Origin of the sequence: Pseudomonas bharatica CSV86 (genome assembly GCF_000319305.2) — a bacterium.
Classification (GTDB): Bacteria; Pseudomonadota; Gammaproteobacteria; order Pseudomonadales; family Pseudomonadaceae; genus Aquipseudomonas; species Aquipseudomonas bharatica.
Genome location: NZ_AMWJ02000001.1, coordinates 2,785,881 through 2,843,102, shown reverse-complemented (window position 1 = coordinate 2,843,102; position 57,222 = coordinate 2,785,881). Strand labels below are relative to the sequence as shown.

At 62.4% G+C, this 57,222-nt stretch carries 47 protein-coding genes, 1 tRNA gene and 4 pseudogenes (2 of these 52 running past the window's edge); 25 read left to right on the top strand and 27 right to left on the bottom strand.

Annotated features, from left to right (window positions below):
* On the top strand, nt 1–1,154 hold the 3' portion of the coding sequence (locus CSV86_RS12655; protein ID WP_009401412.1) for an OprD family outer membrane porin. Its footprint begins 163 nt before the window's first position; the window shows 1,154 of its 1,317 coding nt (coding positions 164–1,317); the start codon falls outside the window, past its left edge; it ends in the stop codon at nt 1,152–1,154.
* Between the two features lie 17 nt (nt 1,155–1,171).
* Nucleotides 1,172–1,483 carry a hypothetical protein gene (locus CSV86_RS12650; RefSeq protein ID WP_037060780.1) on the top strand — a complete coding sequence of 104 codons (312 nt, stop codon included), beginning with the start codon at nt 1,172–1,174 and terminating at the stop codon, nt 1,481–1,483.
* Between the two features lie 610 nt (nt 1,484–2,093).
* On the opposite strand, the gene CSV86_RS12645 is transcribed toward CSV86_RS12650, so the two are convergent.
* Nucleotides 2,094–2,378 carry a hypothetical protein gene (locus CSV86_RS12645; protein WP_009401414.1) on the bottom strand — a complete coding sequence of 95 codons (285 nt, stop codon included), beginning with the start codon at nt 2,376–2,378 and terminating at the stop codon, nt 2,094–2,096.
* 437 nt (nt 2,379–2,815) lie between these two features.
* The gene (locus tag CSV86_RS12640) at nt 2,816–3,733 is read right to left on the bottom strand and encodes a LysR family transcriptional regulator (protein ID WP_009401416.1); all 918 of its coding nucleotides are present in this window, start codon (nt 3,731–3,733) and stop codon (nt 2,816–2,818) included.
* A 125-nt stretch (nt 3,734–3,858) separates the two neighbouring features.
* Between CSV86_RS12640 and CSV86_RS12635 the strand changes: the two genes are divergently transcribed.
* The 6 genes from CSV86_RS12635 to blaOXA all read left to right on the top strand — a co-directional run bounded on the left by CSV86_RS12635 (nt 3,859) and on the right by blaOXA (nt 9,200).
* Nucleotides 3,859–4,617: a 5-oxoprolinase subunit PxpA gene (locus CSV86_RS12635; RefSeq protein ID WP_009401417.1), complete on the top strand. Its 759-nt coding sequence runs from the start codon at nt 3,859–3,861 to the stop codon at nt 4,615–4,617.
* Nucleotides 4,618–4,710: 93 nt separating this feature from the next.
* On the top strand, nt 4,711–4,956 hold the full coding sequence (locus CSV86_RS12630) for an acetyl-CoA carboxylase (protein WP_009401419.1): 246 nt from the start codon (nt 4,711–4,713) through the stop codon (nt 4,954–4,956).
* Nucleotides 4,957–4,966: 10 nt separating this feature from the next.
* Nucleotides 4,967–6,340 (top strand): acetyl-CoA carboxylase biotin carboxylase subunit, encoded by a 1,374-nt coding sequence (locus tag CSV86_RS12625; RefSeq protein ID WP_009401421.1) that lies wholly within the window; start codon nt 4,967–4,969, stop codon nt 6,338–6,340.
* Entirely contained in the window at nt 6,337–7,209 is an 873-nt protein-coding gene (locus tag CSV86_RS12620; protein ID WP_009401424.1) for a 5-oxoprolinase subunit B family protein, read from the top strand. The genes CSV86_RS12625 and CSV86_RS12620 overlap by 4 nt, the downstream gene beginning before the upstream one ends.
* Entirely contained in the window at nt 7,206–8,180 is a 975-nt protein-coding gene (locus tag CSV86_RS12615) for a 5-oxoprolinase subunit C family protein (RefSeq protein ID WP_009401426.1), read from the top strand. Before CSV86_RS12620 ends, CSV86_RS12615 begins: the two co-directional genes overlap by 4 nt.
* A 213-nt stretch (nt 8,181–8,393) precedes the next feature.
* Nucleotides 8,394–9,200, top strand: coding sequence for a class D beta-lactamase (blaOXA, locus tag CSV86_RS12610; RefSeq protein ID WP_009401428.1), 807 nt, complete (start codon nt 8,394–8,396; stop codon nt 9,198–9,200).
* A 152-nt stretch (nt 9,201–9,352) separates the two neighbouring features.
* On the opposite strand, the gene CSV86_RS12605 is transcribed toward blaOXA, so the two are convergent.
* The 6 genes from CSV86_RS12605 to CSV86_RS12580 all read right to left on the bottom strand — a co-directional run bounded on the left by CSV86_RS12605 (nt 9,353) and on the right by CSV86_RS12580 (nt 17,543).
* Nucleotides 9,353–11,152, bottom strand: coding sequence for a sigma-54-dependent Fis family transcriptional regulator (locus tag CSV86_RS12605; protein ID WP_009401429.1), 1,800 nt, complete (start codon nt 11,150–11,152; stop codon nt 9,353–9,355).
* 85 nt (nt 11,153–11,237) lie between these two features.
* Nucleotides 11,238–12,128, bottom strand: coding sequence for a transporter (locus tag CSV86_RS12600; protein WP_051032712.1), 891 nt, complete (start codon nt 12,126–12,128; stop codon nt 11,238–11,240).
* Nucleotides 12,129–12,187: 59 nt separating this feature from the next.
* Complete coding sequence (locus CSV86_RS12595; RefSeq protein ID WP_037060761.1) at nt 12,188–13,312, bottom strand: NAD(P)-dependent alcohol dehydrogenase; 1,125 nt, start codon at nt 13,310–13,312, stop codon at nt 12,188–12,190.
* Nucleotides 13,313–13,314: 2 nt separating this feature from the next.
* Nucleotides 13,315–14,799, bottom strand: coding sequence for a benzaldehyde dehydrogenase (locus CSV86_RS12590; RefSeq protein ID WP_170394643.1), 1,485 nt, complete (start codon nt 14,797–14,799; stop codon nt 13,315–13,317).
* A 404-nt stretch (nt 14,800–15,203) separates the two neighbouring features.
* Complete coding sequence (locus CSV86_RS12585; RefSeq protein WP_240160421.1) at nt 15,204–16,214, bottom strand: AraC family transcriptional regulator; 1,011 nt, start codon at nt 16,212–16,214, stop codon at nt 15,204–15,206.
* Nucleotides 16,215–16,346: 132 nt separating this feature from the next.
* Nucleotides 16,347–17,543 carry an MFS transporter gene (locus tag CSV86_RS12580; RefSeq protein WP_009401439.1) on the bottom strand — a complete coding sequence of 399 codons (1,197 nt, stop codon included), beginning with the start codon at nt 17,541–17,543 and terminating at the stop codon, nt 16,347–16,349.
* A gap of 94 nt (nt 17,544–17,637) precedes the next feature.
* Here CSV86_RS12580 and CSV86_RS12575 point away from each other — a divergent pair, with 94 nt between their 5' ends.
* Nucleotides 17,638–18,531, top strand: coding sequence for a LysR family transcriptional regulator (locus CSV86_RS12575; RefSeq protein WP_170394640.1), 894 nt, complete (start codon nt 17,638–17,640; stop codon nt 18,529–18,531).
* Between the two features lie 94 nt (nt 18,532–18,625).
* Here the strand turns inward: CSV86_RS12575 and CSV86_RS12570 are convergent, their stop codons facing one another.
* Entirely contained in the window at nt 18,626–19,228 is a 603-nt protein-coding gene (locus CSV86_RS12570; RefSeq protein ID WP_009401448.1) for a MarR family winged helix-turn-helix transcriptional regulator, read from the bottom strand.
* Between the two features lie 119 nt (nt 19,229–19,347).
* Here CSV86_RS12570 and CSV86_RS12565 point away from each other — a divergent pair, with 119 nt between their 5' ends.
* The 5 genes and pseudogenes from CSV86_RS12565 to CSV86_RS12545 all read left to right on the top strand — a co-directional run bounded on the left by CSV86_RS12565 (nt 19,348) and on the right by CSV86_RS12545 (nt 25,531).
* The gene (locus tag CSV86_RS12565; RefSeq protein ID WP_037060764.1) at nt 19,348–20,301 is read left to right on the top strand and encodes a PDR/VanB family oxidoreductase; all 954 of its coding nucleotides are present in this window, start codon (nt 19,348–19,350) and stop codon (nt 20,299–20,301) included.
* 36 nt (nt 20,302–20,337) lie between these two features.
* The gene (locus tag CSV86_RS12560) at nt 20,338–21,414 is read left to right on the top strand and encodes a Rieske 2Fe-2S domain-containing protein (RefSeq protein ID WP_009401454.1); all 1,077 of its coding nucleotides are present in this window, start codon (nt 20,338–20,340) and stop codon (nt 21,412–21,414) included.
* Nucleotides 21,415–21,491: 77 nt separating this feature from the next.
* Nucleotides 21,492–22,690, top strand: a pseudogene (fdhA, locus tag CSV86_RS12555) (formaldehyde dehydrogenase, glutathione-independent).
* Nucleotides 22,691–22,883: 193 nt separating this feature from the next.
* Complete coding sequence (locus tag CSV86_RS12550) at nt 22,884–24,218, top strand: MFS transporter (protein ID WP_009401458.1); 1,335 nt, start codon at nt 22,884–22,886, stop codon at nt 24,216–24,218.
* A 35-nt stretch (nt 24,219–24,253) separates the two neighbouring features.
* A complete protein-coding gene (locus tag CSV86_RS12545) occupies nt 24,254–25,531 on the top strand; it encodes an OprD family porin (RefSeq protein ID WP_009401460.1) in 1,278 nt (425 codons plus the stop codon).
* Between the two features lie 154 nt (nt 25,532–25,685).
* Here CSV86_RS12545 and CSV86_RS12540 read toward each other — a convergent pair.
* A pseudogene (locus tag CSV86_RS12540) lies at nt 25,686–26,575 on the bottom strand (LysR substrate-binding domain-containing protein).
* A 113-nt stretch (nt 26,576–26,688) separates the two neighbouring features.
* Between CSV86_RS12540 and CSV86_RS12535 the strand changes: the two are divergent.
* On the top strand, nt 26,689–27,129 hold the full coding sequence (locus CSV86_RS12535; protein WP_009401464.1) for a PACE efflux transporter: 441 nt from the start codon (nt 26,689–26,691) through the stop codon (nt 27,127–27,129).
* Nucleotides 27,130–27,248: 119 nt separating this feature from the next.
* Here the strand turns inward: CSV86_RS12535 and CSV86_RS12530 are convergent, their stop codons facing one another.
* From CSV86_RS12530 to CSV86_RS12515, 4 genes are all read right to left on the bottom strand, one after another.
* Nucleotides 27,249–28,247: a transketolase family protein gene (locus CSV86_RS12530; RefSeq protein ID WP_009401466.1), complete on the bottom strand. Its 999-nt coding sequence runs from the start codon at nt 28,245–28,247 to the stop codon at nt 27,249–27,251.
* Entirely contained in the window at nt 28,244–29,092 is an 849-nt protein-coding gene (locus CSV86_RS12525; RefSeq protein ID WP_009401468.1) for a transketolase, read from the bottom strand. The genes CSV86_RS12530 and CSV86_RS12525 overlap by 4 nt, the downstream gene beginning before the upstream one ends.
* 18 nt (nt 29,093–29,110) lie before the next feature.
* Complete coding sequence (locus tag CSV86_RS12520) at nt 29,111–30,409, bottom strand: MFS transporter (RefSeq protein ID WP_037060767.1); 1,299 nt, start codon at nt 30,407–30,409, stop codon at nt 29,111–29,113.
* Nucleotides 30,410–30,478: 69 nt separating this feature from the next.
* Complete coding sequence (locus CSV86_RS12515) at nt 30,479–31,228, bottom strand: SDR family NAD(P)-dependent oxidoreductase (RefSeq protein ID WP_009401470.1); 750 nt, start codon at nt 31,226–31,228, stop codon at nt 30,479–30,481.
* 193 nt (nt 31,229–31,421) lie between these two features.
* Here CSV86_RS12515 and CSV86_RS12510 point away from each other — a divergent pair, with 193 nt between their 5' ends.
* Complete coding sequence (locus tag CSV86_RS12510; RefSeq protein ID WP_009401471.1) at nt 31,422–32,342, top strand: LysR substrate-binding domain-containing protein; 921 nt, start codon at nt 31,422–31,424, stop codon at nt 32,340–32,342.
* 165 nt (nt 32,343–32,507) lie between these two features.
* Here the strand turns inward: CSV86_RS12510 and fdhE are convergent.
* The 5 genes and pseudogenes from fdhE to fdnG all read right to left on the bottom strand — a co-directional run bounded on the left by fdhE (nt 32,508) and on the right by fdnG (nt 37,985).
* Nucleotides 32,508–33,379: pseudogene (gene fdhE, locus CSV86_RS12505) on the bottom strand (formate dehydrogenase accessory protein FdhE).
* Nucleotides 33,380–33,393: 14 nt separating this feature from the next.
* The gene (locus CSV86_RS12500) at nt 33,394–33,882 is read right to left on the bottom strand and encodes a formate dehydrogenase subunit gamma (RefSeq protein ID WP_240160420.1); all 489 of its coding nucleotides are present in this window, start codon (nt 33,880–33,882) and stop codon (nt 33,394–33,396) included.
* A 23-nt stretch (nt 33,883–33,905) separates the two neighbouring features.
* Nucleotides 33,906–34,034: a hypothetical protein gene (locus tag CSV86_RS32720; protein ID WP_283811565.1), complete on the bottom strand. Its 129-nt coding sequence runs from the start codon at nt 34,032–34,034 to the stop codon at nt 33,906–33,908.
* Nucleotides 34,031–34,924 (bottom strand): formate dehydrogenase subunit beta, encoded by an 894-nt coding sequence (gene fdxH, locus CSV86_RS12495; protein WP_009401474.1) that lies wholly within the window; start codon nt 34,922–34,924, stop codon nt 34,031–34,033. The genes CSV86_RS32720 and fdxH overlap by 4 nt, the downstream gene beginning before the upstream one ends.
* 10 nt (nt 34,925–34,934) lie before the next feature.
* Nucleotides 34,935–37,985 (bottom strand): formate dehydrogenase-N subunit alpha, encoded by a 3,051-nt coding sequence (gene fdnG, locus CSV86_RS12490; protein WP_009401475.1) that lies wholly within the window; start codon nt 37,983–37,985, stop codon nt 34,935–34,937.
* A 302-nt stretch (nt 37,986–38,287) separates the two neighbouring features.
* On the opposite strand from fdnG, the gene CSV86_RS12485 reads away from it, so the two are divergent.
* Nucleotides 38,288–38,635: a hypothetical protein gene (locus CSV86_RS12485; protein ID WP_009401476.1), complete on the top strand. Its 348-nt coding sequence runs from the start codon at nt 38,288–38,290 to the stop codon at nt 38,633–38,635.
* Between the two features lie 119 nt (nt 38,636–38,754).
* Nucleotides 38,755–39,656, top strand: a pseudogene (locus CSV86_RS12480) (universal stress protein).
* A 38-nt stretch (nt 39,657–39,694) separates the two neighbouring features.
* Here the strand turns inward: CSV86_RS12480 and CSV86_RS12475 are convergent.
* Both CSV86_RS12475 and CSV86_RS12470 read right to left on the bottom strand, forming a co-directional pair.
* Nucleotides 39,695–41,401, bottom strand: coding sequence for an amidase (locus tag CSV86_RS12475; RefSeq protein WP_009401478.1), 1,707 nt, complete (start codon nt 41,399–41,401; stop codon nt 39,695–39,697).
* Between the two features lie 255 nt (nt 41,402–41,656).
* A complete protein-coding gene (locus CSV86_RS12470) occupies nt 41,657–41,971 on the bottom strand; it encodes an ArsR/SmtB family transcription factor (RefSeq protein ID WP_000349485.1) in 315 nt (104 codons plus the stop codon).
* A 141-nt stretch (nt 41,972–42,112) separates the two neighbouring features.
* Here CSV86_RS12470 and CSV86_RS12465 point away from each other — a divergent pair, with 141 nt between their 5' ends.
* A complete protein-coding gene (locus CSV86_RS12465) occupies nt 42,113–43,117 on the top strand; it encodes a permease (protein ID WP_040363373.1) in 1,005 nt (334 codons plus the stop codon).
* A 12-nt stretch (nt 43,118–43,129) separates the two neighbouring features.
* A complete protein-coding gene (locus tag CSV86_RS12460) occupies nt 43,130–44,407 on the top strand; it encodes an ISL3 family transposase (RefSeq protein WP_000610830.1) in 1,278 nt (425 codons plus the stop codon).
* A 290-nt stretch (nt 44,408–44,697) separates the two neighbouring features.
* Here CSV86_RS12460 and CSV86_RS12455 read toward each other — a convergent pair.
* Nucleotides 44,698–44,772: transfer RNA gene (locus CSV86_RS12455), tRNA-Gln, on the bottom strand.
* A gap of 337 nt (nt 44,773–45,109) precedes the next feature.
* Between CSV86_RS12455 and CSV86_RS12450 the strand changes: the two genes are divergently transcribed.
* Both CSV86_RS12450 and CSV86_RS12445 read left to right on the top strand, forming a co-directional pair.
* Nucleotides 45,110–45,736 carry a LysE family translocator gene (locus CSV86_RS12450; RefSeq protein WP_009401479.1) on the top strand — a complete coding sequence of 209 codons (627 nt, stop codon included), beginning with the start codon at nt 45,110–45,112 and terminating at the stop codon, nt 45,734–45,736.
* Between the two features lie 101 nt (nt 45,737–45,837).
* Nucleotides 45,838–46,707: a helix-turn-helix domain-containing protein gene (locus tag CSV86_RS12445; protein ID WP_009401480.1), complete on the top strand. Its 870-nt coding sequence runs from the start codon at nt 45,838–45,840 to the stop codon at nt 46,705–46,707.
* Between the two features lie 130 nt (nt 46,708–46,837).
* Here the strand turns inward: CSV86_RS12445 and CSV86_RS12440 are convergent, their stop codons facing one another.
* From CSV86_RS12440 to CSV86_RS12420, 5 genes are all read right to left on the bottom strand, one after another.
* Nucleotides 46,838–48,133, bottom strand: coding sequence for an NAD(P)/FAD-dependent oxidoreductase (locus tag CSV86_RS12440; RefSeq protein WP_009401481.1), 1,296 nt, complete (start codon nt 48,131–48,133; stop codon nt 46,838–46,840).
* A gap of 14 nt (nt 48,134–48,147) precedes the next feature.
* Nucleotides 48,148–49,233: a polyamine ABC transporter substrate-binding protein gene (locus CSV86_RS12435; protein ID WP_009401482.1), complete on the bottom strand. Its 1,086-nt coding sequence runs from the start codon at nt 49,231–49,233 to the stop codon at nt 48,148–48,150.
* A 45-nt stretch (nt 49,234–49,278) separates the two neighbouring features.
* Entirely contained in the window at nt 49,279–50,637 is a 1,359-nt protein-coding gene (locus tag CSV86_RS12430; RefSeq protein ID WP_009401483.1) for a glutamine synthetase family protein, read from the bottom strand.
* A gap of 577 nt (nt 50,638–51,214) precedes the next feature.
* Nucleotides 51,215–53,407, bottom strand: coding sequence for an OsmC domain/YcaO domain-containing protein (locus CSV86_RS12425; RefSeq protein WP_009401484.1), 2,193 nt, complete (start codon nt 53,405–53,407; stop codon nt 51,215–51,217).
* Between the two features lie 105 nt (nt 53,408–53,512).
* Nucleotides 53,513–54,109 (bottom strand): nucleotidyltransferase family protein, encoded by a 597-nt coding sequence (locus CSV86_RS12420; protein WP_009401485.1) that lies wholly within the window; start codon nt 54,107–54,109, stop codon nt 53,513–53,515.
* Nucleotides 54,110–54,168: 59 nt separating this feature from the next.
* Between CSV86_RS12420 and CSV86_RS12415 the strand changes: the two genes are divergently transcribed.
* The 3 genes in view from CSV86_RS12415 to CSV86_RS12405 are tightly spaced (at most 11 nt apart) and all read left to right on the top strand, a layout consistent with a single transcriptional unit that may run on beyond the window.
* On the top strand, nt 54,169–54,672 hold the full coding sequence (locus CSV86_RS12415) for a (2Fe-2S)-binding protein (protein ID WP_009401486.1): 504 nt from the start codon (nt 54,169–54,171) through the stop codon (nt 54,670–54,672).
* On the top strand, nt 54,669–55,661 hold the full coding sequence (locus CSV86_RS12410) for an FAD binding domain-containing protein (RefSeq protein ID WP_009401487.1): 993 nt from the start codon (nt 54,669–54,671) through the stop codon (nt 55,659–55,661). The genes CSV86_RS12415 and CSV86_RS12410 overlap by 4 nt, the downstream gene beginning before the upstream one ends.
* Nucleotides 55,662–55,672: 11 nt before the next feature.
* Nucleotides 55,673–57,222, top strand: the 5' portion of a protein-coding gene (locus tag CSV86_RS12405) for a xanthine dehydrogenase family protein molybdopterin-binding subunit (protein ID WP_009401489.1). It continues 622 nt past the right edge of the window; the window shows 1,550 of its 2,172 coding nt (coding positions 1–1,550); the start codon lies at nt 55,673–55,675; the stop codon falls past the right edge of the window.

Genomic DNA, 57,222 nt, shown 5'->3' with positions numbered 1-57,222 from the left:
TCGCCCATGACCGGCGCGACCCTCGCGACGTGTCGCTGGGCATGCGGGCCAACTTCGCCTCCGGGTTCACCCAGGGGCCGCTGGGTTTCGGCCTCGACGCTTATGGCTTCGCCGGCTTCAAGCTCGATGGTGGTGACGGCCATGCCGGATACGGCAATATCCAGATGAACCACGAGGGCGAAGCACAGCGCAGCTTTGGCCGGGCCGGCGTGTTGATCAAGGCCCGGCATGGCCAGACCGAGCTGCGCTATGGCCAGATGCAGGTGACCAACCCGGTCTTCGCGACCTCCGATACCCGATTGTTTCCGAGTACCGCCACGGGGTGGCTACTGGCCAATCGTGACATCGAAGGGCTGCTCGTGGAGACGGGGCGCTTCACGGCGGGCACTGAACCATCCTCGACCAGCAACAAAGGCGAGCTCTGGGCCAACTATGCATTCGTACCTACCGACTCGGTCGGCTTCGCCGGCGGGCGCTACGAGAGCAGGGACTGGAGCGTGAGCCTGTATGGCGCGCAATTCGAGGACCTATGGCGCCAGGCCTACCTGGGCGGCAGTTACCTTTGGGAGCGTGAAGACCGCTCGCGCATCGCCCTGGACCTGAACCTCTACCACACCCGCGACGAAGGCCGGGCCAATGCCGGCGACATCCGCACAACGGCCTACTCGGCCCAGTTGGCCTACAGCCTTGGCCGGCACCGGCTGATGGTTGCTTACCAGCGGATCATCGGCGGCACCCCGTTCGACTACATCGGCTTCGGCAACAACGGCTCGGGAGCCTTCGGCAACTCGATCTACCTGAGCAACCCGATCATGGCTTCCGACTTCAATGGGCCGAATGAAAAGTCCTGGCAACTGCGCTACGACCTCGACATGGCCCCCAGCGGATTCCCAGGCTTGAGCTTCATGGGCCGTTACGTGTTCGGCTATGACATCCAGCGTTCGGACAACAGCCATTACGGCGCCTGGGACGGAGCCGATGACGCCCAGCACCAGGAGCTCGACCTGGAAGCCAGGTACGTTGTCCAGTCCGGTTCCGCCAAGGACCTGCGCATCCGCCTGCGCGAAGGCCTGCACGATGCCAGGCGGGGTCAGCCGGATGGCGACGTCAACATGCACATGCTGATCCTCGAATGGCCGTTGAACTGCTTCTGACCCCCGAGGGATACCCCATGAAACACGAGCAGGAAATCAGGTTCATAAACGGCGGCCCGGATCGCCTTCTGCTCGTGATCGAACCGGCTTCCAGCGAGTTTCGGATCGACTGCGGTGCGTCGGTCAGGCTGCTGGTGGCGGGAGGGGCGGGTGGCGGCTCGATGGAGATCGAATATCTGCCGGGCGGGATGGTCATTTATCTGTCGGCGGACGCTGCGATCCAGGTGTTCCAGAACGGCAGGCGCCTGGCCCAGGGGAAAAGGACCCGGCATATGGAAGCCAGGCTGGGGCAGCGCAAGGCAACGGCCGGGAGTGCGCGGTGGACCTGAGGTATGGGTGCTGCACGCACTGTTGTCAATTGTCGAGCGATGCGGAAGGTATTGCGCAAAGGATGCTGGTCAGGGGCCCAGAAAGACCTGGGTGGCCTCGTTGGGTATCTCCTCGGTTGATCGGGTACGCCACACCGTCGTGACCAAACGATGGGTGGCGACTGTGACACAGGTTGGTCAACCGGGAACCGAGGCAAACCCGGCGCGCTGAAAAGCGCCCTGCGCACCGCAGCCATAAAGCAGCAGCCACAAAAAAGCGCCCGCCAAAACGGATGGGCGCCTGCGCGCTTCGGATTTGCCAGGTGACCAAACCTGATCGCTGATATGCAGCGACCGAGGCAGCCTAGGCACTGATTTCCAGGAGCGCAATGACAAAGACGGCGCGGAAGTATGCTTGGGAAATTGCCTACAAGAAAGTCGGAAGGGGCAGAGGTTTTGTAGCGCTATGCGACAGCCGGGAAGTTGCTAAACGAGCCTGGGGCGCGTAAAGCGCTTACCGCCTTTCAGCCCGCCCGGATTGCCAGCAATATCGCTTGACTCCCTTGTTCACAACAGAGTGCGCACCGCGTGGCGGCGCGCTATCTGGAAGGCGGGCACGCGCCCGCTGGCCCTATTTACTCCTCTTCAACAACGACTCCACCAACGCCTGGCAGATCTCCAGTGAATGCTGGGTCGCCCAGGCGAGGCTCTGCATCGGTTTGCTGGCCGATTCGCAGACCTGGTAGTTGGTTTCATAGGCCGAGGCCAGGGACAGGGTGAGGTGGACCAGCACATCTTCCATCCGGGCGCCCTCGCATACGGCGGACAGAGGCGGGTGGGTGCCGTTGCAGGTGGCGAAGTGGGTGTGGGCGCTGGTAGGGGGATTGGCGGGAGGATCAGGAACGGCCTTTGTCATCGTCTAACTCCTTGAGAATGGCTTCACCACTGAACGTGACCAAACGAAAAGTGGTGGAAGGATGGGTGGCGACTGCACGCAGGTTGGTCAACCGGTCTCAAGGCAACCCGGCGCACCCGAAGGTGCCCCGCGCACAGCCGCCATAACGCGATGCAGCGACCACGAAAAGTGACCACTGACGGAAAGGGCGCTTACGCGCTTGAGAAACCAGGTGACCAAACCTGATCGCTGATATGCAGCGACCGAGGCAGCCTAGGCACTGATTTCCAAGAGCGCAATGACAAAGACGGCGCGGAAGTATGCTTGGGAAATTGCCTACAAGAAAGTCGGAAGAGGCAGAGGTTTGTAGCGCTATGCGACAGCCGGGAAGTTGCTAAACGAGCCGCGGTCAAATAACCCGTTCGGTCATCCTCTGCGCCGGCCTGACCTTTGCGCCCTCAGCGCCGCGCAGAAAGCTGCTGCGGCGCCAGAAACGCATCATGGAAGTAATTGCGGAAGGCGTGCATCGCCGGGGTGAATTCCCGCTCGCGATGCCAGGCCAGGCCGACGCTCATGGGGGTGACCTTGTCGGTGATGGTCACGGTTTCGATGCGCTTGCCTTCCAGCGACCAGGGGCGGTGCACCAGGTCGGAGAGGATCGCTACGCCGCTGCCGTTGGCCACCATGCTGCGCACCGCTTCGACGGAACTGGTGCGAACCCGCACGTTGGGCTGCTGGTGGGCATGTTCCCAGTAGCGCATGGCGCTTTGTTCGGCTTCGTCGACGGTCAGCAGGATGAACGGCTCGCGGGTGACATCGGCCAGGCTCACGGCCGAGCGTTCGCACAGCGGGTGGTGGCTGGGCAGCCATAGCCGGCGTTCGGAGTTGAACAGGGTTTCCGAGACGATGTCCGGGTGGGTGAGGTTCGAGGTGAGCACCACCGCCATGTCGAATTCGCTTTCCAGCAAGCCTTGCTCGATGGCCTGGCGCTCCCGTTCGTGCACGTCGATGGTTACGTCCGGGTACCAGTGTTCCAGGCGTTGCAGGTGGTGCGGCAGGAAGTAGCCGAGCACCGTGTAGCTGGCCGCTACCCGCAGCAGGCCGCTGGCGCGGACATCCGGCAGCGGACTGTTGAGGGCATCGTCGACGCTGCGCAGGATCACGTAGGCCCGGTTGAGAAAGTGCCGCCCGGCATCGGTCAGGCTCATGCCCTGGGCCGAGCGCTGGAACAGCAGTGTGCCGAGCAGGCTCTCCAGTTCCTTGATCGCGGTGGTCACCGCCGACTGGGAAATATTCAGATGAATGGCCGCCTGGGATATCTGCCCGATCTCCGCCGTGGCGACGAAATAGCGAACCTGGCGCAGGGTCAGTGACATGCAAGCTCCATGTGATGGGGTATCTGTTTTTCAGAAGATACACCCTCTGATAATAGATCTTCCCAAGGGGGTGGGCCGGAATCTAACGTGGTCGGCATGAAGTCACAAGCGTCAGGAGCAATTGCATGCAGGCAGTAGATTTCAACTCGGACATGGGCGAAGGCTTCGGTCCGTGGACCATCGGCGACGGAGTCGACAACGAGCTGATGGGCTTCATCAGTTCGGCCAACATCGCCACCGGCTTCCATGCCGGCGACCCCGGCACCATGCGTCGCACGGTCGAACAGGCCAAGCGCCTGGGTGTGGCCGTCGGTGCCCATCCGGGTTTTCGCGACCTGGTCGGCTTCGGTCGCCGCCATATCAATGCCCCGGCCCAGGAGCTGGTGGACGACATGCTCTACCAGCTCGGCGCCCTGCGTGAGCTTGCCCGGGTTCAAGGCGTGGCCCTGCAGCACATCAAGCCTCATGGGGCGCTGTACATGCATCTGGCCCGGGACGAGGAAACCGCGCGATTGCTGGTGGAAAACCTGCAGCGCCTGGAGCCCGAACTGCTGCTGTATTGCATGCCCGGCTCGGTGATCTGGCGTATTGCCACAGAGCTCGGCCAACCGGTGATCCGCGAGTTCTATGCCGACCGCGAATACGACCTCAGCGGCTCCATCGTCTTCACCCGCACTGTGCGCGCCTACGACCCGGTGCAGGTCGCTGCGCGGGTGCTGCGTGCCTGCCAGGAAGGCGTGGTGCGCACGGTGGAAGGCGAAGACCTGCCGATCACCTTCGATTCCATCTGTTTGCACAGCGATACACCCGGCGCCCTGGCGCTGGTCGAGGCCACCCGCAAAGCGCTCGATGGCGCGGGGATCAAGGTGCGCGCACCGCGATAACGCAAGCGAAGACACCTGGCACGCAGACGCTGGGGTTTACCGATACACCCATTTTTGGCCTGCCTTTCTACAAGTATTCCAAGAGGAACAGACATGGCGCAGCACCCAGTCATCACCCCGTTGCCGGGGACTTTCTACCGCAAGGCCACCCCGGACTCGCCGAACTACGTCGAGGCCGGTGCCGAAGTCAGTGCCGACACGGTGATCGGCCTGATCGAAGTCATGAAGCAGTTTTCCGAACTGACCGCCGGTGTGGCAGGGCGCCTGGACGCGTTCCTGGTCGAGGACGGTGATCCGGTGGAGCCGGGTCAGGTCATCGCCACACTCGAGGACGCGTGAGGGCATGAATATGACTCAAGGCATAGGTAAATTGCTGATCGCCAACCGTGGCGAGATCGCCGTGCGCATCATCCGTGCCGCGAAAGCGCTGGGGATTCCAACCGTGGCGGCGTGCAGCGAAGCAGACGTGGATTCCCTGGCCGCGCTCCTGGCCGACGAAGTGCACATCCTCGGCCCGGCCCGCGCCGACAAGAGCTACCTCAATGTCGAGGCCTTGCTCGGTGCCCTGAAGGCCACCGGAGCCAACGCGGTCCATCCCGGCTACGGCTTTCTTTCGGAAAACGCCGAGTTCGCCGAAGCGGTATTGGCCGCCGGGGCGATCTTCGTCGGCCCGTCCCCCGAGACCATCCGGCGCATGGGCGACAAGGCCGAAGCCCGGCGCACCGCACAAGCAGCGGGGGTGCCGGTGGTGCCCGGTTCCCCCGGTGAACTGTTCGATGTGGAGTCGGCGCTCAAGGCCGCCGAGTCGGTCGGCTTCCCGCTGTTGATCAAGGCCTCGGCTGGCGGCGGCGGGCGCGGCATTCGCCTGGCGGAAAACCCGCAACAGTTGAGCGAAGAATTCCCCCGCTCCCAGCGAGAAGCCCAGGCCGCCTTCGGCAATGGCGCGGTGTATCTGGAGCGCTTTATCGGCAAGGCCCGGCACATCGAAGTGCAGGTGCTGGGCGACGGCACGCATGCGGTGCACCTGTTCGAGCGCGAGTGTTCGCTGCAACGCCGTCGCCAGAAGATCTTCGAGGAAGCGCCGTCGCCGGCCCTCGATGCGCAGCAGCGCGAGGCCCTGTGCGCGAGCGCCGTGCGCCTGACCGAGGCGCTGGGCTATCAGGGCGCCGGCACCCTTGAGTATCTGTACGACGACGCCACCGGCGAGTTTTTCTTCATCGAGATGAACACGCGGATCCAGGTAGAACATCCGGTCAGCGAGCTGGTCACCGGCATCGATCTGGTCCAGGCCATGTTGCGCATTGCGGGTGGCGAGCCACTGGGGCTTCAGCAAAGCGATATCAGGCTCAACGGCGCAGCCCTGCAGATGCGTCTGAACGCCGAAGACCCGGCGCGGGATTTCTTCCCCAGCCCGGGTCTTGTCCAGGCGCTTAACTGGCCGCAAGGCGAGGGCGTGCGGGTCGATAGCCATCTGTATGAAGGCTACCGCGTGCCGCCGTACTATGACTCGCTGCTGGCCAAGCTGATCGTCCATGGCCGTGATCGCAATGAAGCCCTGGCCCGTGCACGATGGGCGGTCGAGCAGACCACGCTCACCGGCATGGCCAGCACCTTGTCCTTGCACGGTGAACTGCTGGAGCAACCCTGGTTGCACAGCGCCGACTTCCACACCGGCACCCTGGAAACCTGGCTGGCCGAGCGCCGCAGCGGAGGTGAAGCATGAGCAGTCCGATTCGCTACAGCTTTGGCGCTGACGAACATCTGTTTGCCGAGGTCAGCGACAGCATGTCCCTTGAAGCCTTCTTCAAGGGCATGGCGGTGACCCGTGCGGTGGAACGCCTGGCCCTCGATGGCGTGCTCGACGTGTGCCTGGCCAACGCCTCGTTCCAGATCCGTTTCGATCCGGATCGCATCGCGCCGGCCGATCTGCTTGAAGCGGTGAAGGGCGCCGAGGCCGAGGCCGTGGCCGAGCGCACCCTGCACACGCGGATCATCGAGATTCCGGTGCTCTACAACGATCCCTGGACCCACGAAACCCTAATGCGTTTTCGTGACCGCCACCAGGACCCGAGCGCCACGGACCTGGAGTACGCTGCGCGCATCAACGGTCTGGCCGACGTCGAGGCATTCATCGCTGCCCACAGTGGCGCGCCGTGGTTCGTGTCGATGGTGGGCTTCGTCGCGGGCCTGCCGTTCATGTTCCAGATGGTCGAGCGCGAACGCCAGCTGCAGGTGCCCAAATACCTGCGGCCGCGTACCGACACGCCGAAATTGACCCTCGGCCATGGCGGCTGCTTCGGTTGCATCTACTCGGTGCGTGGCGCCGGCGGCTACCAGATGTTCGGCGTCACCCCGGCACCGATCTACGATCCGCAGCAGCACCTGGCGTACCTGAAGAAGCACATGGTGTTCTTCCGTCCCGGCGACATCGTGCAGTTCAAGCCGATGGACCGCGAAGCCTATGACCACGCCGTCGCCGAGGTCGAAGCCGGGCGCTTCGACCTGCGCATCCGTGCAGTGGAGTTCTCGCTCGATGCGTTCCTCGCCGACCCGGTCGGCTATCCCAAGTCGCTGCAGGAGGTGCTGGCATGATCAAGGTACTCAAACCCGGTCTGGCCACCTCGGTGCAGGACCTCGGCCGCGAAGGCTACTACCACCTGGGCATCCCGCCATCCGGCGCGCTGGACCAGTACGCCCTGAGCGCCGCCAACCAACTGGTCGGCAACCCGGCCAATTCGGCGGCGCTGGAGTGCACGTTGCTGGGGCCGGAGCTGGAATTCCAGCAGGATGCGCTGGTGGCGGTCTGTGGCGCGCAGATGACCCCGAAGGTCGACGGCGTGGACATGCACCTGGACACCGCGTTCGAAGTTAAGGCCGGGCAAGTGCTGCGTTTCGATTTCCCCAAGGCCGGCGCGCGGGCGTATCTGGCGGTGGCCGGCGGCATCGATGTGCCGCTGGTGCTTGGCAGCCGTTCCACCTACGCGCTGGGGGCGCTGGGCGGTTTTCAGGGGCGCCGGCTGGCGATTGGGGATGAACTGCCGGTAGGCGTCGCCAGCGGCAAAGGGCGTGTCGGGGCGAGCCTGCCGATGGCGCTGCGTCAGTCGCTGGGCGGGGAGGTCGTCCTGCGGGTGGTGCCGGGGCTGTACTACGAGCGCCTGACCCCGGCGGCGGCGGACAGCTTCTTCGCCGAAGCCTGGACCGTCGGTTCGGAGGCTGATCGCATCGGCTATCGCTTCAAGGGTGGCAGCCCGCTGAGCTTCCAGCCGCGCGAGCAGCCGTTCGGCGCAGGCTCCGATCCGTCGAACATCGTCGACAGCTGCTACCCGATCGGCTCGATCCAGGTACCGGCCGGGCTCGAGCCCATCGTGCTGCACCGCGATGCGGTGTCCGGGGGCGGCTACGCCATGATCGGTACGGTGATCAGTGCCGACCTCGATCTGATCGGCCAGATGCAACCCAACCAGAAGGCGCGCTTCATCGCGGTGACCCTGGACGAGGCGCTGCAAGCCCGACGGTCCTACAAGAAGAAGCTCGCCTGCCTGAGCACGCTGTTCCCTTCCTGATTTGCCCGCCGCATGGCGCGGGTCAAGCCACAAGGCAAGCCACGCCGCACTTCGGTGCGGGGACGGCTGCCCGCGCTTTAACCTCTGGCGGGTTCTGCCAACCTCATCCTTCATCTGCCATGAGAAACTTCTGCTGCCGGATTTTGCCCATGAACGAACGCACCACCTCATCCATAATGAGGCCGCCACCTATCCCATGACACTTGATCAATCATGACCCTTCGACTCTCTCTATTTGCCCTCGGCGCGCTGTTCTATATCCCTGCCCAGGCGGCAACCCTGTGCACTGTAGTGGCGGACGCCGACGACGGCAGGATCCTGTTCCAGCAGGGTGCGCAACAGGACTGCGCCGCGCGCTACACGCCAGCCTCGACCTTCAAACTGCCCATCGCCCTGATGGGCGCCGACGCGGGTGTTCTGAAGGGCCCGCACGAGCCGGTCTGGCAGTACGAGTCTGGCTATCCGGACTGGGGAGGCGACGCCTGGCGCCAGCCCACGGATCCTCAACGATGGATCACGTATTCAGTGGTTTGGTACTCACAGTTGATCGCCAGGAGCCTAGGGCAAGAGCGCTTCCAGCACTACACGTCCGCCTTTGGCTACGGGAACGAAGATGTCTCGGGCGAACCCGGGAAAAACAACGGTACTGACGGTGCATGGATCATTTCGTCGCTGCGTATCTCCCCGGTGGAACAACTGGCCTTCCTGCGCAAGGTGGTCAACCGGCAATTACCCATCAAGGCTGAGGCATACGACCTGGCCGAGAACCTGTTCGAGGTGAGTGAAGCCGATGGCTGGCGTCTTTATGGAAAGACCGGCACAGGCTCCCCTGGCAACAATGGCGTTTATACGCCGGCCAACGCATACGGGTGGTTCGTCGGCTGGGCGCGCAGGGAGGGTCGCCAACTGGTGTTCGCCAGCTTGGTGCAGGACGCGACGGCGACCAAACCCAATGCTGGCCTGCGTGCTCGGGACGACTTGATCCGCAACTGGCACGCCATGGTCGGTGGGCCCCGCTAAGAGCGCGACGCCGAGAATGAACGCTATGCGCGCCGGATTTCCGCTTCTGGCTGATAGCTGCCAGTGGTCACCGACCGCTATCGACCCAAAGCCGCCACTCGCGGTGGGTGGGGTTTCGCTAAAAAGAGGAAACGCCTGCGGCAGCGGTCATATCACTGAGAACCCAGCCTGGCCAGGCGCTTGTACAATGTGGTGCGGGAGATGCCGAGCTCTTTGGCGGCAGCGCTGACGTTTCCGGAATGGGCCAGTAGTACGCGCTCAATGACGTCTCGAGTGGCATCGGCCAGGTTGCCAGAGACCGCTATGGCCCCACACTGCAGTTCATCAGGCAGGTGTCGCATGCCGATGCATGGTTCGCCGACGGCTAATACCCCGACGAGACGCGCGACGTTCTCCAGTTGCCGCAGGTTGCCCGGCCAGTGATAGACCTGCAGTTGCCGCCTGGCCTCGGGCGCCAGCGGCGGGACGCCCGGGCGCTGGAAAAAGCTGTCGATCAGTTGCGCCTTGTCAAGCCGGTGCTCCAGTGCGGGCAAAGCTACGCGCATGCCGTCCAGACGGTAAAAAAGGTCTTCGCGAAAACCACCGCTGCTCACCAGGCTGGCCAGGTCCTTGTGCGTGGCGGCGATCACGTGGGCTTTCAGTGGTACCGTACTGGTGCTGCCGACGCGGGTGATCTGTCGCTCCTGCAAGGCCCGCAGCAGGCGGCTTTGCAGAGGCAACGGCATGTCGCCAATTTCGTCCAGCAGCAGGATACCGTTGCCGGCGGACTCCATCAGGCCCATGGCACCGCCTTTACGCGCGCCGGTGAAACTGCCCTCGGTGTAGCCGAACAGCTCGGCTTCGATCAGGCTTTCGGGCAGGGCGGCGCAGTTGATGGCTACGAACGGGGCCTGTGGGCAGCAGTGTGCATGCAGCGCTTTGGCGAACACTTCCTTGCCAGAGCCGGTCGGCCCGGTGATCAGCACCGGCAGGTTGCCGGCCACGGCCTTACAGGCATCCTCGAAGCGCGCGTTGACCCGCCGGTCGCTGCCCAGTGTCGTGCTGCTGGGCCGCAACGACCGTGCCTTGGCGGTGGGCTGCGGAAGAAGCCGGCCATACAGGCGTGAGCCATCGGCCAGGGCCAGCAGCTGTGTCGAGCCGTCCAGGCCGTTGTGGCTGGGGCAGTCGAACAGTTGGTCCAGGGTCAGACGTTCAGGGCGGTAACTCGGTACACCCAGCAACTGTTGCGCGGCACGGTTGGCCGCATGCACCGTACCATCGTCATGCACCGCCAACAGCGCCTGCAGCGGCGACCCGAGCAGTCTGGGATCGTGTTGCAATTCGAGGATGCGGCAACCCTGCATTTTGAGGAAGAAGTTGTTTTCGGTAGCCAGCGCGGCGTGTTTGAGTCGTTCGAGCATGGTGCCGGCGTTACGGGTGCCGATGCCGGTCAGGTCCAGGGCCCCGAGCAGATCGCCATTGACCCCGCGTAACGGAACGCTGACGCAGAAAAACTCGGCAAACTCCTGCAGGTAGTGCTGGTTGCCAGCTACGATCGCCGGCAGGCCATCCATCAGCGTGCAGGCCGGGGCAGTGGTGCCGACATCGGCTTCGCTGACCCTGCGTCCGATGTGCAGCGCCGACAGGGGGCCGTCGATGCCCGCTGGTTTGCGCGTCTGGACGATACGGTTGTCCGGATTGACGCAAAACAGCATCCAGTGCGAATCGCCAATCAATTCCCACAACCGCTCTAGTTCTGGCTGCACGCAGGCGGCCAGTTGGCTGTCGGCCTCGGTCAGTGGCTGTACATCCATATGGTCTTGGGCCAGGCGAGTTTGCCACGGACTGAGCCCGGCGGCGCGGGAACGTTCCCATGAGCGCTCGATTGGCTCGGGCAGGAGTCCTGCAGGTAATGGCAGGCCTTCGGCAAACTGCCGGCGGGCACTATGCAACTGCAGCTGTAGGCGATCCATGAGTACACCTTGTGAAGGTTGGCGGCACGCTCCTGATTGCGCACGTTGCGCCGCTGCCAGCAGCGCGTCAAGGCTGCCGGGCGAATCAGAATAGCAACAGCGCCCGCAGGTTGACCCCGCTGTCCTCCTGGAAACCGCCGACCACGCGGGTGTCATGGGTTAGCTGGCCGCTCAGTTGCACTGTCTTGCCGACCATCTGCTGGAACTCAAGGCGCACTTGCTGTACCTCGGTCTTCTGACCGGTGTAGTCGCCCGACAACTGCTGCTTGCCGCCTTCGCTGGCCGAGAAGCCCAGGGCCAGGCGCTGAGCCGGGTTTAAGTCGTAGCGCAGGTTGGTTTGCAGTTGGTAGGTCGGGTCCTGGCGCAAAGTCTGGCTGCCGATGCCGGCCTTGTCGTTGCTGCCATAAAAGACCGCATCGGCGTACCACTCCATCGACCAGCGCCCCCAAAGAGGCTCGACCCAGCCGAGTTGCAAGTCACCCTTCCAGCGGTTCTCGCCCAAGTTCACACCGGCTACTCGGTCGTATTGGCCCCAGGGCAGGTAAAGCAGCGGGGTAATGCCGAAGTAGCGGCCGCTAGCGCCAATGCCCGGCTGGTTGACGAGCCAAAATGTCGCACCGATGATCGGGTCGGCCATCCCGCTGTTGCTGCCCAGCGATTGGCCTCCCACCTTTACGTCATAGACGTGGCCGAAAGGGAGCAGGATTTGCGGGTCCACCGTGATACCGGCGATGTCGGTGAAGTGGATCAGGCGCAGGATGCTGATGTTGGAACGCAGGCCGGTGTTGTGGGTGGCATCGGGTGTGCCATCCCCATTGAATCGGTCGGCGCGGCTAAATTGTTGGTACCAGGCGGCGACGTTCGAGCCAGGTGGTAGCGCCGTGTAATCGCCGGCATTCACATCCACGGCCTGGGCCTTGGCCGAAAGCAGAGCGCAGGCCAGCAAGCCCCATGTAAGGCTAGAAATTTTTGTCATGTGCAGGTTTCCGTTGTTCTTGTTATGGGTTGGGAGCAGCGCGTAGCTGCCCCCGGGTGTTACTTCTGGATGCGGATGATCGGCTTGAGGGTCAGGCCTTTCTCACTGTCTTCAGCGGCCTGATTGATCTGCTCAAAGTCGTAGAAACGCACCAGCTTGTCGAAGGCGAAGCGGCCTTGCAGATACAGGTTGACCAGCTCGGGGATGAACTTCTTGGGCACGCTGTCACCTTCGACGATGCCGCGAATGACCTTTCCACCCAGCAGTAGGTCGTTGACGTCGAATTGAGCTGTAGTGCCCAGCGGCGGCGCGCCGACCACCCCCAGCGCGCCGCGGCTGCCGAGGGCATCCACGGCCTGGCGCAGCACTTCTGGGCGGCCAGTGGACTCCAGCGCGAACTGCACGCCGCCGCCGGTGATTTCGCGAATGGTAGTTACGGGGTCGACCTCTCGGCTGTTGACCACGTGCGTGGCGCCCAGCTCCAGGGCCAATGCCAGGCGCGAAGGCACTACATCGATCGCGATGATGGTAGCGGCACCCGCGACTTGCGCGGCCAGCACGGCAGAAAGGCCCACCGCACCGCCGCCAAAGGCGGCAAAGGCGCTGCCAGGGGTAACCTTCAGCGAATTGATCACCGCGCCGGCGCCGGTCTGGATGCCGCAACCCAGCGGGCCGAGCAGCTCGATGGGGGCTTCCTTGGGTACCCGCACAGTGTTGTTCTCGCGCCCCAGGGCGAAGGTGGCGAATGAGGACTGAGCGAAGAAGTGGTCATTCAGCATTTCGCCCTGTGCATCCTGCAGGGCGTGCTGGCCCTGGGGGCCGGCGCCGCTGAAGTTGCGCCCGAAGAAGTCCTGACAGTAGGCCGCCTGGCCGGCGTCGCATGCGAGGCACTGGCCGCAGTAGCCGTAGGTCATCACCACGTGGTCGCCCACCGCCAGGTTCTGCACCAGCGGGCCAACAGCCTCGACGATGCCAGAACCTTCGTGTCCCAACACCGCCGGGAGCGGTACCGGGTAGTACTGGTCACGCACGATCATGTCGGTATGGCACATGCCGGTTGCGACCACGCGCACCAGCACTTCGTCACCCTGCGGAGCACGAATACCTGCTTGTTCAAGGACGAAAGGTGCGCCTTTGCCTCGCGTCACAGCAGCTTGAATAGGGCGGAAAAGAGGTGTTGTCATTGTTATTTTTCTCCGAGTTTACAGGGATAGGCAGGGGCTTCGCTTTTGAGGGTGAGCCATTGCCATTGGGTGAACTCTTCCCAGTTGGCGGCACCACCGATACTGGTGCCGTTGCCGGACGCGCCGACACCGCCGAACGGGTTGATGACCTCGTCGTTGACGGTCTGGTCGTTGATATGTAACAAACCGGTGCGCAGTTGTTCGCCAAGGCGCAGAGCGCGGCCAGTGTCGCGGGACAGGATCGCGGCGCTCAGACCGTAATCAGTGTTGTTGGCCAGCTCCACCGCTTGCTCGTCGCTGTCGAATGGCACCACCACGGCCACCGGGCCGAAGATCTCTTCGTGGAATGCCGGGTTATCGCGCTGCACATCGCTGAGCACCGTCGGCTGGAAGAACAGCCCGTCGGCCGAGCCACCGGTGGCAAGCGTCGCCCCGGCAGCGCGTGCGGCCTCGACGATGCGTAGGGCATTGTCGCGCTGGGCAGCATTGATTAGCGGGCCGAGGTGCACCTGGCCGCTGGCCGGATCTCCCACGGTCAGGCTGCGCGCTTTTGCCACCAGGCGTTCGACGAATGCGGCATAGATGCCTCGTTGCACCAGCAAGCGCCCGGTCGACATGCAGATTTGCCCCTGGTGCAGATACACTCCCCACGTTGCGTTAGCGATGGCCAGATCGAGGTCGGCATCGTCGAGGACAATCAGTGAGTTTTTGCCGCCGAGTTCCAGCGACACTTTTTTCAGGTGGCGGCCGGCAGCTTCCCCAACTTTGCGCCCAGCGGGCGTGGAGCCGGTGAACTGGATCATCGCCACGCTGGGTGACGCCGTCAGCGCCGCGCCGGCCTCGGCGCCGCCTGGCAGCACATGCAGTACCCCATTCGGCAAGCCGGCCAGCTCGAAGATCCGGGCAATCACATGGCCGCCACATACCGCAGTTCGTGGATCGGGTTTTAGCACCACCGCATTGCCTAAGGCTAGCGCCGGAGCGACTGCGCGCATGGCCAGGTAAAGCGGAAAGTTGAACGGCGAAATCACCCCAATCACGCCAAGAGGGCGTCGCCGGGCGATGCTTAGGCGACCGGCCGTGGAGGGCAGCACTTCGCCCTGGCTGCGCGATGGCAGGGCCGAGGCTTCGTGCAGCGACTTGATGGTGATGGAGGATTCGAAGCTTGCCTTGGACTGAGTCGAGCCGCTTTCACGCACAATCCAGTCGGCGATCTCGGCCTGATACTGCTCGGCGATGGCTGCCGCCTTGCGCAGCACACTGGCGCGTTCGTCATAGGGCAGGGCATACCAGTTGCGCTGGGCTTTGGCGGCCTCCTGCGCGCTTTGCTCCACCTGCTTGGTACCAGCGTTGGCCAAGGTCCCCAACGGCTGGCCGCTGCCAGGGGAGGTGACTGTAGTGACGGGCAGTTCACCCGGAACCCAGCTCCCGGTGAACAGACGCTCGTTCCAGAGTTGGGGTGGCAATAAGGTTTCCACGCTAAGCATCCTTTATGTTGTTGTAGTCAGGATGCTTATTGCAGAGGGCATGCCAACGAGCTGCCGGGGCTAGATTCCGGCGTATTAGTGCGGAGGGTGTACAGCTTCTGAACAATTACCTGCGCTCGAAGTGTTCAGATTCTGAACGTTGCAAATACTCATACGCAGATGGACATACCTGTATGTTGGGCTCGCTGCACAGGAAGCTTCGGGGCTGATCGAGTCCGCTTTGGGTCGGTTGCTGCCATTCGCGAGAAGCAGCTTCGGGTCGCTTGTAGTTGGAGACAATAGGCAGCTACCCAGCATGGAACACGTCGAGCAAGAGCCCGCCCGGGGTCGCCTAGACACGGTCACCACATTAGCGCTTGGCAGCATTGGTAAGTAATCCCACGGAACAGCGCATTTAGCGCCGTCTAGCGAGGCGACTCACCAAATACGCCACGGCTGCCCTGATCCTCCCGGGGAGAGCGGCCAAAAAACGCTTTATAGGCACGACTGAACGCCGCTTCGGATTCATAACCCACGGCAAATCCCACATCACCGATACGGCCGGTTTGCGTGGCCAACATTGTCTTGGCCAGGGTCAGCCGCCATTCGTTCTGATAGCGCAGAGGCGCTCGTCCGACCAGGGCGCTGAAACGCTCGCAGAAACTGGAGCGTGACATCCCCGCCAACCTCGCCAGCGCCTCGATACGCCACTGTTGACGGGGCTGTTCGTGAATCGCCCTGAGCACCCGGGCGATGCGTGCGTCGGACAAACCACCCAGCCAACCGGACGCCGCGCCTTGCTGCACCCAGGTGCGCAGGACGCGAATCACCGCGAGGTCGATCAACCGCGACACCATCAAGGCGCCGCCCGGCTGGACGTCGTGGGCTTCCAGCAGCATGAAATGTAACAGCCCTTCGGACCACGGCGCCGCGTCGGCCTGTCGGATATGAATCAGCCAGGGCAAGGCAAACACCATCGCGCGGAAGCTGCCGGCATCGAACCAGAAGCAGCAGACCGCGACCGTGGTGGGGCTATCGCCGGCGCTGAGTTTCAGGTCGTCCAAGGTGTGGGGCAGGAGGAATACATCGCCAGGTTCAATCGGCGTGGCGGGGTGGCCGTCGCGCTGAATCCGCAACTGACCGGATTGCAGCATGCAGACGTGGGCACTGTTGCAGTCGAGCATCAAGCGCTCGCCGGGTTCGACGGTAGCGGAGTAGACGCGGTCGCCGGTCAGGCGCATCTGCGCGAGCACCTGGGACAGCAGGTCGCCACTGGCGAAACCTTCCAGCTGCATTTCCGGAAGAATGGTGCAGGTGGTGTATCTGCGCAGGCAGGGTGCGCGTTTGCGTGCCCGGGCGAATTGATAGGAACGGGGGATGCTGTGATCCGATCCGGCATGGTGCCTGAGCAGCGGCTTCGGCCAGGCCCTGGACAAGGAAGCAGTTGTCAGAGAACTGCGGAATGGTCGCCAGGTGCATGCCGGTAGATCTTCAGCGCTCTTGAGATCGAGCGCCGCCCGCGCGGCGCTCGATCTCAAGAGCGCCAAAAAAGTCATGGCAAGCCCCTGTCAGCCCTGATGCGATCCACCGACGGCCGAGGGCGAAGTACCCATGTCCGATCTGAGCGACCGCCACGCAAAGCCCAGCACCATCAACAACCCCAACCCGGCCATTGCCGCCCCCGCCAGGGAAATCGCCGGATAACCCAACCCCGCATTGATCACCGCGCCTCCCAGCGCTGCGCCGATCGCGTTGCCAAGGTTGAACGCACCAATGTTCACCGCCGAGGCGAGATTAGGTGCGTCCTTGGCGGCTTCCATCACGCGCATCTGCAGCGGTGGCACCAGGGCGAAGCTGGCGATGCCCCAGATCAGGATGGCTACGGCGGCCGGCAGTGGCCAGCGCATCAGTACGGTGAACGCCAGCAGGACCAGGATGAGCACGCTCAGCGAGACGATCAGGGTGCGGTCTATCGAGCGGTCGGCGGCTTTGCCACCCCACATGTTGCCCAAGGTCAGCCCTATGCCGAACAGCACCAGCATGGCGGTGATAAAGGCGGTGGAGGCGTGGGTCTCGCTGCTAAGGATCGGTGCGATGTAGGTGAAGACGGTGAACATTGCGCCCGAACCGACGACGGTCAGGGCCAGCGCCGCCAGCACCGGGACACGGCCCAGTACCCGGATTTCGGCCATGACACCGCCGCCTGCCGGTGCCTTGAGGTCGGGTAGGGCGAACCACAAGGCGGCCATGGTCACCACGCCGAGGCCGGTAATGCCCCAGAAGGCGGTACGCCAACCGAACAGTTCGCCAAACCAGGTGGCCAGCGGCACACCGCCAATGGTTGCCAGGGTGAGGCCCATGAACATCGCCGCTACCGCGCCAGCACGTTTTTCAGGGGCCACCACGCTGGCGGCGACGATGGAGCCGACGCCAAAGAATGCGCCGTGGTTCAGTGAGGTCACCACCCTGGCAATCATGAGGCTGTAGTAGTCGGTCGCCAATGCGGACATCAGGTTACCCAGGGTGAAAATCGCCATGAGGCCGATCAGCAGATAACGCCGAGGAATCTTGCCGGTGGTCAGGGTCATCAGCGGCGCGCCAAGCAGCACGCCCAGGGCGTAGGCACTGACCAGCAAGCCCGCAGCAGGAATCGAAACGCCGAGGTCCGCGGCAATGCCCGGTAGCATGCCCATGGGGGCGAACTCGGTAACGCCGATGCCAAAGGCACCAATGGCGAGTGCAACAAGGGGTGGATTGATACGCATAGGAGGCTCCTTATCTATGCTGCCAATGCTACGATCAAGCGTTTTAGGGCGGTAGACGGCATTTTTGGTAATCACCTTTGCGTAAGAGGCACAAGTGGATTTCAACGGTAGATCAGGTGAAATGTTTGTGTTCGCCACCGTGGCGCAACAAGGCAGCCTGTCGGCTGCTGCGCGTACATTGGGGCTCACGCCCTCGGCGGTAAGTCGAATCATTGCGCGTGCTGAACAGCGCCTGGGTACCCGGCTGCTGCTGCGCACCACGCGGGCGATCACCTTCACCGCCGAGGGCGAAGCCTTTCTGCGCGGCGCCCGGCGCATCCTAGCCGACATGGATGAGGTCGAAGAAGCCATTGCCGACCAAGGCGTACCCAGGGGGCGACTGCGGGTCAGCGCTGCCCTCGGCCATGGGCGCATGTCCATCGTTCCCCTGGTCGCGGCCTTCAGCGAGCACTACCCGAACATCGTCGTCGACCTCACCCTGGGCGACGAAGTGGTCGACATCCTCGGCGGCCAGGCCGATGTGGCCATACGTTTTGGCCACCTGCCCGACAGCCCGCTGACCGCGCGCAGGATCGGCGACACCGGCCAGGTGGTGGTGGCATCGCCCCAGTACCTGCAACGCCACGGCACCCCCCAGGAACCGGAAGACCTGTTACGGCACAACTGCCTGCGCTTCAACTTCCGGCGTGCCGAACCCAACTGGCCATTTGCGCGCGACGGCAAAGCGTTTTCCCTCAATGTCAGCGGCAACATCGAATGCAGCAGCGGTGAAGCGCTGGCCCAACTCGCGCGGGTCGGCGCCGGCATTGCGCGTATCGGCGAGTTCACCGTCAGCGAGGACCTGCGGCGGGGCGACCTTGTATCGCTGTTGCAAGCCTGGAATCCCGGTGACCGGGAACCGATTCATGCGGTTTTTGTCGGTGGCCCGACGATGCCGGCGCGGGTGCGGTTGTTCGTGGATTTTTTGGTGGAGCATCATCGGATGTAGGGGAGGGCGTTGGCTGGTTTTTTCCGGTGGCGAATAGATACCAGCGCAAGAGTGTCTCTCTCTGTCTGCGATGCAATCAGTCAAAGCCGGAAGATCAAAGCTGTGGCTCCACTGCATTCACTGCATCCAATTGCCCGCTCATGCGATGCAGGAACCCAATGAGTACCTCGATCTCGTCATCGTTCAAAGCTGCTAGCAACAGCCTCTCTCTCTCTAGCGCAGTTACCAATACACGATCATGCAGATTTCGGCCTGACGCGGTGAGCGAAACGGTGTAACGCCGGGCATCCTTTGTATCGATCTCTGTTGCAACATGCCCATCACGCTCCAGGGTCTGTAGAGCCCGGCTGACTGCGCTCTTGTCGAGGCCAATCACCTGAACCACGCGATTAGCGCTGATGCGATCTTCAACCGCGAGCATTGCCAGCACACGCCATTCCACAATTCCAATCCCGAAGTGCTTGCGGTAGCAGGCTGAGGCCCCGCTCGACATTTTGTTGGTCAGTGATGTGAGCAGCGCAGGTACATAGCGATCAAGATTAAGGGGCGAGCGAGACATGACGAGCGGTTCCTGCACGTAAGTTGAATTGGTTGACATCGCAACTAAAATGGTTAGGATGAGAATCACATAAAGATTCCGCGTCCGCATCATAAGCGCACGCGACACGACAATAAAAATCCAGAGGTGCCGTGCCATGTCTTGCCTACCCCTGTTACCTCCTCCCTGATTCCCTGTCCACCAACGCTCCAAGCCGGTAATTCCGGCTCACTTCCAATCGCTTTCAAACACCGCACGTCCGCGGTGGGGGCACGCTCATGCTCGAAGTTTGTGTTTCTCGTAAAACCGCTGAAGCTGAAGGGGTATTCAGCTTTGAATTGAAGGCTGTCAACGGAGCTGTACTGCCGGCATTCACTGCAGGCTCGCACGTCGACGTACACGTTGCGCCAGGTGTTATTCGGCAGTACTCACTGTGCAATTCGCCCCAGGAGCGTGGCAGGTACGTCATCGCCGTGCTCAATGAGCCGACTTCCAGAGGTGGCTCCAGAGGCATGCATAGTGATGTTGTGGAAGGCTCCCGCCTGACTATCGGTGCCCCTCGTAATCTGTTCGATCTGGATCTTAGCGGCGATCGCTATTTGTTGTTCGCAGGCGGTATCGGCATCACGCCAATTCTGGCCATGGCTCATACCCTTGTAGTGGCCCGTAAGAGCTTCGAACTCCATTACTGCGGTCGCTCCGTTGAGCGACTGGCGTTTCTCGATCTTCTGAGTGATGTCCCCTTCGCAGAGCACCTTCATCTTCACGTCGACAACGGGCCTTATGAGCAGCGCCTGGATGTCGCAAAGATCCTGGCGACGCCAGGGCAGGGGGATCAGCTCTACGTCTGTGGTCCGTCAGGTTTCATGTCGCACATTCAATCCTCTGCGCAGGCGTGTGGCTGGGCTGATCAGCAAATCCATCGCGAGGACTTCACTGCCGCCCCGCAAGTACTTGAAGGCGATCAGCCCTTCGAAATCGAGCTCTCACGCTCTGGACGCGTGATTGAAGTTCCTGCGCAGAAAACCGCTTTGGAAGTGTTGCTGGAGCACAACGTTGAAGTCGAGAGCTCGTGCGAACAGGGCATTTGCGGCGCCTGCATCACTCGGGTTCTTGCGGGCGAACCCGAGCACCGCGATCAGTACATGAACGCCGCAGAACACGCGCGAAATGACAGTTTTACACCTTGCTGTTCCCGTTCTCGCAGTCCGCGCTTAGTACTGGATCTGTAAACCCCTAACAAGAAATTCAGATAGCTGGAGATCGCTATGAGTACATCGCAAATTCAGTCGCTCGCATACGAGGTGGGCGCTCCTACGGAACTACCAAAGTTTCCGCTGAACCAGTGGTACGTCGCAGGCTTTGCCTGGGAGCTGAAAGATAAGCCCGTTGGCAGAACCCTGCTAGGCAAGCCCGTGGTTCTGTTCCGCACAGCGGACGGCCAGCCTGCAGCTTTGGAAGATCGCTGCTGCCATCGTGCTCTGCCTCTGTCGCATGGCACGCTAGAGGAGCAAGGCGTCCGTTGTGGTTACCACGGTCTGCTGTTCAATGGTGCAGGACAGTGTCTTGAAGTGCCCGGCCAGGCCAAGGTTCCAACAAAGGCGAAAGTCCCTGCGTACCATGTTCGCGAGCGTGATCAGATCCTCTGGATCTGGTTTGGCAGCGCAGATCATAAGGAGCCGACCTATGAACCGCCGACTTACGATATCCACAGTAGCGGCGAGTATCTCTACGAGGGGGACGTCTACCACTATGACGCTCCTTACCAGCTTATCCATGACAATCTCCTCGACCTGAGCCACCTAGGGTACGTGCACCTTCGCACCATTGGTGGTAACGCCGGCATCCACATGAACGCTCAGATGCGTGTCGAGAGCGATGACAAAACGGTACGCGTCATTCGTCACATGCCGGACTCGGTACCACCACCCACCTATACGGCTGCCTATCCATTCAAGGGCAATGTCGATCGTTGGCAAGAAATCGAGTTTTGCGTCACGCACCTTCGTATTTGGACTGGTGCAGTCGATGCCGGGACTGACTCACTTGAAGATCCTTCTCGTGGCGGCTTTCACATGCGTGGGTTCCATGGGGTGACTCCCGAGACTGAAAACACCAGCCATTACTTCTGGACGATCGCCACGAACCCCAAGAGCAATCATGAAGAGACCAAGGCGAAAGTCGTTGAGCAGACCGCCATGACTTTCGAAGAAGACAAGGTCGTTATCGAGGTTCAGTACCAGAACATGCTCGAGTTTGGCCCAGGGCCGATGGTGGACATCCATGTGGATGTGGGCGCCAATCGCGCACGCAAGATCATCGAGCAGCTTCGCCAGGAATCCTGATGGTCATCCGGGAGGTGACCATAACTGCCTCCTTTCAACACATTCTCAGGGCGCCAGCGGCGCAAGATGGAGGGCGTATGTCTGTAAATCGTGGTGTGGTTTATCTCGGCCCGGGCAAGGTGGAAGTTCAGAGCATTCCTTATCCGAAAATGCACGATCCGCAGGGCAAACAGATCGACCATGGGGTGATCCTGCGCGTCGTTTCGACCAATATTTGCGGCTCTGATCAGCACATGGTGCGTGGTCGCACCACTGCGCCAGAAGGCCTGGTGCTGGGGCACGAGATCACCGGTGAGGTAGTGGAGATTGGTCGTGGCGTGGAAACCATGAAGATCGGTGACCTGGTTTCGGTGCCGTTCAACGTCGCTTGTGGCCACTGCCGCACCTGTAAGGAGCAACACACCGGTGTTTGCCTGACGGTCAACCCGGCTCGTGCCGGCGGAGCCTATGGCTACGTTGACATGGGGGCTGGGTCGGTGGCCAGGCCGAATATGTGATGGTTCCCTATGCTGACTTCAACCTGCTGCGCCTACCCAACCGTGATGCTGCAATGGAGAAGATCCGCGACCTGACCTGCCTTTCTGACATTCTGCCCACCGGTTACCACGGTGCAGTGACGGCCGGCGTCGGTCCGGGCAGCACCGTTTACATCGCCGGTGCTGGTCCGGTCGGCCTTGCCGCCGCCGCTTCGGCCCGCCTGCTGGGCGCTGCCGTGGTGATCGTCGGGGACGTCAACCCGACCCGTCTGGCTCATGCCAAGGCGCAGGGCTTCGAGATCGTCGACCTGTCCAGGGACACCCCGCTGCACGAGCAGATCACCGATCTGCTGGGCGAGCCGGAAGTCGATTGTGCGGTGGATGCGGTGGGGTTCGAGGCCCGTGGCCATGGTCATTCCGGGTCGCAGCACGAGGCTCCGGCCACTGTGCTGAACTCCCTGATGGGTGTGGTGCGGGTCGCCGGCAAAATCGGCATTCCGGGCCTGTACGTCACCGAAGACCCGGGCGCGGTGGATGCAGCCGCCAAGCAAGGCTCGTTGAGCATTCGCTTCGGCCTGGGCTGGGCCAAGTCGCACAGCTTTCACACCGGCCAGACCCCGGTGATGAAGTACAACCGCCAGCTGATGCAGGCGATTATGTGGGATCGCATCAAGATCGCCGACATCGTCGGGGTGGAAGTAATCACCTTGGATGATGCGCCGAAAGGCTACGGGGAGTTCGATGCAGGCGTACCGAAGAAGTTCGTCATCGACCCGCACAACCTGTTCCGCGCCGCATGACCTAGCACACCGGCTGCTGTCCCTTTGCCTCGGGGCGGTAGCTCGATATCGCTTGGCCAACCACGCCGAGCCCTTGCGTTGCACGCATAACAAAAACAAGAAGGTCTCTGATGAAATTTTCATGCTCCCTCCTCAGCAGGGCGGCTAAGGTCGTCCTGGAAAACCCTCCGGCAGTTACCTGGGGGGCCGTACTATGAGCCAGTCAATCAGTGTTCAGCTCGATCAGAAGGGCATGGGAAAATTCCAGTGGGTGGTTATCTCCCTCTGTTTCCTGATCAACATGCTCGACGGATTTGACGTCCTGGTGATGGCATTCACCGCTGCGTCCGTATCGAGTGAGTGGGGGCTCAGCGGTATCGAGCTTGGCTATTTATTGAGTGCGGGCCTGGTCGGCATGGCACTCGGATCACTGTTCATCGCTCCCTGGGCCGATCGATTTGGCCGTAGGCCCCTGATTCTGCTTTGCATCTCGATTGCAGGCGTCGGCATGCTGGTGTCGTCACAGGCACCGTCCGTAACGATGCTGGGCGCTCTTCGGTTATTGACCGGATTGGGGATCGGCGGTGTTCTCGCGAGCAGCTATGTCATTGCAGGTGAGTACGCCAACAAAAAGTGGCGAAGCCTTGCAATAAGCCTGCAATCGACAGCGTACGCTTTAGGCGCGACCGTAGGCGGTTTGATCGCGGCCCAGATAATCCCGCACATGGGATGGCGTTCCGTATTCCTTTACGGCGGTATGGCCACGCTGTTTACCTTGCCCGTGCTGTACTTCCTGCTCCCTGAGTCCATTGCCTATCTGATTGTTCGTCAGCCTCGTAATGCTCTTGTTCGAATCAACCGGCTTTTGAATCGTGTGGAGATAGAGAAGATCGCCGACATGCCGAAGCCGGAGCAGGGCGCTCAGGCCTCGCTGCGACAAACATTCGCCGGCCTGTTTTCCAAAGATCTTTTGCGCCCGACGCTATTGGTTTGGGCAGGGTTTTTCTTGGTGATGTTCGGCTTCTACTTCGTGATGAGCTGGACGCCGAAGCTTCTTGTTACAGCCGGATTGTCTAATCAGCAAGGGATCACAGGAGGTGTACTGCTGAATGTTGGAGGTATTGTCGGGACTTCACTGATAGGTCTGCTTGCTGCTCGCTATCGTCTGTCGCGAGTTCTGATGAGCTACCTGCTTTTAAATGCTCTCTTCCTCGCCATCTTCGTTAATTTCACGTCCAACCTGAATCTGGCGTTTGGTCTTGTGTTGGTAATTGGCGTCCTCGTGAACGGATGTGTGGCAGGACTCTATGCCCTTACGCCGAGCATCTATGGCCCTGAGCAGCGTGTTACTGCGTTGGGCTGGGGGATCGGCATGGGAAGAGCGGGGGCGATTCTCTCACCTTTGGTGGCAGGTCGTCTTATCGATGCCAATTGGAGGCCTGCGGATCTCTACCTGCTGTTTGCGTCAGCTTTCGTCGCAGCGGCGGTCATCGTCTGGCTGATGAAAAGCAAGGCTGCGCCGCACGTCGCGCTCAAGCCAGCCTCCTGATCCGAGCACCCACAAGAACAATAAGGTGACACCCAATGAGCAATCAGTTTTCGAGCTTCAGGCTTACTGGTCTGGGGATGCTTGCCGCTTTGCTTTCCCAAGGTGCGGCCGCGAGCTTTGTTGAGAACAGCAGCCTCACTCTTGCTGCTCGCAATTTTTATCTAGATCGGGACTACAAGGGCGAAACACCTTATTCCGCGGCCCGAGAGTGGGCGCAGGGCTTCATCGTGAGAGCGAACTCGGGTTTCACGGAAGGGACGGTTGGCTTGGGTATCGACGCAATTGGAATGCTGGGACTCAAGCTAGATTCTTCGCCCGATCGTACAGGTACCCAGCTGCTTTCCTATGACCCGGTCACTCGCGAAGCGAGAGACGAGTATTCAGAACTGGGCTTGTCATTGAAAGGCAGAATTTCAAAGACGAAGCTCTCGGTCGGAACTCAATTCCCCGCTTTGCCCATCATCAACGCTAGCCCGGCGCGCCTGCTTCCGCAGTCGTTCCGCGGCGCTTACATGATCTCCGACGACATCGATGGCCTGACTGCCCATTTGGGGCGTATGGACAGGGTCAATCTACGCGACTCCACTGACTATCAACCGATCGGGTTGGCGTCTCCCAATGGTCGATTCCGGCCGGGAGCGTCGTCCGAACGGTTTGATTTCTACGGCGGCGATTATCGCTGGTCGGACAGCTTGACCGTGCGGCTGTTCCATGCAGAGCTTCGCGACATCTACACCCAGGACTTTCTTGGATTACTCCACACGCTGCCGTTCGGTGAAGGAAAGCTCAAATCAGATATTCGTGCATTCAATAGTCGTGATGATGGCCAGGCCAGAGGCGGAAAGGTCGACAACCTCAACGTGGGAGGAATGTTCAGCTATCTCTGGGGTGGCCACAGCCTGGGTGTTGGTTACATGCGGCAATTCGGAGACACTGCTTTCCCCTACATTGCAGGCGGGGAACCTGTGGTTTTGAGTGATGGAACCATGAGTGCAGACTTCGTTAACCCCAAGGAGCGAACCTGGGCGGTGAAGTATGACTATGACTTCTCTGCCTCAGGTATACCGGGCCTAACTGGGATGATGCGCTACCTGCATGGCAATAGTATCGATCTACCTGCATTGGGCGGCAGCAATCTCACCGAATCGTCCAAGGACTTCGAGCTGGCTTATGTCATACAATCCGGCCCCGCGAAAGGGTTGGCATTTAGAGTGCGTGAAGCGTTCTACCGAAACCAGCAAGGAGCGGCCTCGACCTTCCGTAGTGACAACGAGACGCGCATAAACATCGACTACACGATCAAGGTCTGGTGAGTGGCAGGCTCTGCCTGCTGCATGCAAGCAGAGCCTGAATTCAAGCGGAACCACACCGCGCGCTTGGGCAACACAGCCCACAATGCAATCCGCGATTCATTGACGTCCGCTACTGACCCATAGCGTCCATACGCACGACAAGAACCGAGTATGCTCATCCATCCTGTAGTGCCGCATCTACCAGCCACCTCAAGAAAGCTCCCACATGCGCCTGCCGCTCCTTTCCTGGCACGCACGCAGCAACATACCGCGGACCAGGCAGGCTTATTTCCGGCCTGTACGCCACCAACTCCCGCGCCTGAGGCTGTTAGCCACCAGCACATTGCTTGCCAGCACCAGTCCATGCCCGGCGATCGCGGCGCTTAAAGCAAAATGCTCATCATCGAACTCACGCATCTGCGCCGTTTCAAGCCATGACTGGCAAGCAGCCGCCGCACACCAGCTTTCCCAATTCACCGAGAATGGGCCTGGAATTTTCCAGCGCAGGTTGATCAGCTCGATCTGCTCCAGGTTCAGCGAAGCGACCAGGTCCGGGGCACCGTAAGCGGAAAATCGTTCGTGCATGAGCGCTTGGGAGAACAACCTGGGGTCGTCACGGCTGACCGAGCGAATGGCGACATCGATACTGGAGTCACGCAGTAGATCGACGAGTTCATTGCGTGTATCGACCCGCACATCGAAGTGCCCAAAGCGCTTGTAAAAGCTGCCCAGCCGCGGAATCAACCAGGCTGCGGCGAAGCCCGGGGTAGTGGTTATGGTCAGGGTTTGCTGAACGGTGTCTGGATAGAAAGCCTCCAGGCTGCGGCGAATGTCCGATAAGGCGCGATGTGTCTGGCGATAAAGCGACTCGCCTTCTTCGGTCACTGTCACACCTTGTCCGGAGCGATTGAATAGCCGCGCTCCGAGGTGGGTTTCCAATGTCCTGATCTGGTGGGAAATGGCCGCCGGGGTGACTGACAGTTCCTCAGCGGCCGCCTTGAAACTTCCCAGCCGCGCCGCCGCCTCGAAGGTGCGCAGCGCGTTGAGTGGAAGAGTCGAAAACACGCAGGGTTCCCTGATGAATTGAATTGATGTGCCGGCAATTTATCTCATTTTTCCTGGTTGGCATGGGCAGATACCGTCCCTGGTGTTCAATTACCCGATCTTCGGAGTACACCATGCAAGGCCCTTCCAGAAAAATCCTTCAAGCCGTCCTCTATGAATCCATCGCCATTACGGTGCTGTCGCCCAGCATCGTGTTGATATACGGCAACGGTCTGGCTCATGCGGGTGCGCTGTCGGTGATGTTGTCTGCAAGCGCGCTGCTGTGGAACGTGCTGTACAACTCCATGTTTGAATGGTGGGAAGCGCGCCAACCGCAGCGTGCTCGCACATTGGGCAGGCGTTTGCTCCACTCGCTGGGTTTCGAGGGAGGGCTGGTCGTGTTGTTGGTGCCACTGGTGGCAGGGTGGCTGGGGATTTCCTGGTGGGCCGCACTGGTCACCGATATGGGCTTGTTCGTGTTCTTCTTCTTTTACTCGCTGGCGTTTCAGTGGGGCTTCGACCGCGTTTTTGATCTACCGGAGTCCGCGAAGGAAGGGGCTTCGGTTAATCCATGATTCTCTGCGGCCGAGCAGCGGCCTTGAACCCTCAGCGCTACCGTTGAAACAAACAAAAGCCCGATGCACTACATCGGGCCTTGGATTGAACCGCTGTCAACCTGTTCCAGAACCCAGCATTACAGCCAGGCCTTGATCTGCGCAGCCACCGCCTGGGTCGAGATGCCGTAGCGGTCGTGCAGTGTCGGAAGCGCTCCGGCATCCAGGAAGGCGTCGGGCAGGGCGATCTGGCGGAAGGTCGGGGTGACACCATTACGCAGCAGTAAACCCGCTACGGCTTCCCCGAGGCCGCCGATGATCGAGTGGTTTTCCGCGGTAACCACCAGCCGTCCGGGTTTGCGCGCTTCAGCCAGGATGGTCTGCTCGTCGAGCGGCTTGATGGTTGGCACGTGCAGTACCGATACATCGACGCCGTCCTTGTGCAATTGCTCGGCCGCTTCGAGGGCACGCATCGTCATCAGGCCGCTGGAAACCAGCAGAACGTCTCGACCACCGCGCAGCACCTGGGCTTTGCCAATCTGGAAGCGGTAATCGTAGCGATCCAGCACCAAGGGCACGTTGCCGCGCAGCAGGCGCATATAGACAGGCCCTGGGTGGGCTGCGATGGCCGGTACGGCCTGTTCGATTTCCAGGGCGTCGCAGGGATCCACGATCATCAGGTTGGGCATGGCGCGGAAGATGGCCAGGTCATCCGTGGCCTGATGGCTCGGGCCATAGCCAGTGGTCAGGCCAGGCAAGCCACAGACGATTTTCACGTTCAGGTTTTCTTCGGCGATCGCCATGCAGATGAAGTCGTAGGCACGGCGCGAGGCGAACACAGCGTAGGTGGTGGCGAAGGGGGTGAAACCCTCGCGCGCCATGCCGGCAGCAGCACTCATCAATAGTTGCTCGGCCATCCCCATCTGGTAGAAGCGCTCGGGGTGTGCCTTGGCGAAGATGTGCAGGTCGGTGTATTTGGACAGGTCGGCGCTCAGGCCGACGATGTCTTGCCGCTGTTCCGCCAAGGAGGCCAATGCATGACCAAAGGGCGCCGGTTTCGTGGGTTGGCCTTCGGCGGCGATGGACGCGATCATGGCCGACGTCGTTAGGCGTTTCTTTGCGGCGATTTCAGTGCTCATGCTTGGCTCCCGGCGTCGAGGGCTTCCAGGGCGAGTGCCCATTCGTTTTCGTCGACCCGAATGAAGTGGGTCTTGTCGCGGTTCTCAAGGAAAGGCACGCCTTTGCCCATGCGGGTGTCGCAGATGATCACCCGAGGTTGCGCGGCCTGATGCGCGCGCGCCTGGTCGAACGCGGTGACAAGCTGTTCCAGGCTGTTTCCGTCGACCCGCTGCACATACCAGCCGAAGGACGCCCAGCGCTCCACTATCGGCTCGAAACCCAGCACTTCGCTGGAGTGCCCGTCCGCCTGCTGGTTGTTCACGTCGACGATGGCGATAAGGTTGTCCAGTTTCCAGTGGCTGGCCGACATCACCGCCTCCCAGGTCGAGCCTTCGTTGAGTTCGCCGTCCGACAGCAGGTTGTAGACCCAGCTGGAGGAGCCCTTGAGCTTCAGGCCCAGGCATGCGCCTACGGCGATGCCCAGTCCATGGCCCAGCGAGCCGCCGGTGATTTCCATACCAGGGGTATACGCAGCCATCCCTGACATCGGCAGGCGGCTGTCATCGCTACCATAGGTTTCCAGTTCTTGTTCCGGAATCACGCCGGCTTCGATCAGGGCTGCGTAGAGGGCAATGGCGTAGTGACCGATGGAAAGATAGAAACGGTCCCTGTCTTCCCAGTCCGGATCCGAAGGATCCAGGCGTAGCGCGTGGAAATAGGACACGGCCAGCAGGTCGGCGGCACCGAGTGCCTGGCCAACATAGCCCTGGCCCTGTACTTGTCCCATGCGCAGGGCATGGCGGCGAATATTGCGGGCGCGCGCTGCCAGCGACGGCGCCTCGTTATGCGTAGGCACAGCAGTCATGCAAGACTCCTTGTTGAATCAACGATTGACCAGGTTTGCGGGAACCCGGGACACCAGGAAGGCGCCAAACACCAGCACTGCGGTGATCAGGTACATCCCCACGGCATTGCTGCCCAGGGTGGTGGTTACCCAGCCGATCAGGTAGGGCGAGCAGAAACCTGCGAGGTTGGCGAAGCTGTTCACGGCTGCGATGCCCGCCGCGGCCGATACGCCGCCCAGCAGCGTGGTCGGCAGCATCCAGAAGAGTGACGAGGCCGAGAGAATGCCTGCCGCAGCCAGGCACAGGCTGAGGATCGACAGCGTCAGGCTGCTGCTCAGCGCTGCGGCGAGGCTCAGGCCCAGTGCACCGAACAGCATCGGAATCGCCAGGTGCCAGCGCCGCTCGCGGTGACGGTCGCCGCTTCGACCGGCAAGCAGCATTGCAACGATTGCGGTCATGTACGGGACGCTGGTCAGCAGACCGATATGCAGCGGTTCGCTTACTCCGGCGTTGCGCACCAGGGTGGGGAGCCAGAAGGTGATTGCGTACTGGCCCATTACCACGCAGAAGTAGATGCCGGCCAGCAGCCACAGGCGGCGATCCTTGATGAAGTCGCCGATGGAGCCATGCTTGACCTTGTGTTGCTCGTCCTCGGCCAGTTCCTGGCGGACCAGGGCCTTTTCTTCGTCCGTGAGCCAGTTGGCCTGGTCGACGCCATCCTTCAGATAGCTGAGCACCAGAATGCCAACCACGACGGTTGGAATGGCCTCGAGCACGAACATCCACTGCCAGCCCGTCCAGCCATGAACGCCGGCGAAGCGCTCCATGATCCAGCCCGACAATGGGCCTCCGATCATCCCCGACAGAGGGATGGCAATGAACCACAGCGCGGTCATTTTGGCGCGGCGGTAGGAGGGGAACCAATAGGTGAGATACAGCAGCAGCCCGGGGGCCAGGCCGGCCTCGGCGACGCCCAGCAGGAAGCGCAGCGCATAGAACTGCCAGGCGGTTTCGACGAAGGCGAACAGCGCCGAGATGATGCCCCAGGTAATCATGATCCTGGCGATCCAGCGGCGGGCACCGACCTTGTGCAGGATGATGTTGCTGGGCACTTCGCAGAGGAAGTAGCCGATGAAGAACATGCCGGCGCCGAGTCCGTACACAGCCTCGGACAGTGCCAGGTCGTCCATCATCTGCAGCTTTGCGAAGCCGACGTTGACCCGGTCCAGGTAGGCACAGAGGTAGCAGAGCATCAGGAAGGGCATCAGGCGCCAGGCCGTCTTGCGGTACGCGCTGCTGCGGGCAGCCGAAAGCGCATCCATCGTTAAGGTAGTCATGTCGATCTGATCTCTTGTTGTTATTGAGAGCCCGGCTTGGCCGGGCCCGGATACAGAGCGCAATCGAAATCAGTGGATCAGCATTCCACCGTTCACGTCCAGGGTGACACCGGTCAGGTAGCTGGACAGGTCACTGGCCAGGAAGAGGGCAGCATTGGCCACGTCGCGAGCTTCACCGAGCCGCCCCAGGGGAATGCCTTCGATGATCGCGTGACGTCGCTCATCCTGCATCAGCCCGCCAGTGATATCGGTGTGGATCAGGCCCGGGGTAATGGCGTTGACCCGGACGTTGTGCGGGCCCAGCTCCCGCGCCATGGCCTTGCCGAGGCCCAGCACGCCGGCCTTGGCAGCGCTGTAGTGAGGGCCGCCGAAGATGCCGCCGCCACGTTGCGCAGAAACGGAGGACATGCAGATGATGCTGCCGGCGCCTTGGTTGCGCATGCCTGGAATGACCGCCTGGGACATCAGCAGCGTGCCACGCAGGTTTACGTTGAGGATCCGGTCGTAGTCCGCACCGGTAATCTCCAGGGTCTTGACCGGCTGGGTAATGCCGGCGTTGTTGACCAGAACGTCGATGCGGCCGAAGCGCGCCAGAACCTCGGCCACGGCGTCACGAACCTGGGCTTCGTCGGCAACGTTGGCGCTCAGGCCAAGATGACCCTCGCCCAGGGCCGCAGCTGCTTCGGCTGCGGCGTTCGCATCGAGATCGAAAATCGCCACCTTGGCGCCATGGTCTGCGAACAGCTGCGCGGTGGCGCGGCCGATGCCGCGTGCAGAAGCGGCGCCGGTGACGATTGCGATTTTGCCAGTGAGTAGCATGAAGAGTGCTCCGATTGATTGTTTTTGTGAGCGGCAGTTCGCGGGGAACCGATGGCGTCAGAATCAACCCGGGGTGCTTGGCGAGCAACGCAGCGCCATTCAACTAATGCTGAAAAAAATTCAGGGGTGGGCAGGGGATTTTTTTCCGGTTTCCGATAGCATTGCGTGCAATCCGCAGAAATCGGGGCTTGCAATGATCGGCGACTCGAACAGGAAAATGCAGCAGATACCGCCGCTGAAATCGATTCAGGCCTTCGAGCAGGTGGCGCGGTTTGGAAACGTGGCCAAGGCGGCCGAACAGTTGAACCTGACCCCTTCGGCGGTCAGCCACCAGATTGCGAATCTGGAAGCGCTGATCGGCCGTGCCCTGTTTGTCAGGGAAGCCCGCGGCATGTCCCTGACGCCCGCTGGCGAACAGTACCAGCGGGAGATCTCCGGAATCCTGCAGAGCCTGGCGCTGGCCACCGAGCGGGCGGGGAGTGCCGTGGGCTTCGATTGCCTGCGACTGCATGCGGCGCCCAGCTTCGGTCTGCTCTGGCTGCTGCCGCGCCTTGATCACTTTCGCAGCTGTCATCCGGAGATTCAGATCAACCTGTCGTGTTCCTATGAAACACTCCATTTCGGCCGCCATCAGATCGATGTGGACATCCGCCACGGCTACCCTGACTGGCCAAGCCTGGAGGTGCGCACCATCCGTCACGAGCGTGCCACGGTGCTCGCGTCCCCCAGCCTTCTTGAGCGCATTCCCGTCAGCCAACCCAGCGATCTGCTCGGGCAGAACCTCATCCTCTCCGAAGCGGCATTGGTGCAGTGGCCGCAGTGGTTCGCCCAGCAGGGCGTGGCGCTTCCGCAAGCCCCGTTCGCGCTGGGCTTCGACCGCTCGTACATGAGCCTGGAGGCCGCCAGGCATGGCTTCGGTTTTGCCCTGGAAAGCTCGTTGCTGTCCCAGGACTATGTCAAACGCGGCGACCTGGTGCCGGTATTCCCCGCCGAATTGTCCACCCCCGTGAGCGCGCACCACCTGGTGTTCCCCAGGGGGCACGCGGAGATGTCCAGGGTGCGGCACTTCCTGGAGTGGGTGCAGGGTCAGTTAGGGCATGTGTTCAACTACTGAGGTTGGCAGTCAGGGCGAATATGAGGCAACCAGTCTGCTCGGAGGAAGCAACCAAGAATTACTTGCCGCGTCGCAGAAATATGCGGACGCATAGCACCCTTCTCCAAAGCACAACGCGTACCCTGTGGCGGGTAAACCCCCACAGGGTACGCGTCGTGCTTTGGATCACCCCGGAAACAGGAACGGACTGACCCCGCTGCGCCCGAAGCCCTGGCGCTCGACCTCGGCATCCAGCCCCAGTGTCGCCAGGTCGTCCGCCACCACCTCGAGGCCGCGCTCGTGCTCCGGGTAGAACACCTTGAGGTAACTACGGCATTCGCCACAGCTTTCTGCCTTCACCGGCGCCTTCGCATCCTCCAGCGACCAGTAATCCAGCCCGCCCGTGGCTTCGCAGTTGCTGCACTTGAGCCGCACCATATGCCAGCGACTTTCGCACAGACCGCAATGCAGGTAGCGCAATCCGGCCTGGGCGCCGGTGAGGATGCTGCTCGCCACCGGTGCGCTGGCGCATACCGGGCAGAACTGCCGCTCTTCACCCTGGACGATGCCCACCGCCGGCAGATGCGCCGCCAACTGGCTGAAGTACAACGATAGTGCCGACCAGATGAACAGCGCTTCACCACTGTGCACCTCGTGGAAGTCCCCGCGCAGCAGGGAGTCGGCGTAGGCCTCGAGTCGCCAGTCCTCTTCCTGCAGCAGTTCTTCCAGCGCCGGGTGCTCGATGGTTTCGCCAAGCCCGCGCAGCAGCACCAGCCAGTGCCCGTGCCGCACATGCCGTCGGCAATCCAGCGGCGCGCCAGTTGCACCAAGCGATGCCGCCAGCCCGGCGAGCAAGGCCGGGGCAGGGGCCTGTGCGTGAGCAACAGTTCCTGGCTTTCCACGATTCCGGCGACGAAGCCCAGGTAGTCCGCCATCGGATGCCTGACCGCCAATTCCCGCAAGCGCGCCGCCCGCCGCGCATGATTGCCCTCGCGCGGCGGCAACAACACCGGCGCGATAGCCCCGACCGCCGCCTGCCCGGCCCCCTGCGGCGTCATGCGAATACTGCTGGTCATTTGCTTTTCCCGTCCTGCCGGGCACTGATCTGCCGGTACCAGCGGCCATGGTGGGCCTTGGCCCAGCGATGGCTGACATAGCCGGTGACCATCCCGCGAATCGAGCCTTTGACCCAGAACGCCAGGTACGCATGCCCGATCACCAGCAGGATCAGGCCGACCCCGGCCAGGGCGTGTACCAGCAGGCCGATGCGGATAGCAGGAATGGAAAACAGCGGGGCGAAATAGGGCCGCCAGATCACCACGCCACTGACCAGCAGCAGGCTGATCAGGCCCATGATTCCCCAGAACATGACCTTCTGCCCGGCGTTGTACTTGCCGATCTGCAGCGCCGGTTCATGCTTGCCGGCAAGTACGCCGGGCAGGTTCCTGAACCAGAGGCGGTCCTGCGGCTCCGGCAGGTTGTAGCGCACGAAGCGGATGAACAGGAACATCAGCAGCAGGAACACCACCACGCCGAAGAACGGGTGGAGGATGCGGGCCATCTGCGGTGTGCCGAAGACGCCATTTAGACCGTTGAGCGAGGGAAGAACCACGACAGCCCCGACAGCGCGACGGCCAGGAAGCAGATCACCATCAGCCAGTGGCTGGCGCGCTCGATGAAGCGCGTGCGCAGGATCATCCTGTCCTTGTTCATGCGTGGGTCTCCTCGTCTTTTTTCTCGTCCTCGTCCACTTCGTTTGGCCCGACGCCGACGTAGTGGAACATCGTTCCTGCCAGGGTGGCGAAGAAGGCCACAGCCGCCGCAGGCTTGAGCCAGCCTTTCCAGCCCTGCACCGCAGCGCTGATGCGCGGGTCGGTGGGCAGCTTGTGGTACAGGTGCGGCTTGTCGGCGTGCTGCAGCACGTACATCACATGGGTGCCGCCGACGCCTTGCGGGTCATACAGGCCGGCTCCGGCGAAACCGCGGCCCTTGAGCTCCTGGACGCGCCCGGCCGCCAGGTGCTGCATCTCGCTCTTGGCGCCGAAGTTGATCGCGCCGGTGGGGCAGGTCTTGACGCAGGCCGGCTCCTGGCCGACGGCTACGCGATCGACGCAAAGCGTGCATTTGTACGCCTTGTTGTCTTTCTGGCTGATCCGCGGCACGTCGAACGGACAGCCGGCGATGCAGTAGCCGCAGCCGATGCAGTGCTCGGACTGGAAATCGACGATGCCGTTGGCGTACTGGATGATCGCGCCCGGCTGCGGGCAGGCCTTGAGGCAGCCCGGGTCGGCACAGTGCATGCAGCCGTCCTTGCGAATCAGCCATTCGAGGCGACCGCTTTCGTTCTGTACTTCGTCGAAGCGCATCAGCGTCCAGGTTTCTGCCGACAGGTCGGCAGGGTTGTCGTAGACGCCGACGTTGTGGCCGACCTCGTCGCGCAGGTCGTTCCATTCGTTGCACGCCACCTGGCAGGCCTTGCAGCCGATGCAGATGCTCACGTCGATCAGCTTGGCGACCTCGGCCTGGTGGTTGCGTGCCTGCGGTGGCGGGGTCAGCGAGCTGGTGGCCGAGCGTTTGATGATGTCCTGGGATTGGTATGACATGAATGCTCCCTCAGACCTTTTCCACGTTCACGAGAAACGCCTTGTATTCAGGCGTGTGGGTATTGGAGTCGCCGACGCCCGGGGTCAGGGTGTTGGCCAGGAAGCCCTTGCGCGTGCTGCCTTCGTAGCCCCAGTGGCAGGGGATGCCGATGGTGTCCACTGCCTGGCCGTCGATGGTCAGGCGCTGGATGCGCTTGGTCACCACCGCCCTGGCCTTGATGTAGCCGCGCTGGGTGCTGACCTTGACCCGGTCGCCCTGGGCGATGCCTTTCTCGGCCGCGAGCGTTTCGCCGATCTCGATGAATTGCTCCGGCTGGATGATCGCGTTGAGCCGCGAGTGCTTGGTCCAGTGGCGGAACAGCTCGGTGATCGAGTAGGTGGTGGCGACGTAGGGGAAGTCCTCGCGCTTGCCCATCCGTGAGCGGTCGTGCGGGTAGATCCGTGCGGTCGGGCAGTAGGTCACGCCCGGGTGCAGCGGGTTGCTCGCCAGCGGGCTTTCGGTCGGCTCGTAGTGCTCGGGGAACGGCCCGTCGTTGAGGGCACCTACCGAGAACAGCCGGCCCACGCCTTCGGGCAGCATGATGAACGGGCTGGTGGCGGTGCCGGGGGCAATGGTCGGGGCAAAGTCGGGCACGTCGATGCCGCTCCAGCGCGCGCCGTCCCAGGCGATCAACTGGCGTTCCGGGTCCCACGGCTTGCCCGCCGGGTCCGCCGAGGCGCGGTTGTAGAGCACGCGGCGGTTCTGCGGCCAGGCCCAGGCCCAGCCAGGGGTGTTGCCCAGGCCCACGTCGGTGTTGTCGCGGCGGGCCATCTGGTTGCCCTGTTCGGTCCAGGAGCCGGCGAAGATCCAGTTGAAGCACACCGTGCTGCCATCGTCGCGCAACTGGCCGAAGTCGTTGAGCAACTGGCCCTTGCGCAGGATCAGGTTGCCCTGGTCGTCGTGCAGGTCGGCCAGGGCGCGGCCGTTGGACTCCTTGGCCACTTCCTCGGGCTTGGGATCGCGCGGGTCGGCGTAGTCCCAGGCCATGTTGAGGATCGGCGCAGGGTTGGCGCCGCCTTCCTTCTCGTACAGTTCGCGGATCTTCATGAACAGGTGGCCGAGGATCTTGCCGTCGTGCCAGGCCTCGCCGGGTGGCGCGGCGCCGGCCCAGTGCCATTGCAGCCAGCGCGAGGAGTTGACGATGGAGCCGTCTTCCTCGGCGAAGCAGGAGGAGGGCAGGCGGAACACTTCGGTCTGGATCGCCGCGGTATCGACGTCATGCTCCTCGCCGTGGTTCTTCCAGAAGCTCGAGGTCTCGGTGGCCAGCGGGTCGATGATGACCAGGAACTTGAGTTTCGCCAGTGCCTCCTGGGCCTTGTTCTTGTCCGGGAAGGCCGCCACCGGGTTGAAGCCCTGGGCGATGTAGCCGTTGACCTTGCCTTCGTACATGCGGTTGGTGAAGTTGATGACGTCGTAGCTGTCGTCCCACTTCGGCAGCCAGTCGAAGCCCCAATCGTTGTCCTTGGTGGCCTTGTCGCCCCAGAAGCTCTTCATCATGCTGACGAAGAATTTCGGGGTGTTCTTGTAGTAGTTGACCTGGTCGGCCTGCACCGCGCTCGGGGTGGTCTGCTTGAGGTAGGTGGCAAGGTCCGTCTGCGCATCGGACGGCAGGTTCATGTAGCCCGGCAGGCGCAGCGAGAGCAGGCCGAGGTCGGTATAGCCCTGGATGTTGGAGTGGCCGCGCAGGGCGTTGACGCCGCCGCCGGCCATGCCGATGTTGCCCAGCAGCAACTGGAGCATGCCCGCGCCGCGGATCATCTGCGCGCCGTTGGTGTGGTGGGTCCAGCCGAGGGCGTAGAGGAAGGTGGCGGTCTTGTCCGGGGCGCTGGTTTCGCCAATGATCGCGCAGATCTGCAGGAAGTCGTCCTGCGGGGTGCCGCAGACCTTGCTGACCATCTCCGGCGTATAGCGCGAGACGTGCTGCTTGAGCAGGTTCCACACGCAGCGCGGGTGGGCGAGGCTCGGGTCGCGCCTGGCGAAGCCGTTCTCGTCCAACTCGTAGTTCCACGAGGCGCGATCGTAACTGCGCTTGTCCGCGTCGTAGCCGCTGAACAGGCCTTCGTCGAAGCGGTAGTCCTCGCGCACGATCAGGCTGGCGTTGGTGTAGGCCCGCACGTACTCGTGCTGCACCTTATCGTGGCTGATCAGCCAGTTGACCATGCCCATCAGGAAGGTCACGTCGGAGCCGGCGCGGATCGGCGAATAGATATCCGCCACCGCGGCGCTGCGGTTGAAGCGCGGGTCTACCACGATGACCTTGGCGCCGTTGCGGATCTTCGCCTCGATCACCCACTTGAAGCCCACCGGGTGCGCTTCGGCGGGATTGCCACCCATGATCATGACCACGTTGGCGTTCTTGATATCGACCCAGTTGTTGGTCATGGCGCCGCGGCCGAAGGTCGGAGCCAGCGCCGCGACGGTCGGCGCATGGCAGACCCGGGCCTGGCTGTCGGTGCCGAGGATACCCAGGGCGCGGGTGAAGCGCTGGTCGAGGGAGCCGGTTTCGCTGCTGGCCGCCGAGGAGCAGAGCATGCCGGTGCTGAGCCAGCGGTTGACCGTGGTGCCCTTGGCGTTCTTCTCGATGAAGTTGGCGTCGCGGTCGTCCTTCATCAGGCGGGCGATGCGTTCGATGGCGTAGTCCCAGCTGACCCGCTGCCATTTGTCCGAGCCCGGGGCGCGGTATTCGGGGTACAACAGGCGCTGTTCGCTATGGATGTAGTCCACCAGGCCTGCGCCCTTGGGGCACAGCGAGCCGCGGCTGACCGGGTGATCCGGGTCGCCTTCGATATGGAAGATCCGCGCCTTGGCGTTCTTCGCGCCGTCGCCGAGGCTGTACATCAGCAGGCCGCAGCCCACCGAGCAGTAGGTGCAGTTGTTGCGGGTTTCCTTGGCCCGCAGCAGCTTGTACTGGCGCGACTGGGTCGCCTGCGCCATGCCCGGGGCAAAACCCAGGGTGGCACAGGTCGCGGTGGCGGCGCCCACGGTGCACAGTTTGAAGAACTGTCGTCTACCCAGTCCCATGATCATCTCCTTGTTACGGCCGGGCCGACGCGACAGCCGCGCACAGGCGTGCGCGCCGGTCAAAGCGGCGGGATCGGTCAGTGGTGTTCAGGCCAAAGCAGGCAGGAAAGGCGGCCCGGCCCATTCTTTCGAGGGCCTGGGCAACGCATTCGCGGGGAGTCTATGTCCATATCTTTTGTGTGACTAATCGAGTGTGACGATCAGTTGATCGACGTCATCTATTGGCACAAAAAAACAAGGGTTTTCGGGGCGGGCGGTGGCAGTGCTAAAGTCGCTCCTTTTTTGCGTCGAAGAGGTGAAACATGCGTAGTGCCCTGGCTTTGCTCGCCGCCACCCTGCTGGCGGGCTGCGCCTCGTCGGCGATGAACACAGCCCGTTCCGGCCAGCCGGACAGGATTATCAATTCGACCAAAGAAGCAGCCAAGGTCGCCGAATGCGTGCAGTTCAGCTGGCAGGACGAGGCGGTATTCGGCGTGGATGCCAGCGGCTACCTGGAGCGTACGGCCCAGGGCATCACCGTCTCGACCCGGGGTGGCGAGTATTTCACCGATATTTCGCCGTCGGGCAGCGGCAGCGTGATCAAGTTCTACGCGCAGAAGGACGATGCCCTGGCCCGGCGCCGTATGGCGGCTCTGGCTACCTGTCTGTAAACCCCGGCTTATACTCAGGCTGCGACACCGGCGGCATGCCGGTGTCGTCGCTTCGGTCGTCCTGGCCGGAGCGCGTTGATCGTTCCGCGGCAAACGGACAACCCGCCAGGAGGTGTCTTATGAGCCCGTATCAACGCCTGTTCATGATCGCCTCGCCAACCCTGCGCCATACCCCGGCCATGGAGCGTGCAGTGGCGATCGCCAGGGCCACCGACGCGGCCCTGCATATCGCGGTGTTTCTCGAAGAGGGTGACCTGCTCGGGCGCATGGCCGCGGGCACGGCGCTGCGCCAGGCGATGGAGCGGGACGCCTGGACCTGGCTGCGCGACGAGGCCGGGCAGTTGCGTCATGACGGCCTGGAGGTCAGTTGCGAAGTGCAGGTGAGCCGGCAGGTGATCCGCGACATGCTCGAGCATGTCGAAGACATGCAGCCCGACCTGGTGATCAAAGATGTGCATCACGAATCGGCCTTGCGCCGGGTTTTCCTCACGCCGCCGGACTGGCAGTTGCTGCGTGACTGCACGGCGCCGCTGCACCTGGTCAGCGATCTGCGTTGCCCATTGCCCAGGGTAGTGATCGCCGCGCTGGATACCCTGCACCCGGACAGCCAGCACACGCGGATCAACCAGCGGGTGATGGCGCAGGCCAGCGCCCTGGCGATCCAGTGCGAGGCCGAACTGCATCTGCTGCATGCCTGGGACGTGGCGCAGACCCGGGTCGCCGATTTCGGAGCGGGTGCGGTGACCATGCCGGGATTCAACCATGAAGTCAGGCGTTCGGCGCAATTGGCCTTCGAGCACCTGGCCCAGGCCCACGGTGTACCGGAAAGCCACCGGCACTTCGTCAGCGGGCCGGCGACGCTGGCGATCGCCGAGTACGCAGGCCAGCATCGGGCCGACGTGATCGTCATGGGCAGCAGCCAGCGCCGGGGGCGGCGGGGCTGCTGGGCAGTACCACCGAGCATGTGCTGCAGCATCTGCCGTGCAATGTGCTGGCAGTGCGCGGGGAGCCGGAGGATTGAAGGGGCTCCCGCAAGAAATGACCTTGCGGGAGCGGGCCTTAGCCGCGCAGTGGCGGGGTACGCGGCGGGATCATCCGGCGGTTGCCGGTCGCCTCGAACGCGGCACCCAGCTTCAGCAGGTTGGCATCGTCATAGGCCTTGCCGGCGAAGGTCAGGCCCACCGGCATGCCGATATCGGCCATCACGCCCATCGGTACGGTAACGGTCGGCACGCCCAGGTGACGGATCGCCAGGTTGCCGTTGGCGACCCAGACCCCGTTGCTCCAGGCGATGTCCGCCGACTCCGGGTTGACGTCGGCGTCCGCCGGGCCGACATCGGCCACGGTGGGGAACAGCACGGCGTCCAGGCCGTTCGCGTCCATCCAGTCTTCCAGGTCCAGCTTGCGGGTCGCCTCCAGGCCGCGCAGGCCGTCCGGCACGGTCGGGATCTCGTTCCACGGGGTGATGCCGCGTTCGGCCATCTTCACGTATTCGTCCATGCCGGCGGCAAGGTCGCCTTCGCGGTTGGGCAGGGTGCCCGGGTCGTGCGGGAAGATCTTCGGCCCGTCGACATCCACCAGGCGATTCAACTTCGGATCGCCGTTGGCCCGCAGGAAGTCGTCGAAGGCCCAGGCGGTCAGGTCCCAGAGTTCATGATGGAGAAACTCCTTGGAAACGATGCCGCGATTGAACACGGTCGGCGCGCCCGGACGGTCGCCCTCGCAGTTGGAGACCAGCGGGAAGTCCGTTTCGATCACCTCGGCACCAGCCGCTTCGAGGGCCTGGCGTGCCTGCTTCCACAACTCGATCACCGAGGCGCGGGTGTGGATGCGCTGGCCGGTCGGGCCGCCGATCCCGGGTGCCTCGGAAGTGCCCGCGGCTTCATCGGCATTGATGTACATGCGCGGCACGCCGAGGCGCTTGCCGGCCAGGGCGCTGCTGCCCACCGCCAGATCGGCATAGGACGCCGGGCGTACCGAGGCCACGCTCGGGATCGGCACCCAGGGCTGCAGGCGCCACAGGTCGCCGCGGGTGTCGGGGTCTTCGGCAACGACGACATCCAGCACTTCCAGCAGGTCGGCCATGCTCCGCGCATAAGGCACCACCACGTCCATGGTCGGCGTCAGCGGCCAGTTGCCGCGTACCGAAATCACCCCACGGGACGGGGTATAGGCACACAGGCCGTTGTTCGATGCCGGGCCACGACCGCTCGACCAGGTTTCCTCGGCCAGGCCGAAGGCGGAGAAGCTGGCGGCAGTGGCGGTACCGGCGCCGTTGGACGAGCCGGAAGCGAACGGGGCGGTCAGGTACGCGGCGTTGTACGGGCTTTCCGCACGGCCGTAGACACCGCGCTGCATTCCGCCGTTGGCCATGGGCGGCATATTGGTCTTGCCCAGGCAGATCGCCCCGGCGGCACGCAGGCGCTCGATGGTGAAGGCGTCACGGTAGGCCACCAGTTCAGCGAAGGCCGGGCTGCCGGAAGCGGCGGTCAAACCCTTGACCAGGTAGCTGTCCTTGGCGGTATAGGGAATACCGTCCAGCGGGCCGAGGGTTTCGCCACGGGCACGACGGGCATCGGAGGCTTCGGCTTCTTTCAGGGCCTCGGGATTGCGCACGACTACCGCGTTGAGCGCGGTGGCAGTGTCTGCGCCGTCGTAGGCATCGATCCGGGCAAGGTAGGCCTTGACCAGCTCGACCGCAGTGGTCTGGCCGGACTCGAGTGCGGCACGCAGTTGGGCAATGGAAACTTCGGTGACCTCGATCATGCAGCTTGCTCCGGTGGCTGACAGGTAACAGGGAAGAGGATTCCCTCACGCAGGGACATCACGCTTTTCAAATTGTTTTGGGTATCCGGAATTTCTGGTTGATAAAATGCCAAAGATGTAAAGAAGAAAATCTTTCTCAGCGGATTATCTGATTGATCCTCTTCAGCCTACTCTACTGCCAATTTTCTGTTTCCACCTTCGCCTGAGTCTTCATAGCGATGCTGACTAGGGAGGACAGCGAGAGCTGGGCAAGCGTCAAAGCGGTTCTGGTTCATGCGCAATCCGGACACCTGCACAACATTCCTCTTGTAAGAAACCGATCAAATTCTCTAGGTGCCCATACTCGGGTATACAGACAATCGTGCGGCTATGTTTCTCCTGCCGGATCAGCCCTACCTTGGCCATGCGCGCAAGGTGATGTGATAGCGTCGAAGCAGGAATACCCAGCCCCTTCTGGATATCTCCGACCGAAGCCCCATCATGGCCAGCTTTGACCAGAAAGCGGAACACGGACAGTCGGTGACTATTCCCTAGCTCAGCTAAGCTGGCTGCAACCTTTTCGTGATCCATAGCACGCCCCAATAATTCGATGTTTCTAGAATTATAGTTGACAGGTCGGATAAACGCAAGTAGGCTGCGTACATCATTTCGACAATACTAGAAATATAGGAGTAATATTGAATGTCATCTCAACTCCAAGACGCTCTAGGCATGTTCGCCTTTCTCGCTATCGAGCTATCGGTTTTATTCATTGGCATTAGCTTGCTGGTCGGAGTTCTTCAACGTCACATCCCACCATCCAAGGTGGAAGCGTTACTGACTTCCAGTGGGAAGCGAGGCTATTTTCTTGCTGCTGGTTTAGGAGCTATAACGCCCTTCTGTAGTTGCTCGACTATCCCCATGTTGAAAGGGTTGATTCGGGCACGGGCCGGTTTTGGGCCGATGATGGTGTTTCTTTTCTCATCTCCGTTGCTGAATCCTATCGTCGTCGGCCTGCTGGTTGCCACGTTTGGATGGACACTTACTGCTATCTATGTGCTCGCCGCTTTGGTGGTCGCGGTAGGTGCCGGATGGCTGCTTCACACGCTTGGCTTCGAGCGTTATGTGCGCCGGACGGCGACACAAGAGAGCAGTGGATGTAGTTCATCAGCAAGCCCGTGCAGTGCTACATCGACCGCATCGAGTTGCGGCACCAACAGCTGCGACACCACTCCGAAGACGGCTTCTTGCGGGGCTGATAGGAAGACAACAGTCTCTACGTCTAGCGAATGCTGTGACAGTCAACCCACTGTCACGGTTAAGAAAGAAGGGAAGTACAGTGGTGTGTGGCGGGAAGCTTGGTCGGACTTTATCGATGTGTTGCCTTACCTGCTCATCGGTATTGCGATTGGCAGCGTGATCTATGGTTTCATGCCCACTGACTTATTGGAGCAGTATGCAGGCCCAGATAATCCCTTTGCCATTCCAGTTGCCGCTGTCATCGGCGTGCCGTTGTATATTCGCGCTGAAGCCGTCATACCTCTGGCAGCGGCTCTGATGGCCAAAGGCGTGGGTGCCGGGACGGTGCTAGCGTTGATCATCGGCAGTGCCGGAGCCAGCCTGACTGAGCTCATTCTGTTGCGCTCTTTGTTCACGCTGAAGCTTTTAGCGGCGTTTTTAGCAGTCATTTTTGCTATGGCGATGATTGCCGGTTACGCCACCTACCTGTTTTTCTGATCAAGGCGGGAGATGATTAATTCGTTAAGCCTTCCTGGGTACCAGTTGGTGGATTCTGATGAGCAGAATGAAGACATACATTTTCGGCTTGAAGCACCTACACCAGTAGCCTGCGAGGGGTGCGGCGTGCAGGGTGAGTTCGTGCGGTTCGGCAAGCGTGACGTTCCCTATCGTGATCTGCCCATCCACGGCAAGCGGGTCACTCTCTGGGTGGTCCGCCGCCGATACACCTGCCGGGCCTGCAAGACAACATTCAGGCCCCAGCTACCGGAGATGGTGGACGGATTCCGTATGACACTGCGGCTGCATGAGTACGTGGAGAAGGAATCCTTCAACCACCCCTACACCTTTGTGGCGGCACAGACCGGCCTGGACGAGAAGACGGTGCGCGACATCTTCAACGCCCGCGCCGAGTTCCTGGGGCGCTGGCACCGCTTCGAGACGCCCCGCATCCTGGGCATTGACGAGCTATACCTGAACAAGCGCTACCGCTGCATTCTGACCAACATTGAGGAGCGAACCCTGCTCGACCTGCTGGCCACCCGCCGCCAGGACGTGGTGACCAACTACCTGATGAAGCTGAAAGACCGGCAGAAGGTCGAGATCGTCAGCATGGACATGTGGAACCCCTACCGGGCAGCGGTCAAGGCTGTGCTGCCCCAGGCCCGTATCGTGGTCGATAAGTTCCATGTGGTGCGCATGGCCAACGATGCCCTAGAGAGAGTGCGCAAGGGCCTCAGAAAGGAGCTGAAACCGTCCCAGAGCCGGACTCTCAAGGGAGACCGGAAAATCCTGCTGAAACGCGCTCACGAAGTCTCAGACCGGGAGCGCCTCATCATGGAGACCTGGACAGGCGCGTTCCCGCAACTGCTGGCCGCCTACGAGCACAAGGAGCGCTTCTACGGCATCTGGGACGCCACCACACGGCTCCAGGCAGAAGCCGCCCTGGACGAGTGGATAGCCACCATCCCGAAGGGCCAAAAGGAAGTCTGGAGCGATCTGGTCAGGGCAGTGGGAAACTGGCGCGAAGAGACCATGACCTACTTCGAGACGGACATGCCCGTCACCAACGCTTACACGGAGTCCATCAACCGACTGGCCAAGGACAAGAACCGTGAAGGGCGCGGTTACTCCTTCGAGGTGATGCGGGCACGAATGCTCTACACCACGAAGCACAAGAAGAAGGCACCGACTGCGAAGGTCTCTCCTTTCTACAAGAAAACCATCGGTTACGGACTGCCGGACTTCGCAGAGGAACTCAACTACGGAGTCGATCTATCAACCATCTGATAATGGTATCAGGTTGGTGGGGTAAAGGTGCCCCATCAACCATTAAATCCGTATACCCATTGTTTTCTCGTTGGATACCCCGTTGTGCGGCTTTACACAACGGCTGGGCCTAAAGCGGGTGATATTTTTAACACTTGGCGATCAACAAGGGAATGGGGCGCGATGCAAACCCAATGATTTAGCAGATAGGCCGCACTGTACGTTGTGAGTGTGTCGAAAAATACGAACAGTCGATCGCCGTATGCCTGGGCATCGGAATCAAGAGAGGAGGGAGGAACTAGAAGAGAAAATGGCAGGGGCGGCTGGATTCGAACCAACGCATGGCAGGATCAAAACCTGCTGCCTTACCGCTTGGCGACGCCCCTGTTGCGACGGACAAAAGCTTGTCCTAATGCAGATCCCGCTGCTGGTCAACTGAGTGTCCGTCGCGGGATGGGCGGCAATTTAACAAGATTTGTTACGCCTGGGAAGTTTTTTTTCAGGGAAAAGCTTTTTTAAACAGCTACTTAGTTTTGTGAGGTGCTCGCCAACCCTTGGCTGCTGTGTTGAATCCGGTACCGCAATCGCTGGCAAGCCAGCTCCCACAGGTCAGGCGGTGCGCTCTCTGTGGGAGCTGGCTTGCCAGCGATTGCGGTACCGGATTCAGCTATAGGTTAAAGTCCCACACCATCAGGGACCTTTCCACACATCACGGAGGATGCAATGTTCCCCATCGACATCTGGCTCGCCTACACCGCCGCCTGCCTGCTGCTGGTGATTTCACCTGGCCCCGACAACCTCCTGGCCATCGGCCGCGGCCTGAGCCAGGGTCGCCTGGCCGCGATCGTTTCCGGCGTTGCGTCCGGTACCGGCATCCTGTTCCACACCACCACCGCAGCCCTGGGCCTGACGCTGCTGATGCAGACGTCCGCCGTGGCCTTTTGGGTAGTGAAGATCATCGGCGCCGGCTACCTGTTGTGGCTGGGGATCAAGGTGCTGCGCTCGCGAAACCTGATCAACTTCGCCCCGGCGGCCAGGCAACCGCTGCGCACCATTTTCCTCACCGGCTTTCTCTCCGCGGCACTCAACCCCAAGCCCGGGCTGTTCGTGCTGGCCTTCATTCCGCAGTTCGTCAATCCGCAACTGGGTTCGGTGACGGTACAGATGCTGGTCTACGGACTGTGGTTCGCCTTGCTCACTGCCGTCGGCTTTGCCCTGATGGGCGTATTCGCCTCGACATTGACCAGTGCCATCCGTAATCGCCCCAAGGTGGTCAACGGCCTGAATATCGGCGCCGGGGTGACCTTTGTCGCCTCCGGAGTCTCGGTGGTGGCGTTGAGTCAGAAATAAGCGGCCGATCATCACGACGGCTTTGACCGGGTTTACCAACGTTCATTATTCTTGACGGCGCTTGGCCGATCAGCATTCGAATAAAAACCCAAGGTGCGTGCATGACAATCAAGGTCCTGGAGGCTCATGAGGTAAACGAGCACCGCGTTGCCCTGCCGGGCTGGCAGGAGCAGTACACGCAGATGTCGTCCGGGCGCTTCCAGGGACGCCTGGTGCATGCCCAGAGCGCTGGCCTGGAGCTGTACGAGGAACGCATGAACCTGCGGGTCGAGCAGGAATTCCACGCACCGGCCGACGCCTTGGTGTTCAGCTTCGACATGAGCGACAACGCCCTTTATCTGCTGGACGGCCAGACCCGCAATGCCTGGGTGACCCCGGAGAACTACCGCGAAGTGGCCGTGGTGCTGAAGCAGCCGGCGAGCTGGCAGCATTCGGCGGCGGAGTTTCGCCGGCTGGTCCTGCAACCGTTGCGTCCGACCCGTTGCAAGGCCTTCGCCAGCGCGCTCAGCGAGGTGCTCGCCGAAGCGGTACGCGGCCAGGTGGATGTGGCGGCGCCGGGGTTTGCCCGGGAGATCGCCGATGGCTGCTTCCAATTGCTCGACCAGGCCGTGGAGGTGGACGCTCGCGGACGTGCCGAGTGCCATATGCGCCGCGTGGTCGAGCGGGTCAAGGAAGTGGTCAACGACTGCCCGCAGGACAGCGTTGGCGTGCAGGATCTGGCGGATGCAGCCGGGGTGTCGGTGCGCCAGTTGCAGCAATCCTTCCTGCGCTATGCCGACATGCCGCCGACGGTATGGCTGCGCAACCGGCGCCTGAATGCGGTAAGACGGGACTTGCTGGCGGCAGACCCGGGGCAGGTCACCGTGGCCGAGGTGGCCATGCGCTGGTCGTTCTGGCATCTGGGGCGGTTTTCCCAGGCTTACCATGGGTTGTTCGGGGAATATCCGAAGGAGACGCTGAAACGCGGGTGAGGGCTTGGGGCCTTGTGCTGGTTTTCAGGGCCTCGTCGCTGGCAAGCCAGCTCCCACAGTGACCGCGGACACCGCTAAACCTGTGGGAGCTGGCTTGCCAGCGATGAGGCCATCACATACACCACATCAATCAGCCAACAATCTCCTTCACCCGATACCACAACATCCCCAGCGCCAGCAGCGGCGAGCGCAGCAGCTTGCCGCCGGGGAAGGTCAGGTGCGGCACTGCGCCGAATACATCCAGCCCCTTGCTCTGTCCGACCGATATGGCCTCCGCCAGCACTTTCGCCGACCAGTGCGTGACATTCAGCCCATGCCCCGAATAGCCCTGGGCGAAGAACACGTTCGGATGCTCTGCCAAGCGCCCGACCTGTGGGAAGCGGTTGGCGGTGATGCCGATCATCCCGCCCCATTGGTAGTCGATGCGCACGTGGGCCAGTTGCGGGAACACCTTGAGCATCTTCGGCCGCATGTAGGCGCCGATGTCCCTGGGGTCGGTCCCGGAGTAGTGGCAGGCTCCGCCGAACAGCAAGCGCCGGTCGGCGGTGAGCCGGTAGTAATCCAGCCCGACCTTTTGGTCGCACAGCGCCAGGTTCAGCGGAATCAGGCTGGAGGCGACGTCTTCCGGCAGCGGCTCGGTGACGATCACATAGCTTCCCGCCGGCAACACCTTGCCACTGAGCTTCGGCTCCAGCTCATCGAGGTGGGCATTGCAGCCCAATACCAGGCTGTCGGCGCGCACCCGGCCGCGGGCGCAATGCACCACGACCTGGCTGCCATGCTCGATGCGCAGCACCGGGCTCTGCTCGAAGACCTGCACCCCGAGCCGGCTGGCTGCCCGGGCCTCGCCGGTCACCAGGTCCAGCGGGTGCAGATGCCCTGAGCCCATATCGATCAACCCGCCGGCATAGCAATCGCTGGCGACCACCTGGTGCATGCGCCCGGGCTCCACCAGTTCGATCGGGTGCGGATACCCCGAACCCGCCAGTGACGCGTATTCCTCGCGCATCGCCGCGAACTGCCTCGGGGTATTGGCCAGCTCGCAAAAGCCCCAGCGCAGGTCGCAGTCGATGGCGAACTCGTCGATGCGTTCGGCGACCAGGGTCACCGAGTCCACTCCGGCGCGCTCCAGATAGCGCACGCCATCTTCGCCGACATAGTTGCCGAAGCCACTGACATCGTGGCCAATGCCACGAATCAGTTGCCCGCCATTGCGCCCGCTGGCGCCCCAGCCGATGCGCCGGGCCTCCAGCAGCACCACCGAGTGCCCGCGCAAGGCCAGCTCCAGGGCGGTGTTGACCCCGGTCAGGCCGCCACCGATCACGCACACATCGGCCTGGATCTCGCCGTCGAGCGCGGGGTAGGGCTGGCTGTCGCGGGCGGTGGCGGCGTAGTACGACGCCGCATGCTCAGCACGTTGCATCATCAAGGGATCTCGACTCATTGGTTGAACTTGACCTTGCTCCAGCTGCGGGTCATCAGGCGCATGATCTTCGGCGACGGGGCCTTGGAGATGTAGAGCTTGTCCAGCACCGCCTGGGGCGGATAGACCTCGGGGTTGTTCAGGGTCTCGGGATCGATGAACGGCCTGGAATCGGCGTTGGCGTTAGGGTAACCCACATAGTCGCTGATCCCCGCGATCACCTTCGGCTCCATCACGTAGTTCATGAACGCCAGGGCCTGGTCGGGGTTCTTCGCGTCGGCGGGAATCGCGATCAGGTCGAACCACAGGTTGCTGCCTTCCTTGGGAATGCTGTAGGCGATTTTCACCCCGTTGCCTGCCTCGCGGGCGCGGTTGGCCGCTTGCAGCACGTCGCCGGAGAAGCCGAAGGCCACGCATATATCGCCGTTGGCCAGGTCCGAGATGTACTTGGACGAGTGGAAGTAGGTCACGTAGGGGCGCAGTTCCAGCAGGCGCTTCTCGGCCTTGGCGTAGTCCGCCGCGTTGCTGCTGTTGGGGTCCAGGCCCAGGTAGTTGAGGATCGACGGGATCAGTTCGTCGGCCGAGTCCATGAAGGCCACGCCGCATTGTTGCAGCTTCTTCAGGTTTTCCGGCTCGTACAGGGTGGCCCAGGAGTCGATATGGTCGACGCCCAGCACCTGCTTGACCTTGTCGACGTTGTAGCCGATGCCGTTGGTACCCCACAGGTAGGGCACCGAGTGGCGGTTGCCGGGGTCGTTCTGTTCGAGCAGCTTGAGCAGCGCCGGGTCCAGGTGTTTCCAGTTCGGCAGCTTGCTGCGGTCCAGTTCGAGGAACACCCCGGCGTCCACCTGGCGGGTCAGGAAGTGGTTGGACGGCACGACGATGTCGTAGCCGGTCTTGCCCGCCAGCAGCTTGCCTTCCAGTGTTTCGTTGGAGTCGAAGACGTCGTACACCGGCTTGATCCCGGTGGCGCCCTCGAAGCCGGCGAGGGTGTCGGGGGCGATGTAGTCGGTCCAGTTGTAGATGCTGACACTGGGCTGCGCGCTGGCCAGCAGCGGCGCGGCGAGCAGGGCGAGAGGGGCAAGACGTTGCAACAGCTTCATGGCGACTCCTGATCCGTTTTATTGTGGGCGGCGTGGCGATTGCGGTCAGACGCTGAGCAGCAGGAACTCCCGTTCCCAGGAACTGATCACGCGCTTGAAGTTTTCGTGCTCGGTGCGTTTCACCGCGACATAGCCCTGGACGAACTTGCGCCCCAGGTACTGCTCCAGCACCTCGCAGTTCTCCATGGCCGCGAGGGCGTCCTCGATGGTGATCGGCAGGCGCAGGCTGCGGCGCTCGTAGGCGCGGCCCTGGACCGGCGCGCTCGGCTCGATCTTCTCGACCATGCCCAGGTAGCCGCACAGCAGGCTGGCGGCGATGGCCAGGTAGGGGTTGGCATCGGCGCCCGGCAGGCGGTTTTCCACGCGCATCGCTTCGGGCGAGGACGGCGGCACGCGTAGGCCGGCTGTACGGTTCTCCTCGCCCCACTCGACGTTGACCGGCGCCGAGGTGTCCGGCAGGAAGCGGCGGAACGAGTTGACGTTCGGCGCGAACATCGGGAGCACCTTGGGGATGTACTTCTGCAGGCCGCCGATGTAATTGAGGAACAGCTCGCTCATGCTGCCGTCCTCGTTGACGAAGATGTTCCGGCCCGACTCGGCGTCCACCACGCTCTGGTGGATATGCATGGCGCTGCCCGGCTCGTCGGTGATCGGCTTGGCCATGAAGGTCGCCGCCACGTTGTGCTTGAGCGCGGCCTCGCGCATGGTGCGCTTGAACACGGTGATCTGGTCGGCCAGGGACAGGGCGTCGCCGTGGCGGAAGTTGATCTCCATCTGCGCCGGGCCGTCCTCGTGGATCAGCGTATCCAGGTCCAGGCCCTGGGCCTCGCACCAGTCGTAGACATCCTCGAACAGCGGGTCGAACTCGTTGGCGGCATCGATGGAAAAGCTCTGCCGGCCGCTTTCCGGACGCCCCGAGCGGCCGATCGGCGCCTCCAGCGGGAAGTCCGGGTCGCTGCTGCGCTTGGTCAGGTAGAACTCCATTTCCGGCGCGACGATCGGCGTCCAGCCTTTCTGCGCGTACAGGCGCAGCACGCGCTTGAGCACGTTGCGCGGCGACAGCTCGACGGGATTGCCGCGCTTGTCGTAGGTGTCATGAATCACCATCGCGGTGGGCTCGATGGCCCAGGGCACCAGGAAGATCGCCTCCGGGTCGGGGCGGCAGAACATATCGATGTCCGCCTCGTCCAGCAGGTCGTAGTAGATCTCATCCTCGACGAAATCGCCGGTGACGGTCTGCAGCAGGACGCTCTCCGGCAGGCGCATGCCGCCTTCGGCGAGAAACTTGTTGGTAGGGGAAATCTTGCCGCGGGCGATGCCGGTGAGGTCACTGACAATGCACTCGACTTCGGTGATCTGGTGTTGCTTCAGCCAGGTGCTCAGCTGATGCGCGGGGGTGTTCATGCAAACCTCTGACGGGTTGGTTGGACGGCACGCGACCGGCGTGGGCCGGTGGGCGCATGGCTAGTCTTGGTCAGAGAGGGGAGAGGGTTCTATCCGTTTTCCGCAGGAATGGCGTGTGTTGCTCTTTCGGGCCCTATCGCTGGCAAGCCAGCTCCCACAGGTTCCGAGCCAGCCGCAGATTTTGTGTTCGACACTGACCTTGTGGGAGCTGGCGTTGCCAGCGATTGGTCCGCCCAGACACCATCATTGCCTGTGCCAGCGATAGGGCCCGAAAGAACAGCAACTTTGTTCAAGGCCGGAACGGCTCCGCTCAATACACTCGAGCCCTTCATCGCCAAGGACTACCCATGATTACCTGCCAGGTCCGCTACATCATTGACCCCTGTCAACTACCGGCCTTCGAGTTCTAAGGCACAACGCGTACCCTGTGGGAGCGGGTTCACCCGCGATTGCGGTGCTGAAGTCAGCATAGCAATCGCGGGTGAACCCGCTCCCACAAGAACCTTGCAAATCAAATAGTTATGTTTTGTTCCATGACAGCGTGGCGGCGCTCCGACTTGCCGGCGATGAGGCAATATCAGCCCTTGGCTGCCCGCGCTGCGTGCAGTTTCTTGTAGCTCTCGATCAGGCGCAGGTGCCGGTCCAGGCCTTCCAGTTTCATGCTGGTCGGGGTCAGGCCATGGAAGCGCAGGCTGCCTTCGACCGACGCCAGCACCGCATCCATCCGCGGATTGCCGAACATGCGGCGGAAGTTGACCTCGTAGTCGGCCAGGTCCAGGTCGCTGTCCAGTTCCACTTCCAGCACCACGTTCAGCGCCTGGTAGAACAGCCCGCGCTCGACGGTGTTGTCGTTGTACTGGAGGAACATCTCGACCAGTTCCTTGGCATCGTCGAACTTCTTCAACGCCACCTGGATCAGGATCTTCAATTCCAGCACGGTCAACTGGCCCCACACCGTGTTGTCGTCGAACTCGACGCCGATCAGCGTCTTGATCTCGGTGTATTCGTCCAGCTCGGACTCCACCAGGCGCTCCAGCAGGCTTTCCAGGGCGTCATCGTCAAGGCTGTGCAGGTTGAGGATGTCTTCGCGGAAAAACAGCGCCTTGTTGGTGTTGTCCCAGATCAGGTCGTCCACCGGGTAGATTTCCGAATAGCCCGGCACCAGGATGCGGCAGGCCGGGGCGCCGAGGTGGTCGTAGGTGGCCATGTAGACCTCCTTGCCCATGCCTTCGAGGATGCCGAACAGGGTCGCGGCTTCCTCGGCATTGGAGTCTTCGCCGTGGCCGGAGAAGTCCCATTCGACGAACTCGAAATCAGACCTGGCACTGAAGAACCGCCAGGAGACCACGCCGCTGGAATCGATGAAGTGCTCGACGAAGTTGTTTGGCTCCATCAGTGCATGGCTTTCGAAGGTCGGTTGCGGCAGGTCGTTGAGGCCTTCGAAGCTGCGGCCCTGGAGCAGTTCGGTGAGGCTGCGTTCCAGCGCCACCTCGAAGCTCGGGTGGGCACCGAAGGAAGCGAACACGCCGCCGGTGCGCGGGTTCATCAGGGTCACGCACATCACCGGGAATTCACCGCCCAGCGAGGCGTCCTTGACCAGCACCGGGAAGCCTTGCTCTTCAAGGCCCTGGATACCGGCGAGGATGCCCGGGTACTTGGCCAGCACCTCCTGCGGCACGTCCGGCAAGGCCAGCTCGCCTTCGAGGATCTCGCGCTTGACCGCCCGCTCGAAGATCTCCGACAGGCACTGCACCTGGGCTTCGGCCAGGGTGTTGCCGGCGGACATGCCGTTGCTCAGGTACAGGTTCTCGATCAGGTTCGACGGGAAATACACCACCTCGCCGTCGGACTGGCGCACATAGGGCAGCGCGCAGATGCCACGCTCGATATTGCCCGAGTTGGTGTCGTACAGGTGCGAGCCGAGCAGTTCGCCGTCCGGGTTGTAGATGGCCAGGCAATACTCGTCGAGCAGGCCCTTGGGCAGGGCGTCGTTGCGCCCCGGCTTGAACCAGCGCTCGTTCGGGTAATGCACGAACTCGGCGTTGGCGATGTCCTCGCCCCAGAACTGGTCGTTATAGAAGAAGTTGCAGTTCAGCCGCTCGATGAATTCGCCCAGGGCCGAGGCCAGCGCGCTTTCCTTGCTCGAGCCCTTGCCGTTGGTGAAGCACATCGGCGACTGCGCGTCGCGGATATGCAAGGACCACACGTTCGGCACGATATTGCGCCAGGAGGCGATCTCGATCTTCATGCCCAGCCCAGCGAGGATCTGCGACATGTTGGCGATGGTCTGCTCCAGCGGCAGGTCCTTGCCCGGGATGAGCGTGCGGGTCTGGCCGTCGAGGCCCGGCATCAACAGGGCCTGGGCGTCGGCGTCGAGGTTCTCCACCTCTTCGATGATGAATTCCGGGCCGGTCTGCACCACCTTCTTCACGGTGCAGCGGTCGATGGAGCGCAGGATGCCCTGGCGATCCTTCTCGGAGATATCGGCGGGCAGCTCGACCTGGATCTTGAAGATCTGGTTGTAGCGGTTTTCCGGGTCGACGATGTTGTTCTGCGACAGGCGGATATTGTCGGTGGGGATGTCGCGGGTCTGGCAGTACAGCTTGACGAAATAGGCCGCACACAACGCCGAGGAGGCCAGGAAATAGTCGAACGGACCCGGTGCCGAACCGTCGCCCTTGTAGCGGATCGGCTGGTCGGCGATCACCGTGAAGTCGTCGAACTTGGCTTCGAGTCGGAGGTTGTCGAGAAAATTGACCTTGATTTCCATGCGGGTTCCGTAGCGGGCGAATCGATTTTGGCGGCCATTATCCGGGTTTTCTCCGGGAAGTCTTGTGCTTATTGGCGGGGGCTGTCGGGTGGTGTCTTATGCCACTTATCCGCGGCAGTCAGGGGGCAGATCCACATCCGCGACCACCCCCTGATCGCCGACCTCCACGATCCGGCAGGCCTCCTGGTGTTTCTCGATGACCCGCCTCCCGCCCTGATCCCCGTCCAGTTCCGCCAGTTCCTCCCAGAATGCTTTGCCGAACACCACCGGATGCCCACGCTGTTCCTCGAACCGCGGTACCAGAATCCGGTCTTCCTTTGCCAGGCCGGCAAGTTGCACCAGCGTTTGCACCTTGACCCAGGGCATGTCCCCCAGCATCACCGCCACCGCCTCGATGCCTGATCCGGCTTGCGCGATAGCCCGTGCCCCGGCCGCCAGGCTGTGTCCCATGCCCTGGTCGGCCTGTTCGGCCCGCACTACTTTCACCCGCGTGGCATCCACCCCCAGCGCCGCCACATCGTCCTCCGGCCTGAGCACCACCCAGACCTCCTCGAACGCCTCCAGCACCCGCGCCAGGGTCGTCTCCAGCAGGCGCGCGCCACCAGGCAACGGCGCAATCCGCTTGTCGCTGCCAAACCTGCGCCCGCGCCCGGCCGCCAGTACCAGCGCCGCGCACCTTCCGGTCAATCCCTTTGAACCCATCTCTTCGCTCCCCGGTCGGACCTGAAAAGCACCAGCATACCTACCGTGAGGCCTTTGTCATGAGCGATGTCCCTTCCGCGCCGAACACCCATGCGATCGGCCTGTACATCAACGGCGAGCAGCATCACTTGCAAGTGCCGCCCTGGTTGACCCTGCTTGACCTGCTGCGCGATGAACTCGACCTGGTCGGCACCAAGAAGGGCTGCGACCACGGCCAGTGCGGCGCCTGCACCGTATTGCGCAACGGCCGTCGGGTGAACGCCTGCCTGACCCTGGCGATCATGTGCGACGGCGACGAGCTGACCACCATCGAAGGCCTGGCCCACGGCGATCGCCTGCACCCATTGCAACAGGCGTTCATCGCCCACGACGCCTTCCAGTGTGGCTATTGCACCCCCGGGCAGATCTGTTCCGCCGTGGGCATGGCTCGCGAGGGCAGGGCGCGGTCGCGGGCGCAGATCCAGGAGGCCATGAGCGGCAACCTGTGCCGCTGCGGGGCCTATAGCAATATCGTCGCGGCGGTGGAGGAAGCCCTGCCGCAGATGGGAGGGCCGCGTCCATGATGCCTTTCGCCTACAGCAAGCCGGACAGCATCGAACAGGCCGTGCAACAGGCGGGGCCCGATGCGCGCTTTATCGCCGGTGGCACCAATCTGCTGGACCTGATGAAAGAGAACGTCGAGCGCCCGGCGCGGGTGATCGATATCACCGGGCTGCCGCTGCGCGAGGTGCGTACCACCGCCAACGGCGGCTTGCAGATCGGCGCGCTGGTGAGCAATGCCGAGCTGGCCTGGCACTTGGACGTGGAGGCCCGCTACCCGTTGCTGAGCCAGGCGATCCTGGCCGGCGCGTCGCCGCAGTTGCGCAATATGGCCAGCACCGGCGGCAATCTGTTGCAGCGCACCCGCTGTCATTACTTCTACGACGCGGCGGTGCCGTGCAACAAACGAGCGCCCGGCAGTGGTTGCCCGGCCCGGGACGGGCTGAACCGCCAGCACGCAATCCTCGGTGCCAGCGAGCACTGCGTGGCGGTGCATCCGTCCGATATGTGCGTGGCACTCGCCGCGCTGGAGGCGAGGGTGCTGGTGCACGGAAGGCAGGGCGAGCGGGAGATTCCCTTCGCCGACTTCCACCGCCTGCCAGGCGCCACGCCGGAGCGCGACAACTGCCTGGCCGAGGACGAACTGATCGTCGCCATCGCACTGCCGCCGCCCCCGTTCGTCGCGTGCAGCCATTACCTCAAGCTGCGCGACCGGGCGTCCTATGCCTTCGCTCTGGTCTCGGTCGCGGCGGGGCTGGTGGTGGCCGACGACAACAGCATCGCCGGATTGCGCGTGGCCCTGGGCGGCGTGGCGCACAAGCCATGGCGCGATGTCGGGCTGGAACGGTCGATGCTCGGGCGCCCGGCTACCCGCGAGAGCTATGCGGCTTTCGCCGACGCCCTGTTGCGCGATGCCAGGCCCCTGGCGCACAACGCCTTCAAGATCACCCTGGCGAAAAACGCCATCATTCGTGCGCTGACCCAGGCGCAGGCTGCGGAGGAGCATCCATGAGAGGAGCATCCATGAACAGTCCCCTGAGCGGCCAGCCGCTGGACCGGGTCGACGGCCCGGCAAAAGTCACGGGTCGCGCCCGTTATGCCGGCGAATATCCCGAGCCGGGCTTGCTCTACGGTAGCGTGGTGAGCGGCAACGTTGCCCGGGGCCGCATCCGTCGGATCGACTGCGATGCCGCATTGGCGGTGCCGGGCGTGGTCGAAGTGCTGCATCACCTGAACCGGCCGAAGATGGCGGGGGATGACGAGTCCTACGAGGATGCCGACGCCGCCGAGGGCAAGCCCTTTCGTCCGCTGTTCAACGACCGCGTCCTGTACAGCGGCCAGCCGCTGGCGCTGGTGGTGGCCGAGAGCCTGGAGGTGGCGCGCTACGCCGGGTCGTTGGTGCGTATCGAGATCGATGCCGAGGCGCACCGCACCGACCTGTTCGCCGAGCTGGACAACGCCCACGACGCCCCGGCCGAACTGCCCGGGCCCCGTGGTGATTTCGCCGGGGCGTTCGAGGCCGCGCCGTTCAAGGTCGACGCCACCTACAGCACCCCGGTGGAGCACCACAACCCCATGGAGCCCCACGCCTCGACGGTGATCTACAACGCCGATGGCAGCCTGCAGGTGCACGACAAGACCCAGGGCACGCAGAACAGCCAGGATTACCTGGTCAAGGTCTTCGACCTGCCCAAGGAGCGGGTGCGGGTGTGCGCCGCCTATGTCGGCGGCGCCTTCGGGTCCGGGCTGCGACCGCAATATCAACTGACCCTAGCGGCCATGGCGGCGCTTCGCTTGCAGCGCTCGGTGCGGGTGACCCTGACCCGCCAGCAGATGTTCACCTTCGGCTATCGTCCGCGCACGGTGCAGCGCCTGCGCCTGGGCGCCGATGCCCAGGGTCGCCTGCTGGCGATCTCCCACGAGGCCACCGGGCAGACCTCGCGCTTCGAGGATTTCACCGAGCACCTGGTGGAATGGTCGGGGATGCTCTATCGCTGCGACAACGTCGCCCTGGGCTATCGCCTGGTACCGCTGGACGTGTACACGCCGCTGGATATGCGGGCGCCGGGGGCGGCCTCCGGGGTGATTGCCCTGGAGTGCGCGATGGACGAACTGGCGCAAGCGTTGTCCCTGGATCCGCTGGAGCTGCGCCGGGTCAACTTCGCCGACAGCAATGGCAACGAAGGCAAGCCGTATTCCAGCAAGGCGCTGCTCGACTGCTACGCCCGGGGCGCCTTGCGCTTCGGCTGGCACAGCCGCGACCCCAGGCCGCGGAGCATGCAGGACCAGGGCGAGCTGGTCGGCTGGGGCATGGCCGGTGGAGTCTGGGAAGCCATGCAGATGAAGGCCAGCGCCCGCGCGCGGCTGGACGCCGATGGGCACCTGTGGGTCAGCAGCGCGACCACTGATATCGGTACGGGAACCTACACCGTGATGACCCAGATCGCCGCCGACGCCTTCGGTATGGCGCTGGCAGACGTAACCTTCCAGCTCGGCGACAGCAGCCTGCCGACGGCGCCCTTGCAGGGCGGCTCGTTTACCGTGTCGTCGGTGGGCCCGGCCGTGCGCCAGGC

Coding starts and splice junctions, on each gene's coding strand:
- CSV86_RS12650 (WP_037060780.1), top strand. CDS start 1,172: ATGAAACACGAGCAGGAAATCAGGTTCATAAACGGCGGCCCGGATCGC.
- CSV86_RS12645 (WP_009401414.1), bottom strand. CDS start 2,378: ATGACAAAGGCCGTTCCTGATCCTCCCGCCAATCCCCCTACCAGCGCC.
- CSV86_RS12640 (WP_009401416.1), bottom strand. CDS start 3,733: ATGTCACTGACCCTGCGCCAGGTTCGCTATTTCGTCGCCACGGCGGAG.
- CSV86_RS12635 (WP_009401417.1), top strand. CDS start 3,859: ATGCAGGCAGTAGATTTCAACTCGGACATGGGCGAAGGCTTCGGTCCG.
- CSV86_RS12630 (WP_009401419.1), top strand. CDS start 4,711: ATGGCGCAGCACCCAGTCATCACCCCGTTGCCGGGGACTTTCTACCGC.
- CSV86_RS12625 (WP_009401421.1), top strand. CDS start 4,967: ATGACTCAAGGCATAGGTAAATTGCTGATCGCCAACCGTGGCGAGATC.
- CSV86_RS12620 (WP_009401424.1), top strand. CDS start 6,337: ATGAGCAGTCCGATTCGCTACAGCTTTGGCGCTGACGAACATCTGTTT.
- CSV86_RS12615 (WP_009401426.1), top strand. CDS start 7,206: ATGATCAAGGTACTCAAACCCGGTCTGGCCACCTCGGTGCAGGACCTC.
- blaOXA (WP_009401428.1), top strand. CDS start 8,394: ATGACCCTTCGACTCTCTCTATTTGCCCTCGGCGCGCTGTTCTATATC.
- CSV86_RS12605 (WP_009401429.1), bottom strand. CDS start 11,152: ATGGATCGCCTACAGCTGCAGTTGCATAGTGCCCGCCGGCAGTTTGCC.
- CSV86_RS12600 (WP_051032712.1), bottom strand. CDS start 12,128: ATGACAAAAATTTCTAGCCTTACATGGGGCTTGCTGGCCTGCGCTCTG.
- CSV86_RS12595 (WP_037060761.1), bottom strand. CDS start 13,312: ATGACAACACCTCTTTTCCGCCCTATTCAAGCTGCTGTGACGCGAGGC.
- CSV86_RS12590 (WP_170394643.1), bottom strand. CDS start 14,799: ATGCTTAGCGTGGAAACCTTATTGCCACCCCAACTCTGGAACGAGCGT.
- CSV86_RS12580 (WP_009401439.1), bottom strand. CDS start 17,543: ATGCGTATCAATCCACCCCTTGTTGCACTCGCCATTGGTGCCTTTGGC.
- CSV86_RS12570 (WP_009401448.1), bottom strand. CDS start 19,228: ATGGCACGGCACCTCTGGATTTTTATTGTCGTGTCGCGTGCGCTTATG.
- CSV86_RS12565 (WP_037060764.1), top strand. CDS start 19,348: ATGCTCGAAGTTTGTGTTTCTCGTAAAACCGCTGAAGCTGAAGGGGTA.
- CSV86_RS12560 (WP_009401454.1), top strand. CDS start 20,338: ATGAGTACATCGCAAATTCAGTCGCTCGCATACGAGGTGGGCGCTCCT.
- CSV86_RS12550 (WP_009401458.1), top strand. CDS start 22,884: ATGAGCCAGTCAATCAGTGTTCAGCTCGATCAGAAGGGCATGGGAAAA.
- CSV86_RS12545 (WP_009401460.1), top strand. CDS start 24,254: ATGAGCAATCAGTTTTCGAGCTTCAGGCTTACTGGTCTGGGGATGCTT.
- CSV86_RS12535 (WP_009401464.1), top strand. CDS start 26,689: ATGCAAGGCCCTTCCAGAAAAATCCTTCAAGCCGTCCTCTATGAATCC.
- CSV86_RS12530 (WP_009401466.1), bottom strand. CDS start 28,247: ATGAGCACTGAAATCGCCGCAAAGAAACGCCTAACGACGTCGGCCATG.
- CSV86_RS12525 (WP_009401468.1), bottom strand. CDS start 29,092: ATGACTGCTGTGCCTACGCATAACGAGGCGCCGTCGCTGGCAGCGCGC.
- CSV86_RS12520 (WP_037060767.1), bottom strand. CDS start 30,409: ATGACTACCTTAACGATGGATGCGCTTTCGGCTGCCCGCAGCAGCGCG.
- CSV86_RS12515 (WP_009401470.1), bottom strand. CDS start 31,228: ATGCTACTCACTGGCAAAATCGCAATCGTCACCGGCGCCGCTTCTGCA.
- CSV86_RS12510 (WP_009401471.1), top strand. CDS start 31,422: ATGATCGGCGACTCGAACAGGAAAATGCAGCAGATACCGCCGCTGAAA.
- CSV86_RS12500 (WP_240160420.1), bottom strand. CDS start 33,882: ATGGCCCGCATCCTCCACCCGTTCTTCGGCGTGGTGGTGTTCCTGCTG.
- CSV86_RS32720 (WP_283811565.1), bottom strand. CDS start 34,034: ATGAACAAGGACAGGATGATCCTGCGCACGCGCTTCATCGAGCGCGCC.
- fdxH (WP_009401474.1), bottom strand. CDS start 34,924: ATGTCATACCAATCCCAGGACATCATCAAACGCTCGGCCACCAGCTCG.
- fdnG (WP_009401475.1), bottom strand. CDS start 37,985: ATGGGACTGGGTAGACGACAGTTCTTCAAACTGTGCACCGTGGGCGCC.
- CSV86_RS12485 (WP_009401476.1), top strand. CDS start 38,288: ATGCGTAGTGCCCTGGCTTTGCTCGCCGCCACCCTGCTGGCGGGCTGC.
- CSV86_RS12475 (WP_009401478.1), bottom strand. CDS start 41,401: ATGATCGAGGTCACCGAAGTTTCCATTGCCCAACTGCGTGCCGCACTC.
- CSV86_RS12470 (WP_000349485.1), bottom strand. CDS start 41,971: ATGGATCACGAAAAGGTTGCAGCCAGCTTAGCTGAGCTAGGGAATAGT.
- CSV86_RS12465 (WP_040363373.1), top strand. CDS start 42,113: ATGTTCGCCTTTCTCGCTATCGAGCTATCGGTTTTATTCATTGGCATT.
- CSV86_RS12460 (WP_000610830.1), top strand. CDS start 43,130: ATGATTAATTCGTTAAGCCTTCCTGGGTACCAGTTGGTGGATTCTGAT.
- CSV86_RS12450 (WP_009401479.1), top strand. CDS start 45,110: ATGTTCCCCATCGACATCTGGCTCGCCTACACCGCCGCCTGCCTGCTG.
- CSV86_RS12445 (WP_009401480.1), top strand. CDS start 45,838: ATGACAATCAAGGTCCTGGAGGCTCATGAGGTAAACGAGCACCGCGTT.
- CSV86_RS12440 (WP_009401481.1), bottom strand. CDS start 48,133: ATGATGCAACGTGCTGAGCATGCGGCGTCGTACTACGCCGCCACCGCC.
- CSV86_RS12435 (WP_009401482.1), bottom strand. CDS start 49,233: ATGAAGCTGTTGCAACGTCTTGCCCCTCTCGCCCTGCTCGCCGCGCCG.
- CSV86_RS12430 (WP_009401483.1), bottom strand. CDS start 50,637: ATGAACACCCCCGCGCATCAGCTGAGCACCTGGCTGAAGCAACACCAG.
- CSV86_RS12425 (WP_009401484.1), bottom strand. CDS start 53,407: ATGGAAATCAAGGTCAATTTTCTCGACAACCTCCGACTCGAAGCCAAG.
- CSV86_RS12420 (WP_009401485.1), bottom strand. CDS start 54,109: ATGGGTTCAAAGGGATTGACCGGAAGGTGCGCGGCGCTGGTACTGGCG.
- CSV86_RS12415 (WP_009401486.1), top strand. CDS start 54,169: ATGAGCGATGTCCCTTCCGCGCCGAACACCCATGCGATCGGCCTGTAC.
- CSV86_RS12410 (WP_009401487.1), top strand. CDS start 54,669: ATGATGCCTTTCGCCTACAGCAAGCCGGACAGCATCGAACAGGCCGTG.